This is a genomic window from Galbitalea sp. SE-J8 (assembly GCF_030345695.1).
In the GTDB taxonomy this organism is placed as follows: Bacteria; Actinomycetota; Actinomycetes; order Actinomycetales; family Microbacteriaceae; genus JAUASV01.
The window spans coordinates 1-57,671 of sequence record NZ_JAUASV010000022.1 but is presented as its reverse complement, the minus strand read 5'-3'; the positions used below and the strand labels follow the sequence as shown (position 1 = coordinate 57,671).

Genomic DNA, 57,671 nt, shown 5'->3' with positions numbered 1-57,671 from the left:
GACCGCTCCGTCGCTCACGAGCACCTTCGCGACGAGGTAGGTCGAGCCCCAGGATGAGGCGACGAGGAGCAGGAGGAGGTCGGCGCGGACGCGCGTCAGGAAATCGAGCACGGCTGATCGTCGATCCCACCGAGAATTAGGACAAGACACGTCTTTCTGTGCCCACGAGTAAGTTTGGGCTTATGGAAATCGGCCAGCTCCGGGCGCTCCGGGCACTCGGCGAGCGCGACAGCATCGCGGCGGTCGCCGCCGCCATGCACGTCACGCCGTCCGCGGTGTCGCAGCAGCTGAGTGCGCTGCAGCGGCAGAGCGCCGTGCCCCTCACCTACCGGGACGGGCGACGCACCGCCCTCACCGCGGCCGGGCTCGCCCTCGCGGCTGCCGCCATCGACGTGGACGTGGCGCTCGCCCGTGCGGAGAGCGCGGTCGCCGCGTTCGAGGGCGACGCGACCGCGACGGTCTCGGTCGCCGCCTTCCACAGCGCCGGACTCGCCATGTTCGGTCCGCTGCTGTCCGCGGCCGCGGCACGCGCGCATCCGGATGTCGCGCTCACCGATTTCGACGTCGCCCAGACCGACTTCCCGGCTCTCACCGCGCACCACGACCTCGTCGTCGCTCACCGCCTCGTCGGCAGCCCGACGTGGCCGACCTGGGTGCGATCGCGGCCCCTGCTCGACGAGCCGCTCGACATCGCGCTCCGCCGGGACCATCCGCTCGCCGGGCGTCGCCGCATCCATCCCGCCGACCTGCGTGATCAGTCCTGGGTCGCCGTGCACGAGGGCTTCCCGCTCGAGCAGGCGATCAGTGTCATCGCCACCATCGGCGGCCGCGAGGCGCGCATCCCGCACCGCATCAACGAGTTCCTCGTCGCGGCCGCCGTCGTGGCCGCGAGTGATTGCGTGGCGCTGCTGCCGCGATACACGACCGACCTGCACCGGCATCCCGACATCGTGCTGCGGCCGCTCGAGGGGACGGCCGTGGGTCGTCACATCGACGTCCTCGCGCGGCCCGAGGTGCTCGAGCGGCGGTCGGTGCGCGCCGTGCTCGCGGACCTGCGCGGGATCGCCGCCCAGCTCAGCCGGCCAGGGCCTCCCGCGCCACGTGCAGCGTGACGATCGCGCTGCGCTCGGCCGCGAGCGGCAGGTTCTCGTCGAAGGATCCCGGGGCCTCGCCGTCGGCGAGGTCGGAGATGCCGCGGATCGACAGGAACGGCACCCCGTGCGCAAAGCAGGTCTGGGCGATCGCCACCGACTCCATGTCGACCGCTGCCACCTCGGGGAAGTCGGTGCGCACGCGACCCGCGCGGGCATCCGTCATGAAGGAGTAGCTCGACGCCGTGAGGCCCTCGTGCACGGCGAAGTCCTCGACGGGCGCGGCGTGTGCCGACGCGAGCAGCGCCGGGTCGGCGCGGTAGCGCCGCGGCATCCCGGGCACCTGGCCGAGGGCGTAGCCGAACGCGCGCGCGTCGGCGTCGAGGTTGACACTGTCGCCGCCGAGCACGACGTCGCCGACGCGCACGCGTCCGGCCATGCCGCCGGCGGAGCCCGCGCTGAGCACCGCGAGCGGGCGACCCGCGCGCAGGATCGCGGCCGTCGCCGCCCCGGCCGCGTTGACGAGGCCGATGCCGGTGCGCACGAGCAGCACGTCGAGGCCGTCGATCTCGAGCACGGTCTGCTCGCTCATCCCGACCGTGCGGGGCTCGGATGCGGCGCTCGCCCGCGCGAGGAACGGTGCCGCCTCCTCGGGCATGGCGACGAGCACGACGATCCGCGGTTCGGCAAGGGGGTTCACGGGTCGATTCTCCCCGACCCCGGTGGTCTCGAGACGCGGGCGACTGCGTCGCGCGCTCCTCGACCAGCGGGGCCGGGCGCCGCGGCCGTTGGTCGAGGAGCCTGCGAGCGCAGCGAGCCGGCGTCTCGAGACCGGTCGCCTGCCGCAGGGGGTCCGTGGTGGTCTCGAGACGCGGGCGACTGCGTCGCGCGCTCCTCGACCAGCGGGGCCGGGCGCGCTCCTCGACCAGCGGGGGAGAGGTCGACCAGCGGGGGCCCGGCCGGACCGGGGCGGGGCGCGGGGCGCGGGGAGAGTCAGACCTCGGCGAGCTCGACCACAGGGGCAGGGGCAGGGGCGCGGCGCGGGCGGCCCATGCCGCGGTACGTGAAGCCTGCCGCGGCCCAGCGCTCCGGGTCGAGCACGTTGCGGCCGTCGACCACGACGCGGCCCGACGCGAGTCCCGCGACGACGGCCGGGTCGAGGTCGCGGTATTCCTGCCACTCGGTGACGAGCACGATCGCATCCGCGTGGTGCAGGGCGTCGGCCGTGTCGGTCGCGAACCCGAGCTGCGGATGCTTGCGGATCGAGTTCGGGATCGCCTCCGGGTCGGTCGCGATGACGTGCGCGCCCAGCCCGAGCAGGCGCACGGCGACGTCGAGGGCGGGCGAGTCGCGGATGTCGTCCGAGTCCGGCTTGAACGCGAGCCCCAGCACGGCCACCTTCTTGCGGTAGACCTGCCCGCCGAGCTCCTCGACGACCATCTGGCACACCCGGTCGCGCCGGCGCAGGTTGATGGTGTCGATCTCCCGCAGGAACGACAGCGCGTCGCCGCGCCCGAGCTCGTCGGCGCGCGCCTGGAACGCCCGGATGTCCTTCGGCAGGCATCCGCCGCCGAAGCCGATGCCCGCGTTCAGGAACCGCCGGCCGATGCGCGCGTCGTGCCCGATGGCATCCGCGAGCAGCGTCACGTCGGCGTCCACCGTCTCGGCGATCTCGGCCATGGCGTTGATGAACGAGATCTTCGTGGCGAGGAACGCGTTCGCGGCCGTCTTGACGAGCTCGGCGGTCGCGTGGTCCGCGACGACCTTCGGGGTTCCCGCGGCGAGCGCCGTCGCGTACACCTCGTCGAGCAGAGCCTCGGATGCCGCGCGCGCAGACCCGTCCGACGGCAGCCCGTAGACGAGCCGGTCGGGCGAGATGGTGTCCTGCACGGCGTAGCCCTCGCGCAGGAACTCGGGGTTCCACGCGAGGAGAGCGCCGGAGCCGGATGAGGCCACCCGCTCCGCGAGCCGCGCCGCGGTGCCCACGGGCACGGTCGACTTGCCCGCGACCAGGTCGCCCGGCGACAGGTGCGGCAGCAGCGAGTCGATCGCCGCGTCGACGAAGCGCAGGTCGGCGGCGTTCGAGTCCGCCCGCTGCGGGGTGCCGACCGCGATGAAGTGCACCTGCGCGCCGCGGGCATCCGCGGCATCCGTGCTGAAGCGCAGACGTCCGGTGGCGAGCGCGCTCGCGAGCAGCTCCTCGAGCCCGGGCTCGAAGAACGGCGCGACACCCGCCGACAGGGCGGACACCTTGAGCGGGTCGACGTCGATGCCGACGACGTCGTGGCCGAGCTCGGCCATGCTGACCGCGTGCACGGCACCGAGGTAGCCGCATCCGGTGACGGAGATTCTCATGACGTGCTCCTTAGGAGGCAGGGATGACGCCGGCCTGCACCATGGCGTCTTCGAGGGCGGGGGTGAGGGCTTTCGCGGCGGTCGCGGTGAGGTGCGAGTCGTCGCGGTAGAGCAGGTAGTGGTTGCGCACCGCCTGGCAGGTGCCGTCGTCGCAGAAGTACGGCGTGAGGTCGACCGGCACGACATCCTTCTCGTCGCCGGTGAGCGCGTTCTGCAGCAGGATGTCGGTGCGCGCGTCGTCGGGGAACGCGCACTTCGACCAGTCGTCGAACGCCCCCGACACGCAGGTCGGGATGTCCTGGGACGGATGCGGCGTGTCCTTGATGTAGACGATCGGCACGTTCAGCTCGCGCAGCTTGTCGAGCGAGACCTCCCACTTGTCGTACATCTCGCGGTCGTCGGTGAGGTAGCTGCTCAGGCTCGAGGTGATGATGAGCGCCGGCTTCACCTGCGTGGTGATCAGGTCGATCGCCTCGTGCCGCCAGTCGACGCACTCGGGCTGCGAGTAGCGCCCGCCGTCGCCGATCGGCGTGAGGTCGGCGACCGGGCAGCCGGCCTTCGCGAACACGGAGACGTGCCAGCCGCGCTCCTCGGCGATCTGGCCGACGGCGCCCATCCACTGGTGCGCGTGGCTGTCGCCGAACAGCACCACCTCGGTGCCGCCGGGGGTGCCGAACTCGCACGATCGCACGCGGTCGCGCTCGTGGTCGAGCAGGCAGTCGTCGGGCTTCGGCCGGTCGTTCGGGGCGCTGATCGGGTCGGGCGAGACGGAGCCGGAGTTCGCGCCGCTCTCGCCGCCGAACACCTTGGCGAAGCTCGCGGTGTCGATCTTGGCGGCGGATGCGGTGAGCGTCGCGACCGCGTTCGTTCCGACCGAGAGCGACGCGGTCACCGACAGCACCATGCACAGCAGCCCGAGCGCGAGCGCCGGGGCGATGTTGCGCGCGACGGTCGTCCAGCGACCCAGGGGCTGCTCGACGAAGTGCAGCGTCGCGGCGGCGAGCAGCAGTGCGATGAGCATGAGCACACTGCGCTGCGGCCACGCCAGCGGGCCCGTGACGCGTTCGACGAGGATGAGCACCGGCCAGTGCCACAGGTACCAGCCGAACGAGATCCGGCCGAGGTAACGGATGGGGCGCAGCGACAGCAGGGCGCCGACGGTGCCGCGCCCGGTGCCCGCGAGCAGGCCGCCGGCGATGATCGCGGCCGTGCCGAGCACGGGCAGGATCGCGGCGACCCCGGGGAACGGCGTCGACCCGTCGTAGCTCACCGAGGTCACGACGAGCGCGCCGACGCCCGCCCAGCCGATCGCGATGCCGGCCGCGTGCATCCCGCGCCGCTGCGCGAGGAACTGCAGCCAGTGCCCGACCGCCGCGACGATGCCGCCGACGCCGAACTCCCAGGCGCGCGTGGTGGTCGCCATGTAGGCGAGCTGCGGGTCGGTGACGGTCAGCACGATGCCCGTGACGAGGGACACCGCGGTGACCGTGCCGATCACGCCGAGCACGATCTGCGACCCGCGGAACGGGAACCGTCTCGCGATCGCCACCGCGAGGAGCACGAGCAGCGGCCAGACCAGGTAGAACTGCTCCTCGACCGCGAGCGACCAGTAGTGCAGCACGGGGCTGTCGTTGGTGGACTGGGCGAGGTAGTCGGTGCCCAGGTCGATGAAGTGCCAGTTCGAGTAGAACACGGCCGAGGCGAGCAGGTCGCGCGCGTTCGCGTACACGCCGACGAGCGGCTCGACGGCGATCGAGACGCCGGCGATCGCGAGCAGCACGAGTGTCGCTGCGGGCAGGATGCGGCGCGCGCGCCGGGCGTAGAAGTTGCGGAACGAGATGCGCCCGGTCTGCTGCGCCTCCCGGATGAGCTGGCCGGTGATCAGGTAGCCCGAGATCACGAAGAAGGCGTCGACGCCCACGAACCCGCCGCCGAACAGCGGCACGGAGGCGTGGAACGCGACGACCATGATCACCGCGATGGCGCGCAGTCCCTCGACGTCGGTGCGGAAGTAGGTCTTCGCGGCACGCAGGTCGGGCTTCGAGGTCGCCGGCGCGGGCGACGTGGTGAGGGTCGTCACGGCGCTCACCGCCACGGCAGCATCGGGTCGAAGACGCCGGATGCGACGGCCGCGACGAGCCCGAGGAACGCCGTGTAGGCGACGGCCTCGACCATCGAGATGCGGCCGCTCGCGTCGTGCTCGCTCGCGCGGGCGCGCTGCTGGGCGTCGCGGTGCGGCATCCGTTCCGCGTCGTGCTGCGTGGTCGTCTCGGTGCTCATCAGGCCTTCACCTCGCTCAGGGCGGGCGCCGGCAGCAGGCCGCCGTGCGCGTTCTCGTGGTCGGGGGCGTCCTCCTCGACCTCGGCCGACTCGTCGACGACCGGGGCGGATGCCGCGACCTCGCGCGGGAACCGCACCTTCACGAAGCCGACGAGCAGCGGGGCGCCGAGGTAGGTGTACCCGGCCAGGAAGAGCGCCATGGCCCAGAAGTTGCCGATGCCGTAGGTCGCGACGTCGATGCCGAACGCGATCCAGGAGGCGCCGAGCGTGATGCTCAGCGCGACGATGCCGACGCTCGAGATGGTCTTCGCGAGCGAGCCGCCCTTGCCCTTGCCGACGGCGCCGGTGGCGACCCAGCCGCGCGTGCGGCCGGTGAGCTTGTGCACGATAGCGAGCGCGTGGCAGAACGAGTACGCCATCTGCACGCGCATCACCTCGAAGCGCCAGCGCGACCGCATCACCCGCGGCAGCAGCACGAAGTACACCCACATGCCGAGCAGGAACGGGATGTAGTGCTCGGCGCGCACCTGGTCGGCGAAGAACAGCGCCATGATGAGCCCCGGCACGTGCAGGAAGAACACGTTGATCGCGGTCGAGATGTAGTAGAGGAATCCCGACCAGAACGCGATGCTCTGCCGCACGGTCACCGGCCTGCGGTTCGCCTGCCCGCTCGCGAGCAGGGTCATCGAGCCGTTGCACCAGCGGTACTGCTGGTTGAGGAAGCCCGCGAGGTCGCTCGGGCACAGGCCGCGCGAGACGAGGATCGGCAGGTAGCGCACGACGTACCCGGCGCGCGTGAGCTTGATGCCGGTGTGCACGTCCTCGCTGTGCTCGATCTGGGCGAAGCCGCCCGCCGCCCGCAGCGCAGCCCGCCGGTACACGGCGCACGTGCCGACGCAGATCGGCGCGCTCGCCCGGTCACGGCTCGGCTGCACCCAGCGGTAGAACAGCTCCTGCGTGGCGCCCGCGGTGCGCTCGAGCCAGTTCATGCTCGTCTTCGTGTCGAAGAACTGGGGCGTCTGCAGGATGCCGATCCGCTCGTCGTCGAGGTACGGGATGGTGTGGTCGAGGAAGTCGGCGCGCGGGCAGAAGTCGGCGTCGAAGATGATGATGAAGTCGCCCGAGGATTGGCCGTAGCCGAAGCGCAGGTTGCCCGCCTTCTTGAGGTGACCTCGGTCCTCGCGGGTGCGGTAGTGGAATCCGTACTCCCGGGCGAGCGCCTCGACCTCGGGCTTGGCGGCGTCGTCGAGCACCCAGACGTCCAGCTCGCCCTCCCACCGCATCCGTGCCACGTAGGTGTAGGTGTTGCGCAGCACGTCGAGGTCCTCGCCCGCGGAGGGCAGGAACACGTCGACGCTCGGATAGGCGGATGTCGGACGGTCGCGGTGCCAGCGCTCGATGGTCTGCAGGTGGCTCTGCTTCGTGTAGCGCTTGCGGTTGAGGCCCGAGATCATCGACAGGATCGACGCGACGATGCTCACCGCGAGGATGCCGATGAGCGGGTACAGCCACGGCGAGCTGAGCGAGAAGCGCACGAGGCTCGACGCGGCGAGCCCGAACGCGACCACCGAGATGAGCTGCACCCAGCGCCGCTGCGGGCCCATGTACCAGTAGAGCTCGCGGTCGTCGGGCGGTGTGACGAGCGGCGCGGACTGTTCCGGTGGGGCGGACTGTCCCAGCGGCGCGGCGCGCTCCTGCGGCGCGACGGCGCGCGCCTCCGACTCCCGGGTCTGAACGAGCGACATGTCTCCAACTCCTCCTGGATTCGATGCGGGTTGCGGTGAGCAGACCCACTGCTGGCGCCGAAGTGCGCCATCGAACCCCGGGGGGATCGTCGTGTCCGTTCGGGAACGGGGACGAGTGTCAGGCTATGCGTGACCCCCGAACGGGGGTGTTTCGGGCATGTTTCGACTCGGTGAACAGTTGGGTCTACCCCGATACGGGGGATGGGCGTGCTCCTACCGTGGAGACGACCCCGGGGGGAGGAGGGTGCGTGCTCGTACGTCGATCGCGGCGCTCGGCCGCGCCCCGGCTCGCCGTGCTCGGGGCGTGCGTGCTGCTCGCGATCGGCGTCGGGCTCGCCGCACGGATGACGGGGCCCGCGCCGTCGTCGCCGCCGGCGGGCCCGGCGGGTTCGCCGGGCTCGGCCGGCGCGTTGCCGGCCATGCCCCTCGACGTCGACCCCGACTCGTACGTCGCGACGGCGCTCGCCGCCGACGGCTCGCTCGACGACGCGGACCGCAGCGCGCTCGGCGTCATCGCCGCCCAGCCGGTGGCCCGCTGGATCAGCGAGCCGGCGGATGCCGTCGCCGCCGAGGTCGCGGGCGTCGCGTCCGGTGCGGCCGCGCGCGGCGCCCTGCCGGTGCTCGTCGCCTACGCGATCCCCGACCGCGACTGCGGGTCGCACTCGGCGGGCGGGGCCGCCGCGTCGCGGCAGTACCGCGCCTGGGTCGACGCATTCGTCGCCGGGCTGGGGCGGCATCCGTCGATCGTCGTCGTCGAGCCGGACGCGCTCGCCCAGCTCGACTGCCTCTCGCCGGACGGACGGCTCGCGCGCCTCGCCGACCTGCGCTACGCGGTGCGGGCGTTCGCCGCGCAGGGCGCGTTCGCGTACGTCGACGCCGGGCACGCCGGCTGGATCGACGCCGACGAGATGGCGTCCCGGCTGCGCGAGATCGGGGTGACGGATGCCGCCGGCTTCAGCCTCAACGTCAGCAACTTCCAGTCGACGAGCGTCGAGGCCGCGTACGGCCGGGCGATCGCGCGGGCGCTCGGCGGCGACGTCTCGTTCGTCATCGACACGAGCCGCAACGGCGTGCCGGGCGATGGCTCGGACTGGTGCAACCCGCCGGGCCGCGCGCTCGGCGCGGCGCCGACCACCGACACGGGCATCGCCGGCGTCGACGCGTTCCTGTGGGTCAAGACGCCCGGGCGCTCGGACGGCCCGTGCAACGGGGGTCCGCCCGCGGGGCAGTGGTGGCCGGCCTACGCGCTGGCTCTCGTGCGCAACGCGGAGGCCGCCGGCGGCTGAGCGCGGCGGGGGAGGGGGCCCTAGCGGGCGGCGACCTCGTCGGCCGAGCGTTCGCCCCACGCGGCGGGCAGGTCGATGCGCACCGCCTCGTCGAGACGTAGGTCGTCGCGGGCGATGAACCGCACACCGCTCGCGGCGACGCCGATGATGCCGCCGAGCGCGATGAGCGCGAGCACGATGTCGGACATGGCTGTAACTCCTTCTCCGTTGAAGGACCGTAGGTGGGCCATGACGATACGCCTATTCCCCCGATCGGGGGAATAGGCGGGCGGGAGTGGACAGAATAGTCTGCTCACGTCGATCGGGGGAGATCGGCCGGGCGCGGGTCCGGGGGGCCCGCGCCTATCTCTCTGCCCGCGCCGTCTCTGTTCGTCGTTGTCTCTGTTCGTCGTTGTCTCTGTCCGCCGTCGTCGAGGCGCGGATGCTCGACGTCCCGCGCCGCCGGAAGGTTCCGCATGCGCTCGCTCGTGATCGCCGCGACCCTCGTCGCGGTCGGCGCGCTCGTGGCGACGGATGCGGTCGTCGCGGGTGCGGCATCCGCCGGTGAGGCGCCCACGGCATCCGTCACCGCACCCGTCACCGCGACGGGGACGGATGCGATCGCCGCCGAGGGCACGGCGGCGGATGCCGTGGCCGTGCTCAAGCGTTCGGCTCCCGACCGGGCGCTGCGCGGTCTCTCCGTCGCGGGCGCGGAGTTCACCTCGATCGGCACGCCCGCGTTCGACCGCCCGGCGACGTTCGGCTACCTCGCCGCGCGCGGGTACACGCTCGTGCGCATCCCGTTCCGCTGGGAGGCGATGCAGCGCGAGCTGTCCGGGCCGCTCGATCCGGCCGCGGTCAGCGCCCTGCACGCGGCCGTCGACGCCGCCGGGGCGGCGGGGCTCGCGGTCGTGCTCGATGTGCACAACTATGCGCGGTACGACGGGATCGCCTACGGCGCCCCGGGCTCGTTCACGAGCGGCGACCTCGCCGACCTCTGGCGCCGCCTCGCGCTCGAGTTCGCGGGCGACGGCGCGGTCGCGGGCTATGGGCTCATGAACGAGCCGCGCGCCCTGCCGACGGTCGACGGGGTCAGCGGCAACATCCGCTGGCAGCGCGCGCAGCAGGCCGCGCTCGACGCGATCCGCGCGACGGGAGACGACACGTGCGTCATCGTGAGCAGATACTCGGCCGGCGCGATGGGCGCCTGGCTCAACGCGAGCACGGGGCAGCCGGCGCCGTACATCGTCGACCCGCTCGACAACATCCGCTGGGAGGCGCACCACTACTGGGACGCCGGCAACACCGGCGCGTACACCGGGACGTACGCGGATGCCGTGGCCACGGGTTTCGGATCGAGCCAGGGCGACGCGCTGCGCACCCGCACGTGGTTCGAGCTCGACCAGTGGCTGAGCTGGCTGAAAAGGTACGGCCAGAGGGGGTTCATCGGCGAGTTCGGCTGGCCGTCGGCCCAGACCGGGCTGTCGGCGGACGAGGCCGCGGAATGGCAGTCGCTCGCGGCGATGTACCTCGGCCGCATCGACCAGGAGGACCCGTCGCTCGTCTGGACGGCCGCCTGGGCGACCGGCTCGCGCTGGTCCGCCGGGTACGCGCTGCAGTTCTACGGATCGACGGACGGGGTGCTCTCGACGCCGCTGTCGAACGCCTCGGTGCTCGAGGCGTTTGCGCGGGAGGTCACGCCGTCGCCCGTCGAACCGGGCGGCGGCGCGGGGGTCGCGGGGGACGGCTCGGCCGATGGTTTGGCGGGCGGGAGCGGCTCGGACGGCGATCACGCTTCGAGCAACGGCTCTGCGGGTGTGACCGGCGCGTCCGGCGCAGCTGGCGGCGCTGGCGGCGCCGGCTCGGGCGGTGCCGGCCCGGGCGCCGCCGACTCGGCAGGCTCGACCGGCACGGGAGGCGACACCGGGGGCGTCGCCTGGGGCGCCAGCGCGAAGCCGGAGACCCGTGCTCGGCTCTCGACGAGCAGCGGCCCGTCGGGGGACAGCGCGGCCGGTGGCATCCCCGCGGCCGGCGGGCGATCGGCGGGCGCAGCCCCGACCCGCACGACCGGCGGCGGCCCGACCGGCGCGAAGGCGGCCTCGCGCACGACGTCGGCCCCCGTCGCGACGCGCGTGAAACGCAGCGAGCGCGCCCGCATCCGGGTCACGGTCTCGCCCGCGCCGAAGCCGGGCAGCACGTCCCGCAGCACGCGCCGCGGCACGCCGAGCGGCTTGCCGAACGGCGCCACGAGCGCCGGGCCCGCGTCCGGCGTGACCGGTCGGGCGACCGGCAGCGTCACCGTGCGCTGGCGCGGCCACGTCGTCGGCCGGGCGACCGTGCGCGGCACGCGGGTCGTCATCCGGCTCGCGCGCGCGCTGCCCCTCGGCACGCAGAACCTCGTCGTGAGCTACGCCGGCTCCGCGCGGTTCGCGGCGAGCGCCGACCGCGTCAACCGCATCCGGGTGGTGCGCTGACGGCGGACCGTGCCACGGTTGCCCGGTGAGGATCGTCGTCGCCCCCGACTCGTTCAAGGGCACCATCGGTGCGACGGATGCCGCATCCGCGATCGCGGACGGCTGGCGCCGCGTGCGTCCCGACGACGTGCTCGAGCTCCTGCCCCAGGCCGACGGCGGCGAGGGCACGCTCGACGCCGTGCGGGCGGCGGTGCCGGCAGCGGTGCTCCGCCGCGGCCCCGCCGTCACCGGGCCCGACGGCCGACCCGTGCCCTCGACGTGGCTGGCGCTGCCCGACGGCACCGCGCTCGTCGAACTCGCGGCCGTGAGCGGGCTGCCCCTGCTGCGCGAGCCCGACTCGCTCGGCGCGACGACGCGCGGACTCGGCGAGACGATCGCCGCCGCCCTCGACGACGGCGCGACGGCGCTCTGGATCGCCCTCGGCGGCTCGGCCTCGACCGACGGCGGCGCGGGCGCGCTCAGCGCGCTCGGCCTGCGCATCACGGATGCCGCGGGTGACGAGCTCCCGGACGGCGGCGGCGCGCTCGCGCGCGTCGCGCGCGTCGACCGGTCTGGTCTGCGCGCGGCGCCGGCCGGCGGCATCCGTCTGCTCAGCGACGTGCGCTCGCCCCTGCTCGGACCGAGGGGCGCGGCCGCCGTGTTCGGCCCGCAGAAGGGCGCGACGCCGCAGCAGGTGCGCGTGCTCGACGCCGGGCTCGCGCGATTCGCGTCCCGGCTCGGCCCGGGCGCGGACGCCCCCGGCGCGGGCGCGGCCGGGGGCACCGGCTACGGCTTCATCGCGGCGTGGGGCGCCGAGCCGAGGAGCGGGGCGGATGCCGTCGCCGAGCTGACCGGGCTGCCCGCGGCGATCGAGCGCGCCGACCTCGTCATCACGGGCGAGGGTCGCGCCGACGCGACCTCGCTCGAGGGCAAGGTCGTCGGCCGCGTGCTGGAGCGCGCCGTCGCATCCGGGACGCCCGCCCTGGTGATCGCCGGCGCGGGCGCGCTCGACCCGCATCCGTCGATCGCGCTCGTCGAGATCGCGGGCTCGGTGGAGGCGGCGCTCGCCGACCCCGCGCGGTGGTTGCGCGCGGCGGGTCAGCGCGCGGCGGGTCAGCGCGCGGCGGGTCAGCGCGCGGCCGAAGCCGCCCCTGACCGAGCATCGCGCCTCCGCTGATCGCAGTAGTGCCCCGTTGGTCGAGCGTCGCGCCCCACTGACCGAACCCTCCGCCGCTGGTCGAGGAGCCCGCGAGCCTTCCCCCGCTGGTCGAGGAGCCCGCGAGCCTTCCCCCGCTGGTCGAGGAGCCCGCGAGCCTTCCCCCTGCTGGTCGAGGAGCCCGCGAGCCCTCCCCCGCTGGTCGAGGAGCCCGCGAGCGGAGCGAGCTGGCGTCTCGAGACCACTACAGCTTCATCGGGCGGGCGGGTGGTTTCGAGACGCGTCCTCGCTGCGCTCGGGCGCTCCTCAACCAGCGGGGTGTGACGCCGGCACCGCTCCTCCGGGCGCGCCACCCCAGCCCTGCCCGACCGCGGAAACCCCTCCCCGCGATCACGGAAATGCAGGAGCATCCGAGCGTCTCCGCAGAGACGTTCGCGTGATTCGGGGGTTGGGCGCGCGTGCGCCGCGCTGCGCTCCTGCATTTCCGTGATGTCGGCGGTCGGGACCACCACGGATCGTTCGGGCGGGTGGGTGGTTTCGAGATGCGTCCTCGCTGCGCTCGGGCGCTCGTCGCGCCCCGCTGGTCGAGGAGCCCGCGAGCGAAGCGAGCCGGCGCTGCTCCCCCGGGCGGGTCCGGGCGCGCCGCCCAGCGCGGCCCCAGCGCGGAAACCCGTCCCTCGATCACGGAAATGCAGGAGCATCCGAGCGTCTCCGCAGAGGCGTTCGCGTGATTCGGGGGTTGGGCGCGCGTGCGCCGCGCCACGCTCCTGCATTTCCGTGATGTCGGCGCTCGAGACCACCACGGATCGTTCGGGCGGACGAGTGGTTTCGAGACGCGTCCTCGGCTGCGCTCGGGCGCTCCTCAACCAGCGGTGGGGCGACGGCGTCACGCCCCGCCGGGCGAGGATCCCGCGAGCGAAGCGAGCCGGCGCTGCTCCCCCGGGCGGGTCCGCGCGCGCCGCCCCGACGCGCCTCCACCGCGGAAACCCCTCCCTCGATCGCGTAAACCCCTCCCTTGATCACGGAAATGCAGGAGCATCCGAGCGTCACCGGAGAGAGGTTCGCGTGATTCGGGGGCCGGGCTCGCGTGCGTCGCGCTGCGCTCCTGCATTTCCGTGATGTCGGCGCTCGAGACCACCACGGATCGTTCGGGCGGACGAGTGGTCTCGAGACGCGTCCTCGCTGCGCTCGGGCGCTCCTCGACCAGCGGGGTGACAGTGGCCTCGCTGCGCTCGGGCGCTCCTCGACCTGCGAGGTGACAGTGGCCTTGTGGGGCTCGGGCGCTCCTCGACCAGCGGGGTGACAGTGGCCTTGCGGGGCTCGGGTGCTCCTCGACCGGCGGGGTGAGGGTGTTCAGTCGCGTCGGCGGGGTGTCAGTCGGTGGAGTTGGGTGACGTGGGCGGGGGTGAGCTCGGGGAGGGAGGCGACGCCGAGCAGTTGCATGGTGCGGGTGATCTGGTCGGTGAGGATCGTGATGGTGCGCTCGACGCCGGCGCGGCCGCCGGCCATGAGGCCGTAGAGGTAGGCGCGTCCGATGAGGGTGAAGCGGGCGCCGAGGGCGATGGCGGCGACGATGTCGGCGCCGGACATGATGCCGGTGTCGATCGCGATCTCGGTGTCGCGGCCGACCTCGCGTACGACATCCGGGAGCAGGTGGAACGGGACGGGGGCGCGGTCGAGTTGGCGTCCGCCGTGGTTGGAGAGCACGATGCCGTCGACGCCGGCGTCGACGAGGCGGTGGGAGTCCTCGACGGTCTGCACGCCCTTGATGACGAGTCTGCCGGGCCAGAGGTCGCGGATGACGGTGAGGTCGTCGAGGGAGATGGTGGGGTCCATGGCGGCGTTGAGGAGTTCGCCGACGGTGCCGCCGGTGGACTGCAGGGACGCGAACTGCAGTTTCGGGGTGGTCAGGAAGTCCCACCACCACCAGGGGCGGGGGATGGCGCCCGCGATCGTGCCGGGAGTGAGCTGCGGCGGGATGGAGAAGCCGTTGCGTTTGTCGCGCAGGCGGGCGCCGGCGACGGGGGTGTCGACGGTGAAGAACAGGGTGTCGAATCCGGATGCTGCGGCGCGGCGGGTGAGCTCGTAGCTGATCTCGCGCTCGCGCATGACGTAGAGCTGGAACCAGTTGCGGCCGGTGGGGTTCGCGGCCTTGGTGTCTTCGATCGAGGTGGTGCCGAGGGTGGAGAGGGTGAACGGGATGCCGGCGGCGCCGGCGGCGGATGCCCCGGCGAGCTCGCCCTGGGTCTGCATGAGCCGGGTGAAGCCGGTCGGGGCGATGCCGAACGGGAGGGCTGAGGGGCCGCCGAACACGGTCGTGGAGGTGTCGACGTGTTCCGCGGGTCGCAGTACCTGCGGGTGGAACTCGATGTCCTGGAACGCTTGCCGGGCGCGGGCGAGGGAGATCTCCTGTTCCGCGGAGCCGTCGGTGTAGTCGAACGCGGCCCTCGGGGTGCGGCGCTTCGCGATCGTGCGGAGGTCATCGATCGTCAGCGCGGCGTCGAGGCGGCGCTTCGTGGCGTCGAGCTCGGGTGCCTTGAACCGCATGAGCTCGAAGATCTCCGCGGGCCTGGGCACCTGACGCCTCTGCTTCGGGTTCGTCGCGCGGGACTCGTCGGTCATGGCCTCATTCTCCGTAGGTCTGGGTGGTGCGCCGGTCAGAGTTCCGTGGGTCGCTGCACGCGCGGCTCGTAACGGCGGATGCCGGCGCTCGCCGCGACGATCGCGCGCAGCGCCTCGAGGTCGCCCGTGGCGAGCCCCGCGGCGCGGGCCTGCACGAGCACGTTGCCCACGGCGGTCGCCTCGGCGGGACCGGCGAGCACCGGCCGGCCGGTGCGGTCGGCGGTGAGCTGGCAGAGCAGCCCGTTGAGCGCGCCGCCGCCGACGAGGTGGACGACGTCGACGCGCACGCGCGAGAGCTCGGCGGCGGTCTCGACCGTCCGCGCGAACGTCGTCGCGAGCGACTCGACGATGCACCGCGTGAGGGCCGCGCGCCCCTCGGGCACCCGGAGTCCGCGCTCGGTCAGCCAGGCGGCGATGCGCGCGGGCATGTCGCCCGGGGCGAGGAAGGCGGGATCGTCCGCGTCGAAGACGGGCACGGCATCCGTCACCGCCGCGGCCGCCGCGAGCAGGCCCGGCAGGTCGATCGTCGACCCGTCGCACTCCCACTCGCGCACGCTCTCGCTGAGCAGCCACAGTCCCATGACGTTGTGCAGGTAGCGGATGCGGCCGTCGACGCCGCCCTCGTTCGTGAAGTTCGCGAGGCGGCCGGCCTCGGTGAGGATCGGCGCGTCGACCTCGACGCCGACGAGCCCCCAAGTGCCGCACGAGATGTAGGCGAAGTTCTCGTCCGCGGCCGGGATCGCGACGACGGCGGATGCCGTGTCGTGCGACCCGACCGCGACGACATCGAGCGTGCGGCCGATCTCGAGCGCGGAGGCGGGCGTGAGCGCGCCGATCGTCGTGCCGGCGTCGACGAGGGACGGGAACACGTGCGTCGGCAGGCCGAGGTCGCGCACGAGGTCGAGGTCCCACTCGCGCGTGCGCGGGTCGAGCAGCGCGGTCGTCGACGCGTTCGTGCGCTCCGCGACCGGGACGCCCGTGAGCCAGTAGCCGATCAGGTCGGGGATGAGCAGGAACCGGTCGGCGAGCGCGAGCGTGCCCGCCAGGGCGTCCGCCGTGAGCTGGAACACCGTGGTGAACGGGAGGTGCTGCAGTCCCGTGCGCGCGTGCAGCGCGGCGGCGTCGACCCGGTCGTGCACGATCGGCACGGCCGCCTCGGTGCGCGCGTCGCGGTAGTGGTAGGGCGTGCCGAGCATCCGTCCGTCGCGCACGAGCGCGTAGTCCACCGCCCAGGAGTCGATGCCGACGGATGCGATGGCCGGCTCGGCGCGCACGGCATCCGTCAGTCCCGCGACGACCCTGCGGTACAGCTCGAGGATGTTCCAGTGCAGCCCGTCGAGCGTGCGCACGGGCGTGTTCGGGAAGCGCGCGACGTGGTCCAGCTGCACGCGGCCGTCGGCGACGCGGCCGAGGATGACCCGGCCGCTCGTGGCGCCCAGGTCGACGGCCGCGACGGCGGCGCTGCTCGGCGCCACGGTCAGCGCAGGAACGCGGCGGCGACGCCCGCGTCGACGGGGATGTGCAGGCCGGTGGTGTGGCTGAACTCGGGGCCGGTGATCGCGGCGACCGCGTTCGCGACGTGCTCCGGCAGCACCTCGCGCTTCAGGATCGTGCGCTGCGCGTAGAACGCGCCCAGGTCGTCCTCGGCGATGCCGTAGGTCTTGGCGCGGTTCGCGCCCCATCCGCTCGCGAAGATGCCCGAGCCGCGCACGACGCCGTCGGGGTTGACGCCGTTGACGCGGATGCCGTGCTCCCCGAGCTCGACCGCGAGCAGACGCACCTGGTGCGCCTGATCGGCCTTCGTCGCGGAGTAGGCGATGTTGTTCGGTCCCGCGAACACGGAGTTCTTCGACGCGATGTAGACGATGTCGCCGCCGAGCCCCTGCTCGATGAGCACTCTCGCGGTGGCCTTCGACACGAGGAACGACCCCTTCGCCATGATGTCGTGCTGCACGTCCCAGTCGCGCTCGGTGGTCTCCAGCAGCGGTCTGCTCAGCGAGACGCCGGCGTTGTTGACGACGAGGTCGATGCCGCCGAACGCGAGCAGCGCCTCCCGCACGGCGTCGTCGATCCGGTCGGCTCTCGTGACGTCGACGGCGACGCCGACCGCGACATCCGCCGGGTTCGTCGAATGACGCAACCCGATCTCGGATGCCGCGGCCGCCGCCTTCTCGAGGTCGAGGTCGGCGACCACCACGCACGCCCCCTCGGCCGCAAGCCTCGTCGCGATCGCCTTGCCGATGCCGGAGGCCGCACCCGTGACGAGCGCGACGCGGCCCGCGTGGGTCTTCGGTTTCGGCATCCGTCGCAGCTTCGCCTCTTCGAGCGCCCAGTACTCGATCCGGAACTTCTCGCTCTCGGGGATCGGCCGGTACGTCGAGAGCGCCTCGGCGCCGCGCATGACGTTGATCGCGTTGATGTAGAACTCGCCCGCGACGCGCGCGGTCTGCTTGGTCGCGCCGTAGCTGAACATGCCGACGCCGGGCACGAGCACGATGGCGGGGTCGGCGCCGCGGATCGCCGGCACGCTGGAGCTCTGAGGATCGCGAAGCGATCCGGCGACGCCAGTGCCGAGCGAGCCTGCGAACTCGGTTTCGAGAAGGGGCGCGTTGCGCTCGTAGTACGCCGTGTAGTCGGCCCGGTACGCCTCGTGCAGTTCGGTGAGGCGCGCGATCGACTCGTCGACGGATGCCGTGGCCGGCAGGTCGAGCACGAGCGGCTTGACCTTCGTGCGCAGGAAGTGGTCGGGGCAGCTCGTGCCGAGCTCGGCGAGCGGCGCGAGCTTCTCACGGCTGAGGAAGTCGAGCACGCGTTCGTCGTCGGTGAAGTGGCCGACCGCGGGCCTGTCGTGGCTCGCGATGCCGCGGATGGTCGGCGCGAGGGCCGCGGCCCTCGCGCGGCGCTCGGCCCCGGCCAGCGGCTCGAAGCCGGGCACGACGGCGCCGAACGGCTCGGCCGCGCCGTGCGCGTCGAGGTAGGCCTGGGCGGTGTCGATGATCCAGCGGCTGTTCGCCTCGGTCTCCTCGCTCGTGTCGCCCCACGCCGTGATGCCGTGGCCGCCGAGGATGCAGCCGATCGCATCCGGGTTCTCGCGCTCGATCGCGGCGATGTCGAGTCCGAGCTGGAAGCCGGGGCGCCGCCACGGCACCCAGACGACCCTGCCGCCGAAGATCGCCGCGGTGAGCGCCTCGCCGTCGGCCGCGGTCGCGATGGCGATGCCGGCATCCGGGTGCAGGTGGTCGACGTGCGCCGCGTCGACGAGTCCGTGCATGGCGGTGTCGATCGAGGGCGCGGCTCCGCCCGTGCCGTGCAGCGTGTAGTCGAGGGCGGCGACCATCTCGTCCTCGCGCTCGACCCCGGGGTAGACGTTCTGCAGCGCGCGCAGCCGGTCGAGCCGCAGCACCGCGAGGCCGGACTCGGCGAGCGTGCCGAGGTCGCCGCCCGAGCCCTTCACCCACAGCAGCTCGATCGGCTCGCCCGTCACCGGGTCGGTCGCCGTGCCCTTGGCCGAGGTGTTGCCGCCGGCGTAGTTCGTGATCCTCGGGTCGGCGCCGAGGCGGTTGCTGCGCGCGATGAGCTCGGCGGCGGCGGGGTTCGTCATGGGTCGTGTTCCTCGCTGGAGACGGGACGGGCGGGGGGGTGAGGGTCAGCGCGCCAGGAGTCAGGCGCCCCAGGAGAGCTGGGTGCCGCCGACGCGCTCGGCCGCGATCCGCTCCTGGGTGCCGGAGGCGAGGTACGCGGCGAACGGTTCGCGCGGCAGGCCGCGGGACCCGCGCCAGTCGGCGAGGGCGGGGCGCACATCCGTGTAGAAGGCGTCCATGAGGATGCCGTTGGCGCCGAGCACGTCGCCCGCGCGCTCGGCGGCGGCGAGCGCGTCCGTGTCGACGAGCAGCGCGCGCGCCGTCATCTCCTGCACGTTGAGCACGCTGCGGATCTGGCCGGGGATCTTGTCCTCGACGTTGTGGCACTGGTCGAGCATGAACGCGACCGTCTCGAAGCCGCCGCCGCGCTGCACCTCGAACAGGATGCGGAACAGCTGGAACGGGTCCGCCGCGCCGACGATGAGGTCGTCGTCGGCGTAGAAGCGCGAGTTGAAGTCGAACGAGCCGAGCCGGCCGAGGCGCAGCAGCTGCATGACGATGAACTCGATGTTCGTGCCGGGGGCGTGGTGGCCGGTGTCGAGGCAGACCATCGCCCGCTCGCCGAGCGCGCTGACCTGCGCGTAGCTCGTGCCCCAGTCCGGGACGTCGGTGTGGTAGAGCGCCGGCTCGAAGAACTTGTACTCGAGCACGAGCCGCTGGTCGTCGCCGAGCCGTTCGTAGATCGTCGCGAGCGCCTCGGCGAGGCGGTCCTGCCGACCGCGCAGGTCGCCCTGGCCGGGGTAGTTCGTGCCGTCGGCGAGCCAGATCTTGAGGTCGCGCGAGCCGGTCGCGTCCATCACGTCGATGCACTCGAAGTGGTGGTCGATGGCCTTCTGCCGCACCGACGCGTCGACGTGGGCGAGCGAGCCGAACCGGTAGGCGTCGTCCTGGAACGTGTTCGAGTTGATCGTGCCGATGTCGACGCCGTGATCCTGCGCGAAGCGGCGGAGCGCGCCGAAGTCGTCGACCCTGTCCCACGGGTAGTGCAGCGCGACCGTCGGCGCGAGCGCGGTGAACGCGTGCACGGTCGCGGCATCCGCGATCTTCTCCTCGGGCGTGCGCGGCGTGCCGGGCGTCGAGAACACCTTGAACCGCGTGCCCGAGTTGCCGAACGCCCACGAGGGCAGTTCGATGGCCTGTCGCTCGAGCGCGGGGACGATGTCGCCGAAGGTGGTCATGGTCGGTTCTCTCTGTCAGCGTCGTTGCGGAGGAGCCGCGGACGGGCCGCGGACGGGTCGCGGAGGGGTGGCGGAGGGGTGGCGGAGGAGTCGTGAATGATGAAACGATTCAAAGCCGTCGATGGCGAGCCTAGCGACCGGCGCCGAGCCCGTCAATCGGCGGCGTCGCGCTACCCTCGGCTCACCGACAGCGGGCGCCGACGCGCGCCGGGAGGAGTGCCATGGCCGCCGCCAGCGTGCGCGACGTCGCGGCCCGCGCGGGCGTCTCGGTGGGCACCGTCTCGAACGTGCTCAACCATCCGCAGAAGGTGTCCGCGGCGGTCGCCGACCGGGTGCACGCGGCGATCGAGGAGCTCGGCTTCATCCGCAACGACGCGGCGCGGCGGCTGCGCGTCGGGCGCAGCACGACGATCGGGCTCGTCGTGCTCGACGTGCGCAACCCGTTCTTCACCGACCTCGCCCGCGGGGCGGAGGATGCCGCGGCATCCGCCGGTCTCTCGCTCACGCTCGGCAACAGCGACGAGAGCGTCGAGCGGGAGGCGACCTACCTCGACCTGTTCGAGGAGCAGCGCGTGCACGGCGTGCTCATCTCGCCGTTCGGCGACATCGCCGAACGCCTCCAGCGGCTGCGGGCCCGGGGCATCCCCGCCGTGCTCGTCGACCGGCCGACGAGCGACGCGCGCTTCAGCTCCGTGTCGGTCGACGACGTGAGCGGCGGCCGGATCGCCGTCGAGCACCTGCTCGCGACCGGCCGCCGCCGCATCGCGTTCGTCGGGGGGCCGTTCGGCATCCGCCAGGTGCAGGACCGCCTCGCGGGCGCGCGGCAGGCGGCGGCCGAGAGAACGGATGCGACGCTCGAGGTGATCGAGGTCGGCGCGCTCAGCGTCATCGAGGGTCGGGCCGCGGGGGCGGCGCTCGTCGCACGGGAACCCGCCGAGCGGCCCGACGCGGTGTTCGCGGCGAACGATCTCATCGCGATGGGCGTGCTCCAGGCGCTCATGATGCAGGGGGCCGGCGTCGCCGTGCCCGACGACATCGCGCTCATCGGCTACGACGACATCGACTTCGCGAGCGCCGCGGTGGTGCCGCTGTCCAGCATCCGTCAGCCGAGCCGGCTCATCGGGCGCACCGCCGTCGAGATCCTGCTCGCGGAGGCCGACGCCGAGGCCGCCGGCGGTCCCGGGGCCGACGCCGAGGCCGCCGGCGGCGGCGCGGGGGCGCGGCAGGTGGTGTTCCAGCCCGAGCTCGTGGTGCGCGAGAGCACCGGCGGCGGGCGGTGACGACGGCGCGCCGCGCAAGAAACATCGCCGCAACACCCCGGCCCTAGGCTCCCCTCATGGGCGACCTGTTCGACGGATACGCGGCCGTGGCGACGCGTGCGAAGGTGCCGCCGTTCGACGAGATGTTCGCCGTGCCCGGCGACGCGCGCGACGCCTACCGGGAGATCTACTCGACGCTCGCGACGATGACGCAGGCCGAGCTCCGCGGGCGCACCGACGCGCTCGCCGACTCCTACCTCGCGCAGGGCGTCACGTTCGACTTCGCGGGGGAGGAGCGGCCGTTCCCGCTCGACGCCGTGCCGCGCGTGATCGAGCAGGAGGAATGGGTCGACGTCGAGCGCGGCATCAAGCAGCGCGTGCGCGCCCTCGAGGCCTTCCTCGCCGACGTCTACGGCAAGCAGAGCGCCGTGAAGGACGGCGTCATCCCGGCCTCCCTCATCACGAGCTCGTCGAACTTCCACCGCGAGGCCGCCGGCATCGTGCCCGCGAACGGCGTGCGCATCCAGGTCTCCGGCATCGACCTCATCCGTGACGAGCACGGCGGATGGCGCGTGCTCGAGGACAACGTGCGGGTGCCGTCGGGCGTGTCCTACGTCATCTCGAACCGCCGGGTGATGGCGCAGACGCTGCCCGAGCTGTTCGTCTCGATGCGCGTGCGACCGGTCGGCGACTACCCGAACAAGCTGCTGCAGGCGTTGCGCGCGGCCGCGCCCGAGGGCGTCGACGACCCGACCGTCGTCGTGCTCACGCCGGGCGTCTACAACTCCGCGTACTACGAGCACACCCTGCTCGCGCGGCTCATGGGCGTCGAGCTCGTCGAGGGCCGCGACCTGTTCTGCTCCGGCGGACGGGTCTGGATGCGCACCACCTCCGGCCCGACGCGCGTCGACGTCATCTACCGCCGGGTCGACGACGAGTTCCTCGATCCGCTGCAGTTCCGCGCCGACTCGATGCTCGGCTCGCCCGGGCTCATGCTCGCCGCCCGGCTCGGCAACGTCACGATCGCGAACGCGGTCGGCAACGGCGTCGCCGACGACAAGCTCGTCTACACCTACCTGCCCGACCTCATCCGCTACTACCTGTCGGAGGAGCCGGTCGTCAAGAACGTCGACACCTGGCGTCTCGAAGACCCCGGCGCGCTCGAGGAGGTGCTCGACCGGCTCGACGAGCTCGTCGTCAAACCCGTCGACGGATCGGGTGGCAAGGGCCTCGTGGTAGGCCCCGCGGCATCCGCGAAGGAGCTCGACGACCTGCGCAAGCGCCTGCTCAAGGACCCGCGCGGCTGGATCGCGCAGCCCGTCGTGCAGCTCTCGACCATCCCGACCCTCGTCGACGAGGGGATGCGCCCGCGGCACGCCGACCTGCGGCCGTTCGCGGTCAACGACGGCAAGGACATCTGGGTGCTGCCCGGCGGCCTCACTCGCGTCGCCCTGCCCGAGGGGCAGCTCGTCGTGAACTCCTCGCAGGGCGGCGGATCGAAGGACACCTGGGTCGTCGGCGTCGACCCGCTGCGCTCGAACCCGGTCTACATCCAGGACCTCGTCGCCGACCAGGCAGCGCCCACGACGTCGATCCCGCTCATCACCGACGACATGATGCGGGAGCACAAGCTCGACCTCGCCCCGCAGGATGCCCACCGCGGCAACCAGCAGGAGCAGCAGCAGCAACAGCGCTCCCCGCTGGTTGACCTCTCCCCGCTGGTTGAGGAGCGCCCGAGCGGAGCGAGGTCGCGTCTCGAAACCACCACAGCTCATCCGCCGACCGATGGTTTCGAGACGCGACCGGCGCTGCGCGCCGGGCGCTCCTCGACCAGCGGGCGCTCCTCGACCACCGGGCGGGGCGCGGCCCTCGGCGGCAGCGGGAGCGAGACATGCTGAGCCGCATCGCCGAGAGCCTGTTCTGGATCGGCCGCTACATCGAGCGCGCCGACGGCACCGCCCGCATCCTCGACGTGCACCTGCAGCTGCTGCTCGAGGACCCGTGGATCGAGGAGGACCTCGCCTGCCGCGCCCTGCTGAGCGTGATGGGAGCGGATGCCCCCGACGACACCGTGCTCTCGCGCCAGGACGTGCTCGCGATCCTCGCCGTCGACCGCAACGAGCCCGCGTCGATCGCCTACTCGCTCGGCGCCGCTCGCGAGAACGCCCGCCGCGCCCGCGAGATCGTGTCCACGGAGCTCTGGGAGTGCCTCAACACGACCCGGGCGCGGATGCCGCGCAAGGTCGCGAGCGACAAGGTGCACGAGTTCTTCGCCTGGGTTCGTGAGCGCTCCGCGCTCGCGGTCGGCATCATCGAGAGCGCGACGAGCCGGGACGAGGCGTGGCAGTTCTTCACGCTCGGCCGCTCCATCGAGCGCGCGGACATGACCGCCCGGCTGCTCGCGACGCGCAGTCTCACCGAGGCATCCGGTCCGTCGTGGACGACGATCCTGCGCAGCTGCGGCGCGTACGAGGCGTATCTGCGCACCTACCGCGGCGTGCCGAGCGCGCGCAACGCGGCGGAGTTCCTGCTGCTCGACCGGCTGTTCCCGCGCAGCATCCTGTTCAGCGTGACGCGCGCGGAGGGCTGCATGCGCGAGATCGAGCCGCGCGCGGAGCGATCGGGGCGGGTCGGCGTGTCCGACCAGGCGCAGCGTCTGCTCGGGCAGATCCGCAGCGAGCTCGAGTACCGGCCGATCGCGGAGATCCTCGACGATCTGCCGCGGCACATGGACAACGTGCAGTCGGCGACATCCGCTGCCTCCGAGGCGATCCGCCAGCGCTACTTCCCGACGAATGCCGCGCCGAGCTGGGTGGGGGAGACATCGTGAAGCGCCTGCGTATCCGCCACCACACCGGGTTCACCTACGGCGGCGACGTCACGGCGTCGTACAACGAGGCACGGATGCTGCCGGTCTCGTCCGACGGGCAGCTGGTGCTCTACTCGAACCTCGAGATCCTGCCGATCTCGTCGCACCACTCGTACGTCGACTACTGGGGCTCGCGGGTGTCGAGTTTCGAGATCCTGACGCCGCACCACGAGCTCGCGCTCACCGCGACGAGTCTCGTCGAGGTGCGCGATCGCACCCACACCGATCACGAGGCGCTCAGCTGGGACGACCTCGCCGGGGTCGTCGAGACCGCGACCGAGTTCATCGAGCAGGCCAAGCAGACGCCGCGCACGAAGCCGCCGGCCGAGGTGCAGCGGATCGCGGAGAGCGCGCGGGCGGATGCCGCCGACCCCTGCGAGGCCGCCATGCGGATCGCGAAGGCGATCTTCGACTCGGTCGAGTACGTGCAGGGCGCGACCGCCGTCACGACGACCGCGGCCGAGGCGTGGGAGCACCGCAAGGGCGTCTGCCAGGACATCGCGCACCTCGCGATCGGAGCGCTGCGGCACATCGGAATCCCGGCGCGCTATGTGTCGGGGTACCTGCATCCGAAGTCCGATGCCGCGATCGGCGAGACCGTCGTCGGCGAGTCGCACGCGTGGGTGGAGTGGTTCTGCGGGGAGTGGCGCGGCTACGACCCGACGAACGACATCGCGATCGGCGACCGCCACGTGCTCGTCGGCCGGGGCCGCGACTACAACGATGTGCCGCCGCTGCGGGGCGTGTACGCGGGCCCGTTCGGGTCGAACCTCTTCGTGAGCGTGGAGATCACGCGCGAGTCCTGACCCGAGACGCGTGTGAGGACGTATTGCGCGCGTGAGGACGGTCTGCGGCGTCCTCACACGCGCAAAACGTCCTCACACGTGGCGGAGCTCGTCGAACTGGAGGTCCAGGGCGGCGGTCGCGGCATCCGTCGAGAGCCGGAACGGGATGAGGCGCCCGGGCGCGCGACGCACGCGCAGCCCGTGCGACACGGTGAGCCAGCCGACGCCGACCGCGAGGGCGACGAAGCCTGATGCTCCGCCGACCATCATCGCCGCGCGCGGGCCGAGCGCATCCGAGATCGCACCCACGACGGGGGCGCCGATCGGGGTGCCGCCCATGAAGATCGCCATGTACAGGGCCATCACCCGCCCGCGCATGACCGGCGCGGTCGTCACCTGCACGGTCGCGTTCGCCGTGGTCATGAGCGTGATCGCCGAGAAGCCGACCACGATGAGGGCGAAGCCGAACGTCCAGTAGCTCGGCATGAGCGCGGCCGCGATCGTCGCCACCCCGAACAGCCCGCACGCGCCGAACAGGATGCGCCATCGCGGCCGCTCCCGCCGCGCCGACAGCAGCGCGCCCGAGAACGAGCCGATCGCGATCATCGACGAGAGCAGCCCGAACTCGCCCGCGCCGTGATGGAACACCTGGGCCGCCATCGTCGCCGCGAAGATCGGGAAGTTCATGCCGAACGTGCCGATCAGGAACACCACCACGAGGATCACGACGATGTCCGGCCTCGATCGCACATAACGGATGCCGGCGCGCAGCTGCCCGCGTCCGCGCGGCGCCCGGGGCGGCATCCGCAGCTCGCTCGGGCGCAGGCTGACGAGCGCGAGGATCATTGCGGCGAACGTGACGCCGTTGAGCAGGAACACCCAGCCGGCGCCGATCGCCGCGGTGAGCACGCCCGCGACCGCCGGGCCGATGAGACGCGCGCCGTTGAACGACGCCGAGTTGAGCGCGACCGCGTTCGAGAGCTGCGCCTCGGGCACGACCTCGGAGACGAACGCCTGGCGCGCGGGCGCGTCGAACGCGGTCGTGACGCCGAGGGCGAGCGCGAACAGGTACACCTGCCAGAGCTGCGCGACCCCGAGCACGACGATGAGGCCGAGCCCGAGGCCGAGCGCGCCCATCACGGTCTGCGTGACGAGCAGCACGCGGCGTTTGTCGAAGCGGTCCGCGACCACGCCCGTGATGCCGACGAGCGCGAGCTGCGGACCGAGCTGGAGCGCGGATGTGATGCCCACCGCCGTCGCGTCGCCGTCGGTGAGGTCGGTGAGCACGATCCAGTCCTGGGCGGTGCGCTGCATCCAGGTGCCGATGTTCGACACGAGGGCGCCGGCGAACCAGAGCCGGTAGTTGAACAGCGTGAGGCTGCGGAACATCGCGTTCACAGCTCGGCCAGCCTGCGCAGCACGGGCTCCGCGCGGGCAAGCAGCTCGCGCTCCTCGGGGCTGAGCCGGGCGAGGCGGTCGGCGAACCAGACGTCGCGGCGGCGGCGCGTCTCGCGCACCCAGGCGAGGCCGGCATCCGTCACGTCGATGCGCACGCGGCGCGCGTCGTCGGGTGCCGGCTCGCGGGTCAGGTAGCCGCGCTCGACGAGCAGCCCGACGGTGCGGTTCATCGACGGCGGGGTGACGCGGTCCTGCTCGGCGAGCGCGCCGAGCGACTGCGGCCCGGCGTCGACGAGGAAGAACAGCACGGAGCGCTGACCGTCGCCGACGCCGTCGAGGTGCTCCTGACGCAGGCGGCGGGAGATCCGCATGATGGTGTGCCGAAGCTCGGCGGAGGGGTTGGGCATCGCTTGCTTAGTCTAACTAATGATCCCGCCCGCCGCTCGGGCCCGCTTTTCACTGGTCGAGGAGCGCGCGGTGCCCTTCCGCTGGTCGAGGAGCGCGCGGTGCCCTTCCGCTGGTCGAGGAGCGCGCGGTGCCCTTCCGCTGGTCGAGGAGCGCGCGACGAAGTCGCTCGCGTCTCGAGACCATGCTGTGTCGGCTTGGGTGTGGTCTCGAGACGCCTGCTCGCTGCGCTCGCGGGCTCCTCGACCAGCGGGCGTGCTCGCGGGCGGCGGCGTCGTTCCGGTGGTCGAGGAGCGCGCGACGAAGTCGCTCGCGTCTCGAGACCATGCTGTTCGGGCGCTCCTCGACCAGCGGGCGGGAGAGCGCGGGCGGCGGCGTCAGACGCGCTCGCGAGCGCGCAGGTCCTTGCGCAGGATCTTGCCCGACGTCGACTTCGGGATCGCGTCGACGAACTCCACGAGCCGCACCTTCTCGTGCGGGGCGACGCGGGAGGCGACGTAGCTCATGACGTCCTCCTCGGCGGGGGCGGCATCCGGCTGCAGCACGACGAACGCCTTCGGCACCTCCTGGCCGTCCGCGTCGTGCCAGCCGACGACGGCGGCATCCGCGATGTCCGGATGCTGCAGCAGCACCGCCTCGAGCACGGCCGGCGCCACCTGGTAGCCCTTGTACTTGATGAGCTCCTTGAGCCGGTCGACGATGCGGAACTCGCCCGCCGCCGTGACCGTGGCGATGTCGCCGGTGTGCAGCCAGCCGTCGGGCTCGAGCGTGCGCCTGGTGGCCTCGGCGTCGCCGAGGTAGCCGCGCATCACGTTCGGCCCGCGCACGAGCAGCTCGCCGGGCTCGGACGGTCCGGATGCCGGCACCGCGACATCCGCCCCCGTCTCCGGGTCGACGATGCGGCACTCGATGTTCGGCAGCGCGAGCCCGATCGACGAGGCGTCGAGGTCGTCGCGCTCGAGCGGGATGCAGTGCGACACGGGGCTGAGCTCCGTCATCCCGTAGCCCTGGCGCACCGTGCAGCCGACGCGCTCGGCGACGGCGCGGGCGAGGGCGCCGTCGAGCGGGGCCGCGCCCGAGAAGACGACCTGCACGCTCGAGAGGTCCGCGGCGGCGACGAGCGGATGCTTCGCGAGCGCCACCGCGATCGGCGGCGCGATGAAAACCCAGGTCAGACGCTGTTCTCCGACGAGCGTGAGAAACCGCTCGAGGTCGAATCGCGGCATCGTGACGAGGGTCGCGCCGCACGCGAGCGCGTAGTCGAGCAGCACGGTGAGCCCGTAGATGTGGAAGAACGGCAGCACGGCGAGCACCCGGTCCGAGCCGTTGAGGCCGATGACGGCGCGGCTCTGCTGCACGTTCGCGACGAGGTTGCGGTGCGTGAGCACGACGCCCTTCGGCCGCCCGGTCGTGCCCGAGGAGTAGGGCAGCACGGCGATGTCGTCGCCCGTGATGGTGACGTGCGGCGCGGGGGCGCGCTCGGCGAGCAGGCCGGCGAGCGACGGATGCGGCGACGACTCCGCAGCGCCCGTCGCGCCCGCAGCGCCCGCCCCGCCTGCAGCGCCCGCCCCGTCGAGCACGATGACGCGCTCGGGCGGGATGCCGGCCCGCGCGGCCGCGGGATCGTCGGCGGGGAGCAGGCCGGTGACGGTCACGAGCCAGCCGGCGCCGGCATCCGTCAGCTGGGTCGCGACCTCGTCGGCGGTGTACAGCGAGTTGACGGTGGTGACCGTCGCCCCGGCGCGCAGCGCCCCGTGGAACGCGATCGCGAACGCGGGGGAGTTCGGGCTGTGCAGGGCGAGCACCTGCCCGGGCACGAGGTCGCGGGCGGCGAGCGCGCCCGCGAACGCGTCGATCGCGGCGATGAGCTCGCGATACGTGGTCTCGGCGCCGGTGGTGCCGTCGACGAGGGCGACCCGGTCGAGCCGATCGTCGTCGATCTCGCCGAAGAGGTAGTCGTAGACGCTCGAGTCGGGGATCTCGACGTCGGGGAAGGTGCTGCGCACGCGGGGCTCCTGTTCTATCGCCGTTGATAGTGGGGGAACACTACGCTCAGGGACGAGCCGTGACCAGGGAGGCGACGATGCCCGAGCGAGTGAGGATCGACACGCGCACGTACACCGACGCGCTCGGCGTGCCCATCACGTACTACGTCTGGCCCGCCCGAACGGATGCGGCGCCCCGCGGCGTGGTGCAGATCGCGCACGGCGTCGGCGAGCACGCGCGCCGCTACGACCACGTCGCCGAGGCGCTCGCCGAGGCCGGATTCACGGTCTACGCCGACGACCACCGCGGCCACGGCGCCACCGGACTCGCCCAGTGGGACGGCGACCACGCGAAGCTCGGACGGCTCGGCGTCGGCGGGCTGCGCGCCACGATCGCGGCGGTGCGGCAGTTCACGTCGATCATCCGAACGGATGCCGCGGGTCTCCCGCTCGCGTTCCTCGGGCAGTCCTGGGGCACGCTCATGGGCCAGAAGATCCTCGACGCGAACCCGGGCGAGTGGGACGCCGTCGTGTTCGCCGGCAGCGCGTACCGGATGCCGGGCTGGATGAACGCGGGCGACCTCAACGCCCGGCACAGGCACCTCGGCACGACGGGCGCGGAGTGGCTGAGCCGCGACCCGGCGGTCGCGCGGGCGTTCTCCGACGACCCGCTCACGACGCTCACTCCGATCGCCACGCTGTTCGGCATCGCCGACACGCTGCGCCTGGTCGGCCGTCCGCCGCGGCGGCTCGCGGGCGTGCCCGAGCGGTTCGATCCGCCGATGCTGCTCGTCGTCGGCTCGGACGATCCGCTGGGCGGCGAGCGCAGCATCCGTCGCCTCGCCGCGGCGTACACGGCCGCCGGGCTGACGGATGTGACGGCGATCGTCTACCCGGACGCGCGGCACGAGGTCTTCAACGAGCTGTCGCGCGAGGAGACGATCGCGGACACGATCGGCTGGCTCGACGCCCACCTGCCCGGCGCCGTCCGGTAGGCGGCCCGGCAGCGAACGCGGGCCGCCCGGTGCGCGGGCCGCCCGCGAAGTTAGGCTGGCCTAATGCACGGTGAGTTCAAGGTGCCCGGGGGCAAGCTCGTGGTCGTCGACCTCGAGGTGCGCGACGGGCGCATCGCCGATTTCCGTCTCGCGGGCGACTTCTTCCTCGAGCCCGACAGCGCGCTCGACGCGATCGACGGCGCCGTGAACGGCCTGCCCGCCGACAGCGACGCGAAGACGATCGCGAGGGCCGTGACGGATGCCCTGCCCGCCGAGTCCGTGCTGCTCGGCTTCAGCGCGGACTCCGTCGCCACGACGGTGCGCCGGGCGATCGGCCAGGCGACGACGTGGAAGGACTACGACTGGCAGCTCATCCACGGGCGCGCCTTCGATCCGAACGTGCAGCTCGCGCTCGACCAGGTGCTCACCGAGGAGGTCGGCGAGGGGCGTCGCAAGCCGACCCTGCGGATCTGGGAGTGGCAGAAGCCCGCCGTCATCATTGGCAGCTTCCAGAGCGTGAAGAACGAGGTCGACCTCGAGAACGCCGCGCGGTACGGATTCGACGTGGTGCGCCGCATCTCGGGCGGCGGCGCGATGTTCATGGACGCGGGCAGCATCATCACCTACTCGCTCTACGCGCCGCTCGAGCTCGTCGCGGGAATGAGCTTCGCCGACTCGTACGCCTACCTCGACGAGTGGGTGATCACGGCCCTGAAGAGCCTCGGCATCGACGCGAGCTATGTGCCGCTCAACGACATCGCGAGCCCGGCCGGCAAGATCGGCGGCGCCGCGCAGAAGCGCCTCGGAGCGGGCGCAGTGCTGCACCACGTGACGATGAGCTACGACATGGACGGCCAGAAGATGACCGAGGTCCTGCGCATCGGCCGCGAGAAGATGAGCGACAAGGGCACGAAGAGCGCCGCGAAGCGCGTCGACCCGCTGCGCAGTCAGACCGGCCTGTCGCGCGAGCAGATCATCGACCGGATGACGCAGACCTTTACCGGCCTGTACGGCGCGACCCCGGACGAGGTGACGGATGCCGAGCTCGCCCGGGCCGAGCAGCTCGTCGCGGAGAAGTTCGCGACGCCCGAGTGGCTCTACCGCGTGCCGTGACCGATTCTTCGGTGGATGGGTGGTCTCGAGACGCGTCCTCGCTGCGCTCGGGCGCTCCTCGACCCGCGGATGCGGGTCGAGCGGCGGGGCTCGCGCGGGAGCCCGCGGAGGAGCTCGCGAGCGGAGCGAGCCCGGCCCCGCTGGTCGAGGAGCCCGCGAGCGGAGCGAGCCCTGCCCCGCTGGTCGAGGAGCCCGCGAGCGGAGCGAGCCGGCGTCTCGAGACCACCACGGATTCTTCGGCGGAGGGGTGGTCTCGAGACGCGTCCTCGCTGCGCTCGGGCGCTCCTCGACCAGCGGATGCGGGTCGAGCGGCGGGGCTCGTGGAGGAACTCGCGGACGAGCCCGCGAGCGGAGCGAGCCTCACCCCGCTGGTCGAGGAGCCCGCGAGCGGAGCGAGCCGGCGTCTCGAGACCAGCACGGATTCTTCGGCGGAGGGGTGGTCTCGAGACGCGTCCTCGCTGCGCTCGGGCGCTCCTCGACCAGCGGATGCGGGTCGAGCGGCGGGGCTCGTGGAGGGGGTTGCGGACGGAGTGAGCCCTGCCCCGCTGGTCGAGGAGCCCGCGAGCGGAGCGAGCCGGCGTCTCGAGACCAGCACGGATCGTACGGTGGATGGGTGGTCTCGAGACGCGTCCTCGCTGCGCTCGGGCGCTCCTCGACCAGCGGATGCCAGTCGCTCCGCGCCGGGCGCTCCTCGACCAGCGGATGCCAGTCGCTCCGCGCCGGGCGCTCCTCGACCAGCGGATGCCAGTCGCTCCGCTTCGGGCGCTCCTCGACCGGCGGATGCGGGTCGCGTCGTCCTCGATGGTCTCGGGACGCGGCCGACGCTCCGTGCCGGGCGCTCCTCGACCGGCGGACGCGGCCGCCGCGTCGTCCTCGTCGTCGTGCTCGCGGCGGTGCTCGTCGCGGGCGTCGTCGCGTCCTGCACGATCGGCCAGCTCGCGATCTCGCCCGCGGATGTGGCGCGGTCCCTGCTCAATGCGGTCGGCATCCGTGCGCACGTCGATCCGATCGACGACGCGACGCTCTGGGCGGTGCGGTTCCCGCGCACGGCCATGGCGCTCGTGGTCGGGGCCGCGCTCGCGGTCGCCGGGGCGGTCATGCAGGCGGTGTTCGCGAACCCGCTCGCCGAGCCCGGTGTCGTGGGCGTCAGCTCGGGTGCGGCGCTCGGCGCGGCCGCGGCGATCGTGCTCGGCCTCACGGCCGCGGGTGAGTGGACGGTCGCCCTGCTCGCGTTCGCGGGCGGCATCCTCGCGACCACGGTGGTCTATCTGACCTCACGCTCGTCGGGACGCACCGAGGTCGTGACGCTGCTGCTCACCGGCATCGCCGTGAACGCGTTCGCGAGCGCGGGCCTCGCCTTCCTGCTGTTCGCGGGCACGCAGTCGAGCCGCGAGCAGGTGGTCTTCTGGCAGCTCGGCACGATCGCCGGATCGCGCTGGCCGGAGGTGCTCGTGGTCGCGATCGTGCTCGCGGCCGGACTCGCCGCGGCCCTGCTCATGAGCCGTCGCCTCGACCTGCTCGCGCTCGGCGAGCGCAACGCGCGCTACCTCGGCGTGAACGTCGAGCGACTGCGGGTCGTCGCGATCGTCGCCGTCGCGCTGCTGACCGGGGCCGCGGTGGCGTTCTGCGGCATCATCTCGTTCGTCGGACTCGTGGTGCCGCACGTCATCCGCATGGCGATCGGGCCATCGCACCGGGCGCTCATCGTCGCGAGCGCGATCGGCGGGGGAGCGCTACTCGTCGTCGCCGACCTGATCGCCCGCACGGTGGTGCCCGCGGCGGACCTGCCGATCGGCATGCTCACGTCGCTCGTCGGCGGTCCGTTCTTCTTCGCGCTGCTCTGGCGCCAGCGCCGCAGCTCGGGAGGCTGGGCGTGACCGGCGCGCCGAGCGCGCCCGCACGCACCGGCGCGCCGAGCGCGCCCGCACGCGCCCGTAGGCCGAGCGCGCCCGCACGCGCCGGTGGGCCGAGCGCGCCCGCACGTACCGGCACGACGATCGCGGTGACGGATGCCGCGGTGCTGCGCGACGGACGCACGATCCTCGACGGCGTCACCCTCGAGCTCGGCCCCGGCCTCACGGCGATCGTCGGGCCGAACGGCGCGGGCAAGTCCACGCTGCTGGGCGTGCTGAGCGGCGATCTCGCGCCGGCATCCGGTGCCGCGCTGATCGACGGCGAGCCGCTCCATCGCCTCTCGCACGGCGAGCTGGCGCGGCGCCGCAGCGTGCTGACCCAGGACAACGGCGTCGCGTTCCCGTTCACGGTGCGCGAGATCGTCGAGATGGGTCGCAGCCCCTGGTCGCGCACGGCGAGCCGGGGCGACGACGAGTCCGCGATCGCCGCGGCCCTCGCGGAGACCGACATCGGGCACCTCGTCGACCGCCGCTTCACGTCGCTGTCGGGCGGCGAGCGCGCCCGCGTGTCGCTCGCGCGCGTGCTCGCGCAGGGCACCGAGGTCGTGCTGCTCGACGAGCCGACCGCCGCGCTCGACCTCGGCCATCAGGAGGAGGTGATGCGCACGGCGGCGGCGCTCGCCGCGGCGGGACGCACGGTCGTGGTGGTCGTGCACGACCTCTCGCTCGCGGCCGCCTACGCGGATCGTGTCGTGGTGGTCGCGGGTGGGCGTCTCGACGCGGTCGGCGTGCCCGCCGAGGTGCTCACCGTGGAGCGCATCGAGCGGGTCTACGGGCTCGAGGTCGAGCTCGTGGAGCGCAACGGACGCTTCGTCGTCATCCCCGTCCGCGGCGGCGCCTCGTGAGCGGCGCCGCGTGAGCCGGGCAGGGGTGCCGGCGTGACCCTGCTCGTGACCGGGTTCGAGCCGTTCGCCGGCGAGAGCGTGAACGCGTCCTGGCTCGCGGTCGAGCGGCTCGCGCGGGGCTGGGACGGCGACGAGACCCTCGCGACCGCGCTGCTGCCCGTCGAGTTCGCGCGCTGCGGCCCGGCGCTGCTCGACGCGATCGACGGATGCGACCCGCGCGCGATCGTGTGCGTCGGCGAGGCGGGCCGGGCCGACGGCATCCGTCTGGAGCGCGTCGCGATCAACCTCGACGACGCGCGGATCCCCGACAACGCGGGCGCGCGTCCGGTCGACGAGCCGATCGACCCGGGCGGTCCGGCCGCCTACTTCTCCACGCTGCCGCTGCGCGCCGCGCTCGACGCGCTGCAGAGCGCGGGCATCCCGGCGCGGATGAGCGAGAGCGCGGGCACCTTCGCGTGCAACCACGTGTTCTACGAGCTCATGGCAGCGCTCGCGATGCGAACGGATGTCGTGGGCGGCTTCGTGCACGTGCCCTACGCGCCCGGGCAGCGCGGTGCGGTCGCCGGCGTTCCCACCCTGACGACGGACGTCGCGGCGCAGGCGCTGCGCATCGTCCTGGGCGCGCTGTGAGCGCCGCGCGCCGCCTCGAGACGCGGCGGCGCAGCCGTCGCGCCGGCGGCCGCGTGTAGCCAGTTATGAAGCGTAGTCAGCGCGGGCTCCCGCGCCTACGCTGGCGGCATGACCGGGTTCTGGCTGGTGGGGCTCGCGGCGGTGCTCGTCGTGGTGGGCGCGGTGCTGCACCGCGCGGGGGTCATCGACCTCTCCGACAAGACGCGCAGATCGGGCGGCTATTCGGGGGCGCTCGGTGCAGCGGATGAGGTGTTCGCGCCGAGCAAGTACGAGGCGCAGGTCGAGCTCGACCGGCAGAGCGCGCTGCCGGCTCCCGCCCCGCTCGCGGGCGACGGCGACAAGGGCGTCTACGCCGGGCGACTCACGATCAGACTCTGACCAGCACTTTTCGTATCCCCGACCGGCGCACGGGCGCGCACAGAACCAGTGCAGGCGCGCAATGCGCGGGCGCAGCGCAGGCGCGCAGCGCACGGGCGCAGCGCGCGGGCTCGTGCAAGCGGCTCAGCGCACGCGCACCCGGGCCGTCGCGAGCGCCGTGCCCACCGAGGGCAGCCCGGTCGCGGCGACGGTGGCGACGAGCACGACGTTCGCGCGCAGCGTGTAGCGGCCCATCGCCGCCGGCACGCTGACGACCACGCCCTTCTTCGCCAGCACCGCGCGCTGCTTCGTCGAGAGCCTCACGACCCCGCTGCGCACGGTCTTCCGGCCGCGCACGAGCTTCCACTCCACGGCGGCGCTCGTGAGCTTCGCGCCCTTCTTCACGCTGGTCTTCGCGCGCACCGTCACCCGGGCAACGCCCTTCTTCGCCGTGCTCGCCTTCGCGCGCGCGTGCGTCACGGCGGCCGGATGCGCGCGGTGCGTCCTGAGAGCGAGCGTGCGCTTCTTCGAGCCCTTCGACACCTTCACGGTCGCGGCGTGCTTCGACGCCCACACGGTCCGTGCGACCGTGGCCCGCTCTCCGGCGCGCAGCGCGAGCGCGCCGAGCGTCGCGTTCGACGTGCCGGATCGCGACACGCTGCCGAGCGTGATCGCGAGCCGCGCCGCGGCATCCGTGTCGATGCTGAGCGCGCCCGCGCTCGAGATGCCGAGCTCGACGCCGCGTCCCGCGGTCGCGAACCGCGCCCTCAGCGCGCGCTCCGTCGTCGATCCGCTGGAGCGCAGCAGGCTCACGGTCGTGCCCGCGGCCCCGGACACCGCGAGCCGTCCGGTCGACGACGACCAGGCGATCTGCGTCACCGTGCCCGCGACGGTGTAGCCGGTCGACGAGCCGTCGATGGCCGACAGCCTCGTCGCCCCCCGGGCGAGCCGCACGGTCGTCTCGCCCGACGGCATGAGCAGCACGACGGGACCGTCGGCGCCCTCGCCGAGGGGAAGCACCTGCGCTCGCCCGGGATCGGCCAGATCGCTCGCCGACTCGAGGATCACGGCGCCGGTGGCCGAGGCGCCGGAGCCGATGCCGGGGATGCTCGGCACGGCCGGGATCGCGCCCGGGTCCTCGGCGCCGATGGTGGCGAATCCGCCCGTCCAGGTGTCCTTGCCCATCAGGAACGACCAGCCCGTGCTCGACACGTGGATGACGCTCCGGGCGACGAACCAGGCGTGATCGTCGCCCGACGCGAGCTCGGCCGCGGTCAGTTCCTTGTTCGAGTCGTAGGTGTGGATGTCGTATCCGTCGGCGGTCGTCTCGATGCGGTACGCCGCGACGGCGTGACCCTCGCCGCCGCTGCGGATCGTGATCATCGCCGGCCGGCCCTGGGCGAGCACGCCCTCGATCCGGGAGCGCAGCGACGCGAGGCCCTCCTTGCCGTAGCTCCGGTTCAGGCTCGCGAGCGCTTCCGCCGACAGCTGCACGACGTGCATCCGGTGCACGTAGTCGGCGACGGCCGGTGTCGCGAGGCTCAGGTCGGCCACCGACCGCGCGCCCGCCTGCAGCTGTGACGCGGGCGTCCGGCCGCGGCTGATCTGCAGGCTCGCGTAGGCCATTCCCCAGCAGTTGCCGTTCGAGCCGACGTTCTGCACCCCGGCGTGGAACGCGATCGCGGCGGGCGTCTGCACGACGCACTCCGCGAGGCCGAAGGTCAGGAAACCGCACGGGTCGGTGAGGTCGAGCTGCCGGTGGCCGAACACCGCGTACAGGTCGTTCCAGCTGTACCCGCCGCGCAGGAAGTTGTGCTCCCGCAGCGTCGTGTCAGTGCGGAAGTCGCGCACCGTGAGCGCGGCGGACCCGACGACGGCGTCGAGGCGCACCGGACCGGTCGTCGCCGTGTCGGGCACCGTCACGGTCGCCGCGGCGGAGATGTCCGTCCCGGTGGAGGAACGGATGTCGGTGAGCGGCGCGCCGACCGAGTCACCCGGGCCGAAGAACGCCCGCGATCCCGGGCAGAACCCGCGCCCGCGCACGGTCAGTGTCGTTCCCCCGGCGAGGTAGCGAGCCGTGTCGACCGAGACGGCCTGTCCGCCGGGGGTCCGCACGTCGACGATTCCGCCGGCGACCCGCTGCACGCTCACCCGGGTCGAGCTCGTGTACCCGGTCGCGTCGTATGCCGAGATGCTGAACGTGGAGTCCCCGGGCGGCGTCCCCGCGGCGGCGGTGACCGTGGCGGCGAGGGTCGAGAACCCCGGGGTGAATCGCGGGGGCAGGCTGATCGTCACGCCCTGATCCGTGCCCGGGTAGGACGTCAGCGTGATCGGCGACGTGTAGCCGGCGCCGATCTGCAGGTCGAGCGACAGCGGCACCGTCTCGCACGGCGCGACGGTCGCGCCGGGGCTCGACCTCAGCTCGAACGGCGGCACGACGATGAGGGGGAAGGTGGCCGCGTCGGCCACTCCCACGGGGCCGGCGCTGGCATCCTTGGGCGTCGCGTGCACGGTCGGCGTGTAGTCGCCGAAGGCGGCGCGCTCGTCGACGTGGAGGGTGAGGATCGAGGAGCGCCCGCCGGAGGCGGGATCGTCGGCGGAGACGCTGCCCGACACGGGATTCGTGGAGAAGGCGGCGGTGCCCGACGGCGCGTCGCCGAGGGACAGCTCGACGCGACCGTTCGACCCGTTGAATCGGAGCACCGCGACGTCGACGCTGACCGTGCCCCCGCGGTACACGGCGGAGTAGAGCGTCGGCACGCTGACGCTCACGGTCGGGTCGAGCGGCGTCGCGAGGGTGTCGACGCGCAGGTCGTCGAACGCCGAGTCGCGCGCCCCCGCGACCACGACGAACGCGATGCGGGGTTGGGCGAGCGAGATCTCGGCGAACCCGCCGGCCGCCGTGAACGGGCTGCTCGCGAGCAGTTGCCGCTTGACGTCGTACGCCTGCAGCAGCACGCCCGCCGATGTGCCGCTCCCGAGCGCGACGGATCGCACGCTCACGCGGTTGTGGAACGACGTGAAGCGCATCGCGGCGGCGTAGTACGGGAACTCGACGGGCCCGCCGCACACCGGGACCCGGGCCGCGACCCCGCCCCCGGCCGCCGCCGCGACGGGCGCGGCCGGCGAGCATCCGGTGCCGGACTCGTGCACGCCGAACGTGGCGCCGGTGCCGAACACCACCCCCCGGGACGCCTGGTACTGCGTGTCCAGGGTGGTGCCGGCCGTGACCGCTTCGAAGTCGACGACCGCGTCGTCGCCGGCGACCGTGATGGCCGCGGCGGGCGGTCCGGTGAGGGCCGTGCCGAGCACGAGGGCGACGGCCGCGACGGCGGCGGCGATGGTTCGTGCCCGGACCCGGCCCATGGCCGCTACCTCTTCTTCGCCTTCTTCACGCGCGCGGTGGCCTTCGCGGTGACCGTCTTGGACGTGTAGCCGAGCGTGCGCGCGGTGACGGAGCACCGGATGCGATGCCGCGCGTCCGCAGCGCGCAGCCGGTAGGTGCGTGCGGTCGCCTTCGCGATCGCGCGGCCGTCGCGCGTCCAGCGATACGTGGCGGTGACGGGCCGGGACCACGAGCCCGCGGAGCAGCGCAGCTTCGAGCCGACCGCGAGACGGCCGATCACGCGCGGAGCGCGCGAGATCGCCGCCGCCGGGCCCGGGGCCACGACGAGCGCCTGGCTCGACGCGGCGGCATCCGTGTGGCCGGGAGCGCTCGCCGCCACCTCGCAGCGCACCGAGCGGCCGGCCAGGGCCGGCACGAGCCGCGACTGGGCGCCCTCGGCGATGACCGCGCCGTCGTCGCGCACCCAGCGGTAGGTGAACGTCGCCGCGGCATCCCACTGTCCGGGGGTGCAGGTCAGCAGCTCGCCGACACGCACGACGCCGCCGACGACGGGCGGCGCGACCGCGGAGAGGGTGGCCGGCGCGGGCGGCGCCGGCGGCGGGGGTTCGGGACCGTCGACGTCCTGCCCGATGAACGCGGTGTGCTCCGCGCCGTCGTTGTCGGTCACGGTGAGCGCGATGACGTAGCGCCCGTCGGCGGGGAAGTCGTGCGGGCCGCGGGCGCCGGAGGCCGTCGTGCCGTCGCCGAACGTCCAGCGGTAGCCGGTGATCCATCCGTCGGCGTCGGTCGATCCGGAGGCGTCCACGGTCACGGTGCGCTCGGCGACGTCCGAGACGACGGGCAGGGCGCGGGGTGCGGCGTTGTCGCCGGAGTCGCGGGCCGTGCCGGTCGTGAGCAGCACGTGCCGGCCGTGGGTGCTGAGCGCCGCGACCGTGAGGGCCGGGCCGGGCGGTAGCTGATCGCCCTCGTCGGTGAGCGTCACGCGATCGCTGCGGCCGAGGGTGCGGTCGTAGCGGTAGATGTCCTGGTAGGGGTCGTTGTCGGTGGTGAGCACCTTGGCCTGCGTCGAGTAGGTCACGAAGCGGCCGTCCGCCGAGATCCGCTGCGCGTACGCGCCCTCGGCCAGGGTGCCGCCCGCGTTCGTGACGCTCACTCGGGTGGTCGACCCGAGCGTGCGCGAGGTGACGAACGCGTCGAACGCGTCGTTGTCGTCGTTCACGACGAGGTTCGATGCCAGGCTCGTGTAGAGCACGGTCTGCCCGTCACCGCTGATCGACGGGAAGAACGAGTCGTCGTTGGCCTGCCCGCCGCCGGAGAGCACCGAGACCCGGGTGGTCGTGCCGGTGCTCCGGTCGCGCACGAACACGTCGCCGTGGCCGTTCGTGTCGTTCGCGACGAGGTTCGATGCCGACGAGGCGAAGGCCACGAATCGGCCGTCCGTGCTCACCGCCGCGTTCGTGCCGTTGAGCCCGGGCCAGGTGAACACCGAGCCGTTCGCGAGGGCGCCGCCGACGCCGAGGTCGACGCGCTCGACGGCGCCCGTCGCGAGATCGACGGCGAACTGACGGTCGCCCGCCGGTTCGCCGACCGCTCCGAACGACGCGCCCTGGCCCGTGAACAGCGCGACGGATGCGTCCCCGCTGATCACGGGGAACCACACGCCCGTCGACCCGGGCGCCGAGCCGTCGACGCGTGTGCTGACCATGCGCGTCGTGCCGGCCGCCAGGTCGCGGACGTAGACGAGCGAGCCGCCGGTGCCCGCGTAGCCGGCGGTGAGCACGCGCGAGCTGGAGGCGAACGCGACGACGGTGCCGTCGTCGGAGATCGACGGGCCCGAGCTCGGCCCGGATGGGGCGCCGGGCGGCGCGTCGGGCGCGGGACGGCTCACCCAGGTGATGACGTTGGTGCTCCGGTCGCGCAGGTACACGTCGTTCACCCCGTTGACGTCGCCGGGATCGAGCGCGACCGGGGTCGAGAAGGCGACGTACCGCGAGTCGCGGGTCATCGTGGCATCCGACACCGCGACGGGCGCGCCCGCGGCGTTGAGCACGTACGACGTGGTGGTCGGGCGGGCGCCGACGGCGCTCGTGGGCGCGACGAGCACGGCCGCGCTCACGACGATGACAGCTCCCAGCGCGACCCGTCCCCGCACGTGAGCGAGCATCAGGCACCCTTCCTGCCGCACAGGGTAGCGGTCGCGCGCCCAGAGGTCGAGGCTTTCTCCGCCCGGCTCCCGCGTCTCGTCCCGCGGCGGGCGCTACTTCAGGTAGTCCGGGGCGGGGGGCAGCCCGAAGTACTGCTCGAGCGTCGTCGCGCCGGAGGCGTGGTAGTCGGCGGCGAGCGCCACCCCGATGTAGCGGTAGTGCCACGGCTCGAACTCGTACCCGGTGACCGAGGTCATCCCGTCGGGAAAGCGCAGCACGAACCCGTACTTCCACGAGTTCGCGGCGAGCCATTCGCCCTGCGGGGTGTCCGCGAAGCACTGCGCGAGCGTGCACGTGGCGGGCTTCGCGCTGATGTCGATGGCGAGGCCGGTCTGGTGCTCGCTGAAGCCCGCGCGCGCGGACGTCTGGTCGGCGCTCGCCTGGCCGCGCGACGCGACCCAGCCCGCGTACACCGACTTCTGCACCGTGTAGCTGCGGTACGCGCTCTGGGACTGCATGGCGAGCCCGGTCTCGGCCGTGAACGCGGCGAACATCTTCTCCACCGCGGTTGCGGCCTCGCTGCGCATCGTCGGCGGGTTGGCGTAGGCGACCTTCACCGGGCGCAGGTCGGGCGCCGCGTAGTCGACCGGGTCGAACGGACGCGTCTTGTTCACGATCACGGTCAGGCTCGAGGCGGTGTCGATGTCGGCCGCGGCGGCGAGTGCGGTCATCGGCTTCCGCGTCCCGTCCGAGGAGCCGCCGCCGCCCGTCGCGGGCGGAGACGACGGAGAGGAAGGGGACGACGGAGACGAAGGAGACGAGGGCGACGAGGGTGCGGACGACGTCGGCGAGGAGGGCGGAGCGGATGTCGCCCCCGCGTCCGGCACGGACGGCACCGGCAGCCCGGTGGCAGCCCCCGTTCCCGCATCGTCGCCTCCCGACCCAGCGTGGGAACCAGCATCCGTCGACGTCGACCCCCCGGTGGGGAGCGCCGGGCGCTCCTGCGCGCATCCGCCGAGCAGCATGGTCGCGGCGAGTACGACGGCGAGGACGGAGACCGACACGGCGGAGGGCGAACGCACCCTGTCGAGTCTAGGCACGGGCTCGCGCCGATCCTGGGCGCGCGCGGAACGGTGTGGCCCCCGCGGCAGCGGACCCGCCGTACCGCGCGAAAAGCGCCTCGCCGCGCGCCCGCGCCGCGCCGCCCACCCCGAGAAGCGCCCCGCCGCACACCCCCCGACACGTGCCCCGCCACCCCCCGAATTGGTGTCGCGGTCGCGATACCCGGTAGAGTCTCGGCACTCCGGAAGGCGTACACCGGTGTGTGCTCTCGGGAGAATTCGGAGGAACGGTGATCGGCTACCGCGTCGCGCTCGCTCCGATGGGGCACGCCTTCGAGTCCGTGCTCATCCGGGTGATCGAGAGTGCTCACGACCTGAGCCTCACGCTGCGCGACGCGGACATCCGCACCGCGGCGCACCAGGCCGACCTCGTGATCATCGACGGCGACGCCGAGGGAGCGATCGACCAGGTGCGCCTCGCCCGGTCGCTCGGGCTCCGCGCCGTGGTGGCGACGCGGTTGAACGAGCCGCGATCCGTCGTGACGTTCATGGCGGCCGGTGCGGACGCGTGCCTCGGCACGCGCGGGCGCTCCCGCGACATCGCGGCGCAGGTGCGACTGGCCGCGTCGCGCGCGACGCTCATCGCGGAACGCGACTGACGGCATCCGCGGTCAGTGCCGGCCGCGCCGGCGACGAGCGCGAGCGCGGATGCCGCGGACGACGACCACGATGAGACCGCCGATGGCCGCCCCAGCGCTGTTCGCGATCACATCGGAGACGGATGCGGTGCGATCGGGCAGCAGCAGCGCCTGGGCGATCTCGACGAGGCTCGAGAGCACGAGACCGACCGCGACCGCCGCGAGCCAGCGCCCGCTGAGCACCGTGACGATCGCGCCCAGCGGGGCGAACATGACGACGTTCGAGAGCCGTTCGAGCCAGTCGTAGTCGAACCAGCCGAGCCCGGGCACGGCCCGCACGTTCGACACGATCGCATCCACGATCGCCGCGTACGGACGGTCCACCGGCTCGGGGCTGAGCGTGATGACCAGGATCGCGATGACGAGCACGCCGCAGGTGGTCGCGCCGATCCACCAGTGCCGAGCCGTCATCCGCTCACTGTGACACACGGCCGCCTCGTGACACACGGCCGTCACACGGCGTATGCGAGCATGGACCACATTGGAATCGACCGACGGCCGTCGACCGACCCCTGAACGAGGAGAAGGCACCCGCGTGGAGCTACGGGACTACATCCAGATCATCCGGCGCAGCTGGATCGTCATCGTGGCCGTCACCCTTCTTGGCGTGGTCGCGGCGGGGGTCGTCTCGCTGGTCACGACGCCGATCTATTCCGCGTCGACGAGCGTGTTCTTCGCCATCCAGACCGGCGGGTCGACCGCCGGCGACCTCAACTCCGGTGTGACCTACGTGCAGAACCAGGTCAAGTCGTTCTCCCAGCTCGCGACGACCGATCGGGTGCTCCAGCCGGTCATCAACGACCTGAAGCTGCCCGAGACGACGGGTCAGCTCGCCTCCCGCGTCTCCGCGACGGCTCCGCTCGACACGGTCATCATTCAGATCTCGGTCGACGACCCGTCGGCGGCGCAGGCCGCGACGCTCGCGAACGCGATCGGCCAGCGCCTCACCGAGGTGGTCGGCGAGCTCACCCAGAACGGTCAGACCACGTCACCCGTGAAGGCGAGCATCGTGCAGACGGCGAAGGAGCCGACGAGCGCGACGAGCCCCAACATCCGGCTCAATCTCGCGCTGGGCTTGCTCGTGGGGCTCGCCCTGGGCGTGGGCATCGCCGTGCTGCGGCGGGTGCTCGACGTGCGCGTGCACGGCAGCCGTGATGTCGCGGAGATCACCGACGCGTCCATCCTGGGCGGCATCATCTTCGACAACGAGGCCAGCGAGCGGCCGCTCGTCGTGCAGGTGAGCCCGCTCAGCCCGCGCGCCGAGGCGTTCCGTCAGCTGCGCACCAACCTGCAGTTCGTCGAGGTCGACGAGAAGGCGACCGGGCGCACCTTCGTCGTCACGAGCTCCGTGCCGAGCGAGGGCAAGTCGACTACAGCGGTCAACCTGGCGATCACGCTCGCCGAGGCCGGCAGCAAGGTGCTGCTCATCGACGGCGACCTGCGGCGCCCGAAGGTGGCGGAGTACATGGGCATCGAGGGCGCGGTGGGGCTCACCGACCACCTCATCGGTCAGGCCGAGCTCGAGGACGTGCTGCAGCCCTGGGGTGCGGGCAACCTCGAGATCCTGCCGGCCGGCCAGGTGCCGCCGAACCCGAGCGAGCTGCTCGGGTCGAAGGCGATGATCGCGCTCATGAAGAAGCTCGACAAGGCGTACGACATCGTGATCATCGATGCACCGCCGCTGCTGCCGGTGACGGATGCCGCGATCCTCGCCAAGCTCGTGAGCGGCGGCGCGATCATGGTCGTCGGCTCGGGCAAGATCACGAAACACCAGCTCGAGGCGGCGCTCACGAGCCTGCAGAACGTGGACGGCCGACTCGCCGGCCTGATCATGAACCTGCTTCCGGTCAAGAGCGGGGCGTACGGCTACTACGGCTATTACGGGTACTACGCCTATGCGGGATACACCCAGAACGGCGGGAGATCGAAGAAGCCCGGCCTGCTCGCGCGACTCGGCCGCCGCTAGCTACAGCTAGCTCTCGGGGCCGCGCGCGGCCTCACTCCCGGTCGTGGAACACGGTGTGCGTGATCGCGGCGACATCGCGGTCGAGGTTGTCGAAGCGCCCTTCGAGCACGGTGAACCTCGTGTCCACGGCGTCGAACCGCGCGTTCATCTCGGCGCGGAGCCCGCCGATCTCAGCGCGCACGGCTCCGAACTCACTCTTCATCTCGGCGCGGAGCCCGCCGATCTCGGTCTTCGTCTCCGAGCGCAGCCCGCCGATCTCGGACCGCAGCCCGCCGATCTCGGACCGCAGTCCGCCGATCTCCGCGCGCAGCACGCGCACGAAGGCGCCCGAGACGATTCCGATCATGCTGAACAGCATCGCGCCGACGATCCCGATGATCGTCCAGACCTGCGGTTCGGTCACGTGCACCCTCCCATCCTCGGTCACTCGCACGGAGATTGCCAGCGTCCGCCGCCGACGGGCTCGCTCAACGCCTGGCGTCAGTGCGTTCCCCGCGCGGATGCGGCCGGGGGAGGAGCAGAGCCCAGCCATAATCGAGCCATGCCCTTCCGCATCCTCACCGTGTGCACCGGCAACATCTGTCGTTCCCCGCAGGCGGAGCAGCTGCTGCGCGCGGGCTTCACCGCGGCGCACGGGACGGATGCCACGTGGCCGCTGCCCGAGGTCTCGAGCGCGGGCGTGTACGCGCTCGTGGACGAGCCGATGCCCGAGCAGGCGGCGGCGCTGTCCCGCGAGTTCGGCGGTGATCCGGACGTGCACGTCGCGCGTCAGCTGACGAAGGAGATGGTGGAGCAGAGCGACCTCATCATCGCCTTGGCGCGCGAGCACCGCGCGGCCATCGCGAAGCTCTCGCCGCGCGCGAGCCGCTACACGTTCACGCTCCGCGAGCTGGCCCGCGTCCTCGGGCCCGCGAGCGAATCGCCCCTCCCGCTGGTTGAGGAGCCCGCGAGCGCGGTGCCCCTCCCGCTGGTTGAGGAGCCCGCGAGCGCGGTGCCCCTCCCGGTGGTTGAGGAGCCCGCGAGCGCGGTGCCCCTCCCGCTGGTTGAGGAGCCCGCGAGCGAAGCGAGCCGGCGTCTCGAAACCACAACCCCCGCCCCCGGCGACTTCCCCGGCTGGCTCGCCTACGCGGCCCAGCATCGCGGCTACCACCCCGGCACGCTCGACGAAGACGACGTGATCGACCCGTACCGCCGCAGCGACGAGACGTACCGCCGCTCTGCGGAGCAGATCGTGCCGGCGGTCAGCGCGATCGTCACGCGCATCACGTCCACCCTGTGACGACGCGATGCCGGCCCCGAATGTTTCACGATGTACCCCGTATTGGTGGCAAGATTGTCTCGCGTTTGAAACATTCGACGCCCATAATGGAGGAGTCCCCCTGGTCATCCGCTCGGGGACGGCGCTAGCGCCCAGCCCTCGTCGGGCGCACCGGGGTGTGATGGTAATGGGGCGTACCGGAGTGATCATCGCGTTGATTGCGGCAGCGGTGCTTGCCGCGGTGGCGGCGTCCGCCGCCGCGATCCTGCCAGCAGGCGCTACCACGCTGAGCGCTGGCCTCGGCCTCGTGTGGTTCGCAGCCGGCGGTGTTGTGCTCGTGATCTCCCTCGTGGTCGTGCTCCGTATGAGGGCGCGCTCGCGTCGTGTTCCCGCCCCGGCGGCCGCGGAGCTCGTCGACACGCGGGTAGCGGCCGCAGCCTGACCCGTGGTGCTCTCGGCGCCGAATCGCTCCATGACTGAAACTCCCGCGCGCGCCTTCGACTGGGCTCGGCGCTACGCCCGCGGCCTGATCGCGACCGACGCGATCGTGATCGTCTGGGCGGTGTTCGGCTCGCAACTGCTCTGGTTCGGCTCCGCCCAGGTCGACGTCTCTGTGCGGGGTCGATTCAGCGCCCTCGACTTGAACTACTCGTTGGTCTCCGCGCTCCTCTCGATCGCCTGGTTCGGCTTCATCTCGGCGGCCGGTTCGCGCAGCTCGCGTGTCGTCGGGTTCGGCAGCACGGAATACCAGCGCATCATCAACCCCTCACTGATGTGCTTCGGGCTCTTTGCGATCATCGCGTACCTCTCGAAGATCGAGATCGCGCGCGGCTACTTCCTCGCCGCGCTTCCGATCGGCGGCGTCGCCTTGCTCATCTCCCGATGGGTGTGGCGTCAGTACCTCACTGTTCGCCGCGCGGGCGGCGAGCTCTCTGCCCGAGTCGTGCTGGTCGGCACGGCCGACTCGGTCGCTCCGATCGCGCGAGACCTCATCAGCACCCCGCAGGCGGGATACACGGTCGTCGGAGCATTCCTGCCCAAGAGCACAAACGTCGCCTTCGTTCCGGACACAGACGTTCCCGTTCTCGGTGACATCGGCGACGTTTCGCGCCGCCTCGACGAGGTCGGCGCCGACACCGTCGTCGTTACGAGCGCGGACAAGCTCTCGCCCGCCACTATCCGCCGACTGAGCTGGTCGCTCGAGCCCGGTCGTCAGCACCTAGTGGTGGCGCCGGGCCTCGTGGATGTTGCAGGTCCGCGCATCCACACGAGACCGGTCGCCGGCCTTCCGCTGATTCATGTGGAGACCCCGCGTTACGAGGGCGGCCGCCGCGTGATCAAGCGTCTATTCGACATCGTCGCCGGTGTCGGCCTGCTGATCGTGCTGTCCGCGCCGCTTGCGGCAATCGCCTTGACGATCCGTCTGAGCAGCGACGGGCCAGTGTTCTTCCGTCAACCTCGGGTCGGCCTGAATGGCAGCACGTTCACGATGCTGAAGTTCCGGTCGATGGTCGTCGACGCCGAGCGACTGCTCGCCGATCTGCGGGCGCAACAGACCACCGAGGGCAACGACGTCATGTTCAAGATGGCGAACGATCCACGCGTGACACCGATCGGTCGCGTCCTCCGCCGATACAGCCTCGACGAGCTGCCCCAGATCTTCAACGTACTCAAGGGCGACATGTCGCTGGTTGGCCCCCGCCCACCGCTTGTGAGTGAGGTGGAGGCGTACGAGACACACGTGAACCGTCGTTTCCTCGTCACGCCGGGTATCACCGGCCTGTGGCAGGTATCAGGCCGTTCGAACCTGTCTTGGACGGAGACGGTACGTCTCGACCTCTACTACGTTGAGAACTGGTCGCTCACCGGCGATCTTGTGATTTTGTGGCGAACCGTCCGCGCGGTCTTTGCGCGCGACGGTGCCTACTGACCTCGGCACTTAGGCGTATGAGAAGCTTCCTCTTGACTGGAGATTACAGCGCGTGACACGAATACTCCACGTCACCGAGTGCTGGGCTGGGGGCGTAAGCCGTGCTATCGAGACTATCGTTGAGCTCCTGCCAGAACATGAACATCACTTGTTGTGGGCCGGGGACGAGCGCCCTTCTCTCGATGTCTTCTCGACAGTCGAGCAGCTGCCCCCGGGATTTCTGTCGCGGGTGTCGAGTGTGCGCGAGCGCGCTGGCAACCTGGAGCCGGACGTGGTGCATGCTCATTCGAGTTGGGCTGGGGTATATTCACGGGTCGGTTCTCGTTTGAAAGCGCCCGTAGTCTACGAACCGCATTGCTACAAGTTCGACGACCCGAACTCCCCTTCAGTCATGCGTTGGGCAGTGCGCGCAGTCGAGCGCCACCTTCTCAGGCGAACGGACATGGTAGCGGTGTTGTCGCCACACGAAGCGCGCTTGACGCGCGGAATGTCGCGCCGCGTTCCAATCACTTTTGTTCCCAATGCGCCCTCATTGCCAGCACGCGCTGGCGTCGAAATCGCCGCGGTACACCGGATCGCTATGGCCGGGCGGATTGTTCCGCAAAAGGGACCAGACATATTCGCGACCGTGGCGCGACAGGTGCGCAGTCACCACCCAAACGTGGAGTTTGTCTGGATTGGTGACGGCGCCGCGGAGGCACGTGAGTCACTGACGAAGAGTGGCGTGCGCGTAACTGGCTGGCTATCTGCAGAGGGCGTGGCAAGGGAACTCGATGGTGGTACGGTGTATTTTCATTCCGCTAGCTATGAGGGATTTCCACTTTCCGTGCTCGACGCGGCCGCCCTCCAAGTACCGATCCTTGCGCGTCACATCGATGCGCTCGAAGGCACGCCCGTGCGGCTCGAGTCCGACGAAAATCTTGCGAAGGCACTAGGAGAACTCATCGACGACGAAATCGCTCGCGAGCGCGCGCGCAACGCGGGTCAGCGAATGCTCGAAACAATGAATCATTCCGCGCAACGGCGTAGTCTCGTGGCTCTTTACGAAAACGTTAGTCAAAAGAATCGGGGTGAATCGCGTTGAAGGTCTGGCTTCCTGATCGCATCGTAAATCGACCAACGGGCGGGAATACGACGTATGCGCGCAGACTGATGCGCGGACTTACGGAGCGCGAAATTCCCGTGGGACTCATTCCGGCAAGCTCGCACCCCGCGCTAACGATGGGCGCCGAAACAGCCTTCGGGCTGCGAAAGCGAGCGGGCGTACTGCACTATTGCGCCGACACGGGACCGCTGGTGCGCACGCGCACACCATCAGTCGTGACGGTGCACGGCGTCGCCAGTCGATGGATCAACGTGGCCCGGACATCTCGCCAAGAATCGACGTGGCGTCAACGTGTGAATCGAGCGATTAGCTCGACGCAGGCGCTTATCACGGTGTCGGAATCGAGCGCCGACGATGTCGCCGACATTTTCAACCTTGATCGATCCGAAATAGTTGTCATTCCACATGGAGTTGATTTCGAAAAATTTGCGACGCGAGTTGATCTTTCCGCCGAACTGAAGGAGCGACTGCCCGTGGAGTTCGCTCTTTACCTCGGAAATATTGAGCCGCGAAAGAACCTTGTTGAGCTCTCGGGGGCGTTCGGGCAAAACGCCCCCGGCGGGTTGCCTCTCGTAGTCGCCGGCCGGCAGGCGTGGAATTTCGAGGAATCAGAGGCCGCGTTCGCTGCTAACTCGAACATTATCCGAGTCGGATACGTGTCTGACCAAGATCGACGGGCTCTGTTGCAGCGCGCCACAGTGTTTGTTTTTCCGAGTCTATATGAAGGGTTTGGGTTTCCGGTGCTCGAGGCTCTTGCCGCGGGGACGCCCGTCGTAACATCGCGACGAGGCGCGCTCGCGGAAGTCGCGGGCCCATCATGGACCACAGACGATTTGTCGGCAAATGGGATCCGAGAGGCGGTCGATTGCGCGCTGCGGGATGACGAATGGCTGCGCGGGATTGGCAAGGCTGGACAGCGGTGGGCGACCACATTCAACTGGGACCGCAGCGTCGAAGCGCACATTGCACTGTACGAGAGGGTGGCCGGGCTGTGAGGGTCCTTCTGCTACACGGCTACAGCGCGAGTAACGCTGGCGACGGTCTTCTTGTGACGGAAAGTCTAGCGCTACTCAAAGAGGCTCTCGACGACCCCATATTTACCATAGTGGCACTTCACCCCGCGACCTTTGCGGGCATTGATGCAACGGTGGTCGACGCGACGCCTTCGCTCCGCGGGTCCACGCCGGAATTGCGCGCGGTGCTACGCGAAATCGATTCATTTGACCTCGTCGTAGGGGTCGGTGGCGGCTACTTGCGAGCCGGCACCCTGAACGAGGGAGTTAAAACTGCGCTTGCGCACGGGGCTCAGCTGCGAGCCGCCGCACGTCGTACCGGCCCAACAATCTACTTGCCACAGAGCGTCGGACCGTTCCGCGGAGCAGCCGGAATTTGGCTGCGAAGGCAAATCATTCGGCTGCCGGAAATTCACCTCCGTGACGATCGCAGCATTAAGGAGTTGTCGAGCCCGAGGGCAATTCGGTCACCAGATTTAGCTGTCATGGCGTCCGACACTGCTTCGCGCATGAGCGAATCTGTCGACCCCACACCCATCATCTCCATCCGCTCGGTCCACGGTCGAGTTCCGCCGCGAACGCTCGAGCTGGCTTCGCGTCTCGGTGTTCATGACGCCTACATTCAAAGCCGCGGGCGCGGTAACGACGACGTGGCAGCAACCTCGCTATTGCGTCCGCGTCGCCTCGTGAGTCGCGAAGAATTGATGGGTGGAGAACGGAGACGCGTGATCGTCGCGGTTCGACTGCATGCCGCGCTCATGGCCCTGAATGCTGGACATTATGTGGTGCATCTCGCATACGAGCGCAAGGGATTTGGCGCATACGAAGATTTGGGACTGTCCGGGTATGTTTTCAATGTAAACGACTTCAACGTTAGCGCGATCCAGGAACGGGTGCTCGAATTGCTCGAGAATGTGGAAGTGCGTGATGTCTACGACCGCGCACTAACCGGGGCCCGCGAAGCCGCGAGCAATTCGCGCAAAGCGCTGGCAGCCGCGATTCGTGAGCGAGCAAGCGGATGAATTTCGCCCGGCGGAATGGCGCGATGAATGCGGCCTATAAGGCGGGGTGCTAAATGTTTTCAGTAGTGATTCCGGCGTATCGGGCCGATTTGACAATTAGGCGCGCGATTTTATCTGCTCGCGAGTGCGGTGCGACAGAAATCATCGTAGTCGAAGACGGATCCGTTGGCGCAACCCGTGAGATCGTGGCTGATCTGGGCGCTCGCTACGAGTGGCAAGAGAATCGGGGGGCCTACTGGGCTCGGCTCACCGGTGCCAAGTTGTGCACGATGGAGTTCCTCGTCTTTCTCGATGCAGATGACGAGATGGTTCCAGGTGGAGTAATTAGAAATCTCGAGAAGCTTCGAAGAGATCATAATATCTCAGTGGCTGCTGGTACTGTTATCGGCGTGGATGCCAATGGTGGCGAACATCAGTTTCCGGTGCGCTACCGACCGGTCGATACAGAGTCATTGCTGCGGGTTGGCTTTGGCCCGTGGCCACCGGGAGCTGCGATGATCAGACGGTCGGCGCTAGAAGATGCTAATGAGGTCTCTCCCGATCCGATCGAGACGCGTTACGCCGACGACTATCAACTCCTAATTCGTCTGTCACGAACGGGAACCATTGCAGTCTCGGATGCCGCGGCGTGCCGCTATTCACTCGCCGGTGGGAAATCAGCGCGCTCGGCGTTTGCTGCGATCAGCGCGAAAGAAGCGATAAGGGCTCATTACGCCGGAGCGTGGAACATCCCGGTAGAGCTGATGAGTAGTAGAGCCATCCGAAGTGCCAGCGATGCCAGACGGGCTCGTGCAAATTGGGCCGAGCACCGCTGGGCTCGAGCGGCTCTTCTGATGGCTCGCAGTGCGATGCTTGACCTTCCGCGAGTGGCGCGGTCTGCGCGTCGTCGAACGGTGTTCCGTTTAAAGAATTGGAGGGCGTGATTTGAGATCTACCCCCGTGTTTGCTTGGGCAACTGGTCAGTTGGATAACATAGGGGACTCCTTGTTGCGACGACCCTATCTCAGCGCGCTTCGCAAGGTTGGTCCCCTGCATGTGTGGACCAACCGCGCGCCCGCAAGCTTCCTGACCGGCCTTGGTTTAGTTGAGGGCGAGCACTCTGACACAACCTTTGGAGGCTGGTATCGAAGAGCCTGGCGCGCGACTGTCCGTCAGCCGGTGGTATTGGCATTGAATGCCGGCGAGGTGCCGGTTTCGCGGAGAGGCGCAGTGCGACTCGCGCTTCTTGTGATTCTCGGAGCGGCTGTGCAAGCGCGCGGTGGTCGGGTTGTTTGGATGGGTGCTGGTGTTCCCGACAGTGACCAGAAACTACTCAGTGTGCCTTATCGGGCGGGCGCCCGACTTGCGAGCGCCCCAAGCTTCCGCACCCAAGCGACAGTCCGTGCGCTGGGTGGCACCGTGCAACCAGATTGGGCCTTTCGTTTAGGGACGGATGTAAACGATTGGGTGGGCGAGGAAGAACGGCAGCTCTTGTCTCTTGTAATGCGAGGCGATCGCGCCGCGCCGTCAGAGAGTTGGATCGCGTGGGTACGTTCGGGTGCGGAGAATCTGGGACTCGAGGTCCACGTGGTTGTTCAGGTCGAGCGTGACGCGGCAAGAGGGGAAGAACTCGCTGCCGCCCTCGGTGGCCACGTTGTTCAATTCGCCAGCAGCGATCATGCAATCCACGAAGCGAAGGTTCGTTCCATCTATCGTCGATCGCTTATCACCATCGGCGACCGTTTGCATGGTCTGATCGTAGCCGCTTCGGAGGGTTCGGTGCCAATTGGATGGGTGGAGACTTCCACGGGAAAAATCGCGGCGCACTTCAATGCAGTGGGTCTCGAATATGTCGGCGCGCGGGAGGGTTGGTCCTCGTCATCTGAGCCCCTAACGCGTGAGTGGGTCCGGGGTCGTGAACGGGAATTGCGCACCCGGATCGATGATGCGCGAAAGCGCCTTATCTCGACCGAGTCCGCGCTTGCTGTGGACGCCGTGGCACTAAAACAAAATGAAGGGTCACGTCGTTGACCAACGGTGAGAGCTATGGTCGTCGGGCGTTGGGTGGCGCGTCCGTGACACTGGCGGGTCAGGGTGTACGTCTGGCCGTTCTTCTGGTGACGAACGTCGTACTCTCGCGCCTGCTTTCGCCTACGGACTTTGGATTGATGGCGTTAGTGCTAACAGTGGTCGCGCTCGGCGATCTAATTCGGGACTTTGGATTGTCAATCTCCGTGGCGCGTGCCGTTGATATAAGTCGGGATCAAAAGGCCAATCTCTTCTGGGTCAATACAGCTCTGGGTGGGCTCATCGCCGTCGCCGTTGCGCTTGCCGCACCGGTCTTGGCGCACCTGTTCTCTCAGCCACCCCTGCGACCGATGCTTCAGGTCACGTCTATCTACTTTCTGCTCGCTGGCATTTCGACGCAGTTTCGTGCTGAAATCAATAGACGACTTGAGTTCACGAGGCTGGCCATCGTCGATACTGCTCCATCAATACTGGGGCTCGGCGTCGCCATCGCAATCGCAGTTTGGACTGGGAATTATTGGGCGCTAGTGGCGCAGCAGATCGCGACGGGTGCGACGATGCTTCTGATGGCGGCGGTGATGGCATCTTGGCGGCCGGGCTTGCCGAATCGAAAGGGTGACATACGGGAGTTTGTCCGATATGCGGCGGGACTGCTGGGAACCCAAGGCATTGCCTATTTCACGCGCAACGTTGACAATATTGCGCTCGGGTACTTCGCCGGACCCGCGGCGTTGGGTGTCTACAGCCGGGCGTATCAGTTGCTGATGGTCCCGCTTAATCAAATCTCTGCACCGCTCACGCGGGTTGTTGTCCCAATACTCACCAGGACCGCCTCGCAGCCCGATCGCTATGAGAACTACATGCGTGCGGGCCAGCTGGGCGGGGGAATTTTCCTAAGCATTCTCTACGCGTTCGGTATCGGGGCGGCGGCGCCACTAATTCAACTTGTGTTTGGTGCACAATGGGGGAGTATGGTTCCAATATTTCAGGCCCTTGCTGTCGGTGGCATATTTCGCGCCCTGAATCAGGTTACATTTTGGGCATATCTCGCAACAGGTAAGACAACCGAGCAATTTCGGTTTTATTTGATTTCGCAACCGCTTATTGTTATTGCGATCATCGCGGGAGTGCCGTTTGGCGCATTTGGAGTAGCTGTGGGCCATTCTGTTGGCTACGCGGTGAATTGGTTGATTTCGATGTGGTGGTGCGGTAGAAAGACTGGTTTACGTGCGGGCCATTTGGTCCTAAATGCCACCGCAGGCGCCGCATTGTTTGTGGTACCCGTGTGGGCAATTGCCGCTGTCGGGGTTCAATTCATAGCGAATGATGTTGTTGCGGTGTTATCCACTTTTGTGCTAGCAGCAGGATGGTGCGCGCTGGTGGCGACGGTTGTCCCGCCGGGTAAGAGAATGGTCGCTTCAGTACGCGGGGTGATTCGCTTTCGAGGAAAAAGGTAGGGTTTTGTTGTTCGACTTGGCGCCGCGCTGACGTCGAACAATGCCAGTCCCGACCTTTGGTGGCTCTTCTGACTTCGGGTGGGGGTGGTGGGGTCGGGGCCTCCGGCGATGAGGAGCATTCTGAGTCGGTAGGTGTCGTAGTTGGTGATGCCGTGGGCGACGCGGCGGGCAAGTTCGACCTGACTTTGATCACTCAGGTGGCTGGATGCGGTTTCGAGGCCCATGATCTGCGTGTTTCCGGGCCTGTTGCTGCTCGTTCGGGGCACTAAGTCGGGTTCCTAGACTTGCCTCGTGGGCCTCTACGTGCGTCGCGTACGGACGGCATCGGGGGCAACGGCGGTCCAGATCGCGTCGAAGCAGCGCGGTGTCCGCACGATCGTGGAGCACCTCGGGTCCGCGCATGACGAGGTCGAGCTCGCCGCGTTGGTCGCGGCAGCGCGGGCGAAGATCACGGCCGGGCAGGTCGCGTTCGGCCTCGATGTGCTCACCCCGCGAATGCCGCGACAACCGGACCCTGAACCTGCAGATCGAACGTGCCCAGGAAGTCGCCGACGGCAAACGCCCGATCAAGAAGGACCGATTCGTCACGTTCACCGGCGACAAGCCCGGCATCAACCAAGACCGCATCGATCAGGCCCGGATCGTGATCGGGCTGAAGGGCTACGTCACCAACATCCCCGCCGACAAGATGGACGGCCCGGCCGTCGCTGCGGCGTATCAGGACCTGTTCCAGGTCGAGAAGTCCTTCCGGATGGCCAAGACCGACCTCCGCGCCCGACCGATCTTCCACCACAAGAAGGACTCCATCGAGGCGCATCTCACGATCGTGTTCGCCGCCCTCGCCATCGCCCGCGACCTCCAAAACCGCACCGGCGTGAGGATCCGGCGCATCGTCCACGAGCTGAAGCCGCTGCGCGACGTGACGATCAACGCGCTCGGCCACGACCTCACCGCCACCACGCCGCCGACTCCCGAGGTCGCCGAGATCCTCGCCAGCCTCGAACGCCAAGAACGCCCGTCAGCGGGGCACCAACTTGATCGAAGTCAGGTCGGGCCGCTGCGAGATGGCGAGACGGACATGAGGATCAACAGGCTCAGACCGGGTCACCCACCAATCTGACCGGTCGAAGTGTCACCACCAACGCACCGGGAAGTGTTACCGATGTCCTGATGCAGATCGGTCACCGATGTCCTGCGAGATGACAACACGATCGTGTTCGCCGCCCTGGCGATCGGCCGCGACCTCGCGAACCGCGCCGGCGTCTCGATCCGCCGCATCGTCCGCGAGCTGAAACCGCTGCGCGACGTCATGATCAACGCGCGTGGCCACGACCTCTCCGCCACCACCCCGCCAGGCCCGGCAGCCGCAGAGATCCTCGAGGCGCTCAAACGGCCGGACCGCAAATCAGCGAGGCACTAAAACGGCACGAGTTAGGTCGGAAAATCCCGCCACCCGTCCCGGGCGAACGCCGCCGACCTTCTTTCACATTGGCTACACCCTCAACGGGGAAGAGCCCCTTCTGGCCAACCGTTCGGCACGCAAGCTGTACTCCGTTTCGCGCATATCGGCCGCGGGAACTGTCGACAAGTATGCGATTGTAAGCCAAATCGGCAATACAGTCCACGCGGGCGTCGCGTTAAGGCCAATGGCAACGAAAGCCGCAAGGGCCAGGTCCGCGCGGAACGAATTGCGAAGTCGCCACAACTGCATTAGAAGGAGCGCGGCAAATGCCACGAATGCTATGACGCCCAGCTCAGAAATGATCTGAGCGTAAGCGCTATTTGCAATAGGACGGGTGATGCCTGAGTTGATATTGGACGGCAATCCGCTGAGGTCAGCGTAGGTGCTGTACCAGAATCCGTATCGACCTGGACCTACGCCGAGAAATGGATGGTGAAATCCCATATCAAACCCCGTCTCAATGTTCAGGGTCCTGGACCTACGTGAATACAGGACATTGGACGCAGAGCCATCAGCATCCACGAACCCGAGCTTGCCCAGTTGGCGAAGGACGTATGTGTTGACTGAAGGAATCACTGTGAATGCAGTGGCGGCGACCAGGCCAGCAAAGGCAACGGCCGTAGTGATTATTCCAGTGGGTCGTGTCACCACGATCAAAAGCAGGGCCGCGACTACGCCCACGAGACCGGTCGTTGACTCCGAATAAAATAGGCAGAAAACACTCGCAATGATCCCCCACTTGTCGCGCCGCTTTATGGAGGTAAATAGACCGACTCCAGAGAAAAACCCCAAATAATTCCCCTCCAGGAATGGTCCATTTCGCGTCAATTGCAGGCCGTACGCGGTTCCAATTTGATTTTCACCATTCACAAGGGTGACAATCGAACTTGCGCCCGCAAGGAACAGTCCGAGTTGGATAATGCAGTATATCGCCGCAAGACGGACTGCAAGACCGAGTCCGCGCCCGATCCAGTCGGGGCCCAGCCGCGTGCCTACGAACCAACAGACCAGAAGTACCAGCATCCCGTATGCGCAATACTGAACAAGGTCACCGTTTAGGCCGCCCGAGTACCCGGGCGCCGACTCTGCCGGTGGAGTGAGGAAAAGCTGCCACACTGTCGAGGCGAGCACAAGAATTGCGAGAACTCCAACAAGTGAAACACCGACGAATTTGATGGCCGGCGCTCGCCTCTCGACAAGCAAAAGAATCAGGCCGAGTATCGCCGTGATTTCGCTCATCTTCAGCGGGAAGCCTACGGTGAGTGTGAGAGCCTGTTGGAACGGAACGAGTATAACGGCAAAGTAGAGGAGCCTTTCGGCTAGTGCAGGGGGCAGACGAGTGAGCGGCATGCTCTGACCTCCGGTCTTGTTGAGTGTGGACATCGATATGCGAATGCTTCCAGAGCCCTCCCACGGATTCACCAGGCCTCAGCCCAGGTTCATGAGAGCTGCCGTCAACCTTGACAATACCTGCCCACACTCCGGCCAGGTTTCGATCGAGCCGGTGCACTCGCGTGGTTCGGAGGGGACCTGCCCGGCTCCCCGGTTACGAGCCCGCGGGCCACGGGCGTGAGGCGGGTACCACTGGATTCGGGCTCTCCGGACATCAGGTGGGATCGAGTTCGCTGGCGATGAGGAGCACGCGGCGTCGGTGCGTACTTCAGCTGGCGAACCCGCGGGCGGCGCGCCGGGTGAGTCCGACGAGTGCGTTCACGGCCTCGGTGCTGCCGTTGGCGCACCGGTCTGAGCTTCATTTGGCCAGAAACGCGGGCGGCCACTGGGTCAGGATGCGTCCGAGGGGGGCGAGCTCGGGGATCGGGTAGGACGGCAATGACTCGAGCACGTGCTCGTCGATATTGCGCTCTTCAACGAGAAGCTGATGCCCGTACACGTTACGTCGGGGCTGCGCGGTCTGCCGGGCGAGCTCGCCATCGATATGCGTCTCCGTCACCGCGAATGCAGCGTCGAGTCAGTGCTGTTGCCGGGAGCTGTTCCCGTTCGGCGCGGAGGAAGATGGGGAGTCCTGTGGCGCGGTCGCCCTCCCGGCCGCGATATCCGGCGCGTCCTGCTGGACGCAGCGGCGGACCTTGCCGAGTGCTGCGCTGCCTAGACTCGCGACAGGGAACCCGTCGAGCACGGCAATGTTGTCGTAGCGTCGTCGAGCGCCTTCTTGTATCCGGTGAACGGGTCAAGCGTCGAGACCCGTACCCGTCGCGTAACGCACCCCCGCGCTCACCGGGCCAGTCGGCGTGGGCCCACGCGAACCGGCCTGGGCACGAGGTCCATCTGCCTGGCACGGACGCGTCCTGTAAGGGTCGCGGGTCGGATCGACTATCCGGGTGAGTTCCTTCGGCCCGGGCCCTCCGTCAGCGACAGCTTCGTGGAGACATTGTGTGCCAGAGGTGCACGTCGACCCCGAGCGTGCTGACCCCAGCGAGGCGTGACTCGTCCGCGGCGCGCTTGTCGAGCACCGGGTTGACGTGACTTCACACGGTCTTCCACGACACCCCGAGGTGCCGGGCGATGCCCTGCACCGAGGTGCTATCCCGCCGCATGCGCCCGACTCCTACGAGAACGTCAGGGCCGTGAGTTGCGCCGCGGGGCTGCGGCAGCGGCGGCGTGCTCGGTGAACGCCCGCTTCGCGCACGCTTCATCGATCTACCAAAACCGGGCACTTGGGGTGAGTCCCATAGTGTGGTGTCACTTCCCGCGGGGTCCTCGTCGTCGTTGACGTTGGAGGGGCCACCGTGGGATGACCAGTTGTTTCCGGCAAGAAGCAAAGAAGAGATCCCACGATGACCCAGCACCAGTCTGCCTTGACGACCCTGATCGGCGAAGTCCTCGCTGACCCCGACCTTGCCC

At 70.2% G+C, this 57,671-nt stretch carries 48 protein-coding genes and 1 pseudogene (1 of these 49 running past the window's edge); 27 read left to right on the top strand and 22 right to left on the bottom strand.

The genetic code is table 11. The features are described from left to right. Positions 1 to 111 carry the start of a DMT family transporter gene (locus QT381_RS13200; protein ID WP_289249498.1) on the bottom strand. The gene continues 834 nt to the left of window position 1, outside the view, so 111 of the gene's 945 nt are visible here — the first part of the coding sequence; the start codon lies at positions 109 to 111; its stop codon lies off the left edge, out of view. A gap of 71 nt (positions 112 to 182) precedes the next feature. Between QT381_RS13200 and QT381_RS13195 the strand changes: the two genes are divergently transcribed. Further along, positions 183 to 1,112 carry a LysR family transcriptional regulator gene (locus tag QT381_RS13195; protein ID WP_289249497.1) on the top strand — a complete coding sequence of 310 codons (930 nt, stop codon included), beginning with the start codon at positions 183 to 185 and terminating at the stop codon, positions 1,110 to 1,112. Here QT381_RS13195 and mtnN read toward each other — a convergent pair. The 5 genes from mtnN to QT381_RS13170 form a co-directional block, all read right to left on the bottom strand. Then, positions 1,075 to 1,791, bottom strand: coding sequence for a 5'-methylthioadenosine/S-adenosylhomocysteine nucleosidase (gene mtnN / locus QT381_RS13190; protein ID WP_289249496.1), 717 nt, complete (start codon positions 1,789 to 1,791; stop codon positions 1,075 to 1,077). The two genes, QT381_RS13195 and mtnN, sit on opposite strands and share 38 nt — an antisense overlap. Before the next feature lie 293 nt (positions 1,792 to 2,084). Then, complete coding sequence (locus QT381_RS13185) at positions 2,085 to 3,446, bottom strand: UDP-glucose dehydrogenase family protein (protein ID WP_289249495.1); 1,362 nt, start codon at positions 3,444 to 3,446, stop codon at positions 2,085 to 2,087. Positions 3,447 to 3,456: 10 nt separating this feature from the next. Further along, positions 3,457 to 5,526: an acyltransferase family protein gene (locus tag QT381_RS13180; RefSeq protein WP_289249494.1), complete on the bottom strand. Its 2,070-nt coding sequence runs from the start codon at positions 5,524 to 5,526 to the stop codon at positions 3,457 to 3,459. A gap of 5 nt (positions 5,527 to 5,531) precedes the next feature. Continuing rightward, positions 5,532 to 5,726: a hypothetical protein gene (locus QT381_RS13175; protein WP_289249493.1), complete on the bottom strand. Its 195-nt coding sequence runs from the start codon at positions 5,724 to 5,726 to the stop codon at positions 5,532 to 5,534. Further along, complete coding sequence (locus QT381_RS13170; RefSeq protein ID WP_289249492.1) at positions 5,726 to 7,471, bottom strand: glycosyltransferase family 2 protein; 1,746 nt, start codon at positions 7,469 to 7,471, stop codon at positions 5,726 to 5,728. Before QT381_RS13170 ends, QT381_RS13175 begins: the two co-directional genes overlap by 1 nt. Before the next feature lie 248 nt (positions 7,472 to 7,719). Between QT381_RS13170 and QT381_RS13165 the strand changes: the two genes are divergently transcribed. Next, a complete protein-coding gene (locus QT381_RS13165) occupies positions 7,720 to 8,757 on the top strand; it encodes a glycoside hydrolase family 6 protein (protein ID WP_289249491.1) in 1,038 nt (345 codons plus the stop codon). A 20-nt stretch (positions 8,758 to 8,777) separates the two neighbouring features. On the opposite strand, the gene QT381_RS13160 is transcribed toward QT381_RS13165, so the two are convergent. Next, positions 8,778 to 8,945 (bottom strand): hypothetical protein, encoded by a 168-nt coding sequence (locus QT381_RS13160; protein WP_289249490.1) that lies wholly within the window; start codon positions 8,943 to 8,945, stop codon positions 8,778 to 8,780. 267 nt (positions 8,946 to 9,212) lie between these two features. On the opposite strand from QT381_RS13160, the gene QT381_RS13155 reads away from it, so the two are divergent. Both QT381_RS13155 and QT381_RS13150 read left to right on the top strand, forming a co-directional pair. Next, positions 9,213 to 11,210 (top strand): glycoside hydrolase family 5 protein, encoded by a 1,998-nt coding sequence (locus QT381_RS13155; protein ID WP_289249489.1) that lies wholly within the window; start codon positions 9,213 to 9,215, stop codon positions 11,208 to 11,210. 25 nt (positions 11,211 to 11,235) lie between these two features. Beyond that, positions 11,236 to 12,366 (top strand): glycerate kinase, encoded by a 1,131-nt coding sequence (locus QT381_RS13150; protein WP_289249488.1) that lies wholly within the window; start codon positions 11,236 to 11,238, stop codon positions 12,364 to 12,366. A 1,332-nt stretch (positions 12,367 to 13,698) separates the two neighbouring features. Here QT381_RS13150 and QT381_RS13145 read toward each other — a convergent pair. From QT381_RS13145 to rhaI, 4 genes are read right to left on the bottom strand one after another with little or no spacing between them, the layout of a single operon-like run. Continuing rightward, entirely contained in the window at positions 13,699 to 14,967 is a 1,269-nt protein-coding gene (locus QT381_RS13145; protein ID WP_289249487.1) for an alpha-hydroxy acid oxidase, read from the bottom strand. A gap of 35 nt (positions 14,968 to 15,002) precedes the next feature. Next, on the bottom strand, positions 15,003 to 16,442 hold the full coding sequence (locus QT381_RS13140; protein WP_289249486.1) for a rhamnulokinase: 1,440 nt from the start codon (positions 16,440 to 16,442) through the stop codon (positions 15,003 to 15,005). Positions 16,443 to 16,444: 2 nt separating this feature from the next. After that, complete coding sequence (locus tag QT381_RS13135) at positions 16,445 to 18,568, bottom strand: bifunctional aldolase/short-chain dehydrogenase (protein WP_289249485.1); 2,124 nt, start codon at positions 18,566 to 18,568, stop codon at positions 16,445 to 16,447. Positions 18,569 to 18,628: 60 nt separating this feature from the next. Beyond that, on the bottom strand, positions 18,629 to 19,786 hold the full coding sequence (gene rhaI, locus QT381_RS13130) for an L-rhamnose isomerase (protein ID WP_289249484.1): 1,158 nt from the start codon (positions 19,784 to 19,786) through the stop codon (positions 18,629 to 18,631). 221 nt (positions 19,787 to 20,007) lie between these two features. Between rhaI and QT381_RS13125 the strand changes: the two genes are divergently transcribed. From QT381_RS13125 to QT381_RS13110, 4 genes are read left to right on the top strand one after another with little or no spacing between them, the layout of a single operon-like run. After that, complete coding sequence (locus QT381_RS13125; protein WP_289249483.1) at positions 20,008 to 21,066, top strand: LacI family DNA-binding transcriptional regulator; 1,059 nt, start codon at positions 20,008 to 20,010, stop codon at positions 21,064 to 21,066. Positions 21,067 to 21,122: 56 nt separating this feature from the next. Further along, complete coding sequence (locus QT381_RS13120) at positions 21,123 to 22,943, top strand: circularly permuted type 2 ATP-grasp protein (RefSeq protein WP_289249482.1); 1,821 nt, start codon at positions 21,123 to 21,125, stop codon at positions 22,941 to 22,943. Beyond that, positions 22,937 to 23,875: an alpha-E domain-containing protein gene (locus QT381_RS13115; protein ID WP_289249481.1), complete on the top strand. Its 939-nt coding sequence runs from the start codon at positions 22,937 to 22,939 to the stop codon at positions 23,873 to 23,875. Before QT381_RS13120 ends, QT381_RS13115 begins: the two co-directional genes overlap by 7 nt. Then, the gene (locus QT381_RS13110; protein WP_289249480.1) at positions 23,872 to 24,720 is read left to right on the top strand and encodes a transglutaminase family protein; all 849 of its coding nucleotides are present in this window, start codon (positions 23,872 to 23,874) and stop codon (positions 24,718 to 24,720) included. The genes QT381_RS13115 and QT381_RS13110 overlap by 4 nt, the downstream gene beginning before the upstream one ends. A 72-nt stretch (positions 24,721 to 24,792) precedes the next feature. On the opposite strand, the gene QT381_RS13105 is transcribed toward QT381_RS13110, so the two are convergent. The 3 genes from QT381_RS13105 to QT381_RS13095 all read right to left on the bottom strand — a co-directional run bounded on the left by QT381_RS13105 (position 24,793) and on the right by QT381_RS13095 (position 28,508). Continuing rightward, complete coding sequence (locus tag QT381_RS13105; RefSeq protein ID WP_289249479.1) at positions 24,793 to 26,097, bottom strand: MFS transporter; 1,305 nt, start codon at positions 26,095 to 26,097, stop codon at positions 24,793 to 24,795. After that, positions 26,094 to 26,504 carry a MarR family winged helix-turn-helix transcriptional regulator gene (locus QT381_RS13100; RefSeq protein WP_289249478.1) on the bottom strand — a complete coding sequence of 137 codons (411 nt, stop codon included), beginning with the start codon at positions 26,502 to 26,504 and terminating at the stop codon, positions 26,094 to 26,096. Before QT381_RS13100 ends, QT381_RS13105 begins: the two co-directional genes overlap by 4 nt. 375 nt (positions 26,505 to 26,879) lie before the next feature. Next, positions 26,880 to 28,508 carry an AMP-binding protein gene (locus QT381_RS13095; protein ID WP_289249477.1) on the bottom strand — a complete coding sequence of 543 codons (1,629 nt, stop codon included), beginning with the start codon at positions 28,506 to 28,508 and terminating at the stop codon, positions 26,880 to 26,882. Between the two features lie 59 nt (positions 28,509 to 28,567). On the opposite strand from QT381_RS13095, the gene QT381_RS13090 reads away from it, so the two are divergent. The 6 genes from QT381_RS13090 (at position 28,568) to QT381_RS13065 (ending at position 34,361) form a co-directional block, all read left to right on the top strand. Next, positions 28,568 to 29,482, top strand: a complete 915-nt coding sequence (locus tag QT381_RS13090) for an alpha/beta fold hydrolase (RefSeq protein WP_502877529.1) — start codon at positions 28,568 to 28,570, stop codon at positions 29,480 to 29,482. 63 nt (positions 29,483 to 29,545) lie between these two features. Further along, complete coding sequence (gene lplAB, locus QT381_RS13085; RefSeq protein WP_289249476.1) at positions 29,546 to 30,595, top strand: lipoate-protein ligase LplAB; 1,050 nt, start codon at positions 29,546 to 29,548, stop codon at positions 30,593 to 30,595. A gap of 881 nt (positions 30,596 to 31,476) precedes the next feature. Then, positions 31,477 to 32,472: a FecCD family ABC transporter permease gene (locus tag QT381_RS13080; protein WP_289249506.1), complete on the top strand. Its 996-nt coding sequence runs from the start codon at positions 31,477 to 31,479 to the stop codon at positions 32,470 to 32,472. Continuing rightward, complete coding sequence (locus tag QT381_RS13075) at positions 32,469 to 33,353, top strand: heme ABC transporter ATP-binding protein (RefSeq protein ID WP_289249475.1); 885 nt, start codon at positions 32,469 to 32,471, stop codon at positions 33,351 to 33,353. Before QT381_RS13080 ends, QT381_RS13075 begins: the two co-directional genes overlap by 4 nt. A 33-nt stretch (positions 33,354 to 33,386) precedes the next feature. Next, complete coding sequence (locus QT381_RS13070) at positions 33,387 to 33,983, top strand: pyroglutamyl-peptidase I (protein WP_289249474.1); 597 nt, start codon at positions 33,387 to 33,389, stop codon at positions 33,981 to 33,983. A 108-nt stretch (positions 33,984 to 34,091) separates the two neighbouring features. Then, positions 34,092 to 34,361, top strand: coding sequence for a hypothetical protein (locus QT381_RS13065; RefSeq protein ID WP_289249473.1), 270 nt, complete (start codon positions 34,092 to 34,094; stop codon positions 34,359 to 34,361). Between the two features lie 123 nt (positions 34,362 to 34,484). On the opposite strand, the gene QT381_RS13060 is transcribed toward QT381_RS13065, so the two are convergent. From QT381_RS13060 to QT381_RS13050, 3 genes are all read right to left on the bottom strand, one after another. After that, positions 34,485 to 37,706 carry a hypothetical protein gene (locus QT381_RS13060; RefSeq protein ID WP_289249472.1) on the bottom strand — a complete coding sequence of 1,074 codons (3,222 nt, stop codon included), beginning with the start codon at positions 37,704 to 37,706 and terminating at the stop codon, positions 34,485 to 34,487. A 5-nt stretch (positions 37,707 to 37,711) separates the two neighbouring features. Beyond that, the gene (locus QT381_RS13055; RefSeq protein ID WP_289249471.1) at positions 37,712 to 39,850 is read right to left on the bottom strand and encodes a PKD domain-containing protein; all 2,139 of its coding nucleotides are present in this window, start codon (positions 39,848 to 39,850) and stop codon (positions 37,712 to 37,714) included. Positions 39,851 to 39,943: 93 nt separating this feature from the next. Beyond that, on the bottom strand, positions 39,944 to 40,561 hold the full coding sequence (locus QT381_RS13050) for a M15 family metallopeptidase (protein ID WP_289249470.1): 618 nt from the start codon (positions 40,559 to 40,561) through the stop codon (positions 39,944 to 39,946). Between the two features lie 620 nt (positions 40,562 to 41,181). On the opposite strand from QT381_RS13050, the gene QT381_RS13045 reads away from it, so the two are divergent. Beyond that, positions 41,182 to 41,550 carry a hypothetical protein gene (locus QT381_RS13045; RefSeq protein ID WP_289249469.1) on the top strand — a complete coding sequence of 123 codons (369 nt, stop codon included), beginning with the start codon at positions 41,182 to 41,184 and terminating at the stop codon, positions 41,548 to 41,550. Positions 41,551 to 41,562: 12 nt separating this feature from the next. On the opposite strand, the gene QT381_RS13040 is transcribed toward QT381_RS13045, so the two are convergent. Next, positions 41,563 to 42,000 (bottom strand): VanZ family protein, encoded by a 438-nt coding sequence (locus QT381_RS13040; protein ID WP_289249468.1) that lies wholly within the window; start codon positions 41,998 to 42,000, stop codon positions 41,563 to 41,565. A 124-nt stretch (positions 42,001 to 42,124) separates the two neighbouring features. On the opposite strand from QT381_RS13040, the gene QT381_RS13035 reads away from it, so the two are divergent. Continuing rightward, a complete protein-coding gene (locus tag QT381_RS13035; protein ID WP_289249467.1) occupies positions 42,125 to 43,555 on the top strand; it encodes a tyrosine-protein kinase domain-containing protein in 1,431 nt (476 codons plus the stop codon). Between the two features lie 31 nt (positions 43,556 to 43,586). On the opposite strand, the gene QT381_RS13030 is transcribed toward QT381_RS13035, so the two are convergent. Then, positions 43,587 to 43,964: a hypothetical protein gene (locus tag QT381_RS13030; protein WP_289249466.1), complete on the bottom strand. Its 378-nt coding sequence runs from the start codon at positions 43,962 to 43,964 to the stop codon at positions 43,587 to 43,589. Positions 43,965 to 44,096: 132 nt separating this feature from the next. Here QT381_RS13030 and QT381_RS13025 point away from each other — a divergent pair, with 132 nt between their 5' ends. The 11 genes and pseudogenes from QT381_RS13025 (at position 44,097) to QT381_RS12975 (ending at position 54,767) form a co-directional block, all read left to right on the top strand. Next, complete coding sequence (locus tag QT381_RS13025; RefSeq protein ID WP_289249465.1) at positions 44,097 to 44,834, top strand: arsenate reductase/protein-tyrosine-phosphatase family protein; 738 nt, start codon at positions 44,097 to 44,099, stop codon at positions 44,832 to 44,834. 181 nt (positions 44,835 to 45,015) lie between these two features. After that, positions 45,016 to 45,255 carry a hypothetical protein gene (locus QT381_RS13020; RefSeq protein ID WP_289249464.1) on the top strand — a complete coding sequence of 80 codons (240 nt, stop codon included), beginning with the start codon at positions 45,016 to 45,018 and terminating at the stop codon, positions 45,253 to 45,255. A 30-nt stretch (positions 45,256 to 45,285) separates the two neighbouring features. Continuing rightward, the gene (locus QT381_RS13015; protein ID WP_289249463.1) at positions 45,286 to 46,743 is read left to right on the top strand and encodes a sugar transferase; all 1,458 of its coding nucleotides are present in this window, start codon (positions 45,286 to 45,288) and stop codon (positions 46,741 to 46,743) included. 52 nt (positions 46,744 to 46,795) lie between these two features. Further along, on the top strand, positions 46,796 to 47,827 hold the full coding sequence (locus QT381_RS13010; RefSeq protein WP_289249462.1) for a glycosyltransferase: 1,032 nt from the start codon (positions 46,796 to 46,798) through the stop codon (positions 47,825 to 47,827). 98 nt (positions 47,828 to 47,925) lie between these two features. Beyond that, positions 47,926 to 48,843 carry a glycosyltransferase family 4 protein gene (locus QT381_RS13005; protein ID WP_289249461.1) on the top strand — a complete coding sequence of 306 codons (918 nt, stop codon included), beginning with the start codon at positions 47,926 to 47,928 and terminating at the stop codon, positions 48,841 to 48,843. Next, entirely contained in the window at positions 48,735 to 49,883 is a 1,149-nt protein-coding gene (locus QT381_RS13000) for a polysaccharide pyruvyl transferase family protein (protein WP_289249460.1), read from the top strand. Before QT381_RS13005 ends, QT381_RS13000 begins: the two co-directional genes overlap by 109 nt. A 53-nt stretch (positions 49,884 to 49,936) precedes the next feature. Beyond that, positions 49,937 to 50,806, top strand: coding sequence for a glycosyltransferase family 2 protein (locus QT381_RS12995; protein WP_289249459.1), 870 nt, complete (start codon positions 49,937 to 49,939; stop codon positions 50,804 to 50,806). A gap of 523 nt (positions 50,807 to 51,329) precedes the next feature. After that, positions 51,330 to 51,893: a glycosyltransferase family protein gene (locus QT381_RS12990; RefSeq protein WP_289249458.1), complete on the top strand. Its 564-nt coding sequence runs from the start codon at positions 51,330 to 51,332 to the stop codon at positions 51,891 to 51,893. Beyond that, the gene (locus QT381_RS12985) at positions 51,890 to 53,347 is read left to right on the top strand and encodes a lipopolysaccharide biosynthesis protein (RefSeq protein WP_289249457.1); all 1,458 of its coding nucleotides are present in this window, start codon (positions 51,890 to 51,892) and stop codon (positions 53,345 to 53,347) included. The genes QT381_RS12990 and QT381_RS12985 overlap by 4 nt, the downstream gene beginning before the upstream one ends. 490 nt (positions 53,348 to 53,837) lie before the next feature. Beyond that, positions 53,838 to 54,347, top strand: a pseudogene (locus QT381_RS12980) (IS1634 family transposase); the annotation flags it as partial. Positions 54,348 to 54,560: 213 nt separating this feature from the next. After that, positions 54,561 to 54,767 (top strand): hypothetical protein, encoded by a 207-nt coding sequence (locus QT381_RS12975; RefSeq protein WP_289249455.1) that lies wholly within the window; start codon positions 54,561 to 54,563, stop codon positions 54,765 to 54,767. 72 nt (positions 54,768 to 54,839) lie between these two features. Here the strand turns inward: QT381_RS12975 and QT381_RS12970 are convergent, their stop codons facing one another. From QT381_RS12970 to QT381_RS12960, 3 genes are all read right to left on the bottom strand, one after another. Continuing rightward, on the bottom strand, positions 54,840 to 56,192 hold the full coding sequence (locus tag QT381_RS12970; protein ID WP_289249454.1) for an O-antigen ligase family protein: 1,353 nt from the start codon (positions 56,190 to 56,192) through the stop codon (positions 54,840 to 54,842). A gap of 367 nt (positions 56,193 to 56,559) precedes the next feature. Then, complete coding sequence (locus QT381_RS12965; RefSeq protein WP_289249453.1) at positions 56,560 to 56,760, bottom strand: hypothetical protein; 201 nt, start codon at positions 56,758 to 56,760, stop codon at positions 56,560 to 56,562. Between the two features lie 535 nt (positions 56,761 to 57,295). Continuing rightward, on the bottom strand, positions 57,296 to 57,671 hold a 376-nt coding region (locus QT381_RS12960), incomplete at its 5' end, for a transposase family protein (RefSeq protein ID WP_289249452.1).

Excerpts from the sequence above, each read along its gene's own strand:
- QT381_RS13100 (WP_289249478.1), bottom strand. The coding sequence starts at position 26,504 with ATGCCCAACCCCTCCGCCGAGCTTCGGCACACCATCATGCGGATCTCC.
- QT381_RS13040 (WP_289249468.1), bottom strand. The coding sequence starts at position 42,000 with ATGACGGCTCGGCACTGGTGGATCGGCGCGACCACCTGCGGCGTGCTC.
- QT381_RS13115 (WP_289249481.1), top strand. The coding sequence starts at position 22,937 with ATGCTGAGCCGCATCGCCGAGAGCCTGTTCTGGATCGGCCGCTACATC.
- QT381_RS13185 (WP_289249495.1), bottom strand. The coding sequence starts at position 3,446 with ATGAGAATCTCCGTCACCGGATGCGGCTACCTCGGTGCCGTGCACGCG.
- QT381_RS13055 (WP_289249471.1), bottom strand. The coding sequence starts at position 39,850 with ATGCTCGCTCACGTGCGGGGACGGGTCGCGCTGGGAGCTGTCATCGTC.
- QT381_RS12970 (WP_289249454.1), bottom strand. The coding sequence starts at position 56,192 with ATGTCCACACTCAACAAGACCGGAGGTCAGAGCATGCCGCTCACTCGT.
- QT381_RS13170 (WP_289249492.1), bottom strand. The coding sequence starts at position 7,471 with ATGTCGCTCGTTCAGACCCGGGAGTCGGAGGCGCGCGCCGTCGCGCCG.
- QT381_RS13125 (WP_289249483.1), top strand. The coding sequence starts at position 20,008 with ATGGCCGCCGCCAGCGTGCGCGACGTCGCGGCCCGCGCGGGCGTCTCG.
- QT381_RS13155 (WP_289249489.1), top strand. The coding sequence starts at position 9,213 with ATGCGCTCGCTCGTGATCGCCGCGACCCTCGTCGCGGTCGGCGCGCTC.
- lplAB (WP_289249476.1), top strand. The coding sequence starts at position 29,546 with ATGCACGGTGAGTTCAAGGTGCCCGGGGGCAAGCTCGTGGTCGTCGAC.
- QT381_RS13050 (WP_289249470.1), bottom strand. The coding sequence starts at position 40,561 with ATGACCGCACTCGCCGCCGCGGCCGACATCGACACCGCCTCGAGCCTG.
- QT381_RS13015 (WP_289249463.1), top strand. The coding sequence starts at position 45,286 with ATGACTGAAACTCCCGCGCGCGCCTTCGACTGGGCTCGGCGCTACGCC.
- QT381_RS13135 (WP_289249485.1), bottom strand. The coding sequence starts at position 18,568 with ATGACGAACCCCGCCGCCGCCGAGCTCATCGCGCGCAGCAACCGCCTC.
- QT381_RS13120 (WP_289249482.1), top strand. The coding sequence starts at position 21,123 with ATGGGCGACCTGTTCGACGGATACGCGGCCGTGGCGACGCGTGCGAAG.
- QT381_RS13195 (WP_289249497.1), top strand. The coding sequence starts at position 183 with ATGGAAATCGGCCAGCTCCGGGCGCTCCGGGCACTCGGCGAGCGCGAC.
- QT381_RS13025 (WP_289249465.1), top strand. The coding sequence starts at position 44,097 with ATGCCCTTCCGCATCCTCACCGTGTGCACCGGCAACATCTGTCGTTCC.
- QT381_RS13175 (WP_289249493.1), bottom strand. The coding sequence starts at position 5,726 with ATGAGCACCGAGACGACCACGCAGCACGACGCGGAACGGATGCCGCAC.
- QT381_RS12995 (WP_289249459.1), top strand. The coding sequence starts at position 49,937 with ATGTTTTCAGTAGTGATTCCGGCGTATCGGGCCGATTTGACAATTAGG.
- QT381_RS13000 (WP_289249460.1), top strand. The coding sequence starts at position 48,735 with ATGGCTGCGCGGGATTGGCAAGGCTGGACAGCGGTGGGCGACCACATT.
- QT381_RS13065 (WP_289249473.1), top strand. The coding sequence starts at position 34,092 with ATGACCGGGTTCTGGCTGGTGGGGCTCGCGGCGGTGCTCGTCGTGGTG.
- rhaI (WP_289249484.1), bottom strand. The coding sequence starts at position 19,786 with ATGACCACCTTCGGCGACATCGTCCCCGCGCTCGAGCGACAGGCCATC.
- QT381_RS13145 (WP_289249487.1), bottom strand. The coding sequence starts at position 14,967 with ATGACCGACGAGTCCCGCGCGACGAACCCGAAGCAGAGGCGTCAGGTG.
- QT381_RS13160 (WP_289249490.1), bottom strand. The coding sequence starts at position 8,945 with ATGTCCGACATCGTGCTCGCGCTCATCGCGCTCGGCGGCATCATCGGC.
- QT381_RS13060 (WP_289249472.1), bottom strand. The coding sequence starts at position 37,706 with ATGGGCCGGGTCCGGGCACGAACCATCGCCGCCGCCGTCGCGGCCGTC.